This is a genomic window from Fredinandcohnia onubensis (assembly GCF_002734285.1).
Classification (GTDB): Bacteria; Bacillota; Bacilli; order Bacillales; family Bacillaceae_L; genus Ferdinandcohnia; species Ferdinandcohnia onubensis_A.
The window spans coordinates 57,672-115,342 of record NZ_NSEA01000002.1 but is presented as its reverse complement, the minus strand read 5'-3'; the positions used below and the strand labels follow the sequence as shown (position 1 = coordinate 115,342).

Genomic DNA, 57,671 nt, shown 5'->3' with positions numbered 1-57,671 from the left:
TCGTAATGGTGATATCTACGGAGTTATCAGTACAAATGCGCTCGAATTAGGTGTGGATATTGGACAGCTTCAAGTTTGTATTATGACAGGCTACCCTGGAACAATCGCGAGTGCGTGGCAACAAGCAGGTCGTGCTGGTCGTCGACAAGGAGAAGCGGTAATATTTATGGTGGCTAGCTCCAATCCTCTGGACCAATACATGATTCAAAACCCAGAATACTTTTTTAGTAGAAATCCTGAAACAGCCCGAATTAATCCTAATAATCTTGTGATTTTAATTGACCATATTAAGTGTGCTGCCTATGAATTGCCGTTTAAAGCAGGTGATACATTCGGTGAACTTGATCTGGAAGATATCCTAGAGTTTCTAACCGAAGAAAGAGTTCTTCATCAGAATGGTGAGAAATGGTATTGGATGAATGATTCATTTCCGGCCCACAATATTAGCCTTCGTTCTGCTTCCCAGGAGAATGTTGTCATAATTGATCAAAACGATATAGCTGCTGTCAAGGTTATTGGTGAAATGGACCGATTTAGTGCAATGACATTACTTCATGATGAAGCTATTTATTTGCATCAAGGTGTTCAATACCAGGTTGAAAAGCTGGATTGGGAAGAAAAGAAAGCATTTGTAAGAGAAGTAGATGTTGATTATTTTACAGATGCAAACCTAGCTGTAAGTCTTCGTGTTTTAGAGGTTGATAAGGAACGGTCGAAGGAATCTGTAGAAATCGGATATGGAGATGTTTCCGTCCAGGCTATGGCGACGATTTTTAAGAAGATAAAATTTGAAACTCATGAAAATATCGGTTCTGGACCGATTCATTTACCCGAAGAGGAACTCCATACGTCTTCAGCATGGATTAGCTTGAAAAAATCAGAGCTTGAGGGGATAAGTGAACAAAGGATCGAAGAAGGATTAGTTGGTGTCGCCAATGTCTTAAGACATGTTGCCCCATTAATGACCATGTGTGACCCATCAGACTTACATGTTGTTCCTCAAGTGAAAGCTGTTCACAATGAGCAGCCGACAATCTTTTTATATGACAGATATCCAGGCGGAATTGGCTTGAGTGAAAAAGTTTATGAGGTTATGGAAAACCTCCTCAATCAATCTGAAGAATTAATTGGTAGATGTTCATGTGAATCAGGCTGTCCTTCTTGTATTGGTACGGATGTGCTAAATGAACGAGCAAAAGGTGATGCACTTACATTAATTACAAAGTTAAAACAAGGTTCAAAACATTAAAGGGGACTCGATTATGTCGATTAAAAGGAAATTAAATCGATTAAAAAATCATATTGTCAAAGAAGAAGGGGTTAAACAAAAGCCAGTAGAGCCGTCTGTTCATTTGGAGGAAATTCCTTATTTAGATAAGTGGAAAGAGTTTGGAGCGGAACCTTTTTATTTTGATGGTACCTATTGTATGGTTCGTAAAGTTGAGTATCCACTGGATTTTCAGCATGGCTTGTATTCTTTTACTAAATTAAACGATGTAATTGAGCTGTGGAATAATTCTGTATTGAACCATCCTCTGTCTGCAAAAGGACATCAAGTTTCTGATTTGTTTTTCTTTGACACTGAAACAACAGGATTAGGTGGGGGGACTGGGAACACTATCTTTTTATTAGGACACGCAAGAGTTCAGAAAGATCGCGTTGTTCTCACCCAGCATTTTTTACCGAATCCGGGTAGCGAGGTTGCTCTTTACCAAAGTTTTCTTTCAAGTGTTGACTACACAACCCTTGTGACATATAACGGAAAATCATTCGATTGGCCACAGGTGAAAACAAGGCATACATTAATTCGAGATGCCCTACCCAAACTTCCAGAATTTGGGCATTTTGATTTGTACCATGCTGCAAGAAGATTATGGAAGAACAAACTCGAATCTGTAAGACTTTCAAATGTCGAAAAAGAAATTCTTGAAATTCAGCGTGATGGGGACGTACCAGGTTATTTAGCACCGATTCTTTATTTTGATTTTGTCGAAAATCAAGTACCAGATGGAATTTTTGGAGTGATGCGCCATAATGAAATCGATATTCTATCGCTACTAACCCTTTATATTCACTTATCTGGTGCTGTTATGCTTGACGAAAAGAATAAATATACGGCCGATAAATACGAAGTTGCGAGATGGTTAGAGGCACTTGGGGAAACCTCCAAGGCTCAGGAACTATATAAGCAGGTTGTTGATGTGGACTCAGAGAAAGAAATGAAGGCAAAGCTTGCGTTAGCGTTTTTATCTAAAAAGGAAAAAAAACATGAAGAGGCAATAAAGCTATTTGGTGAGGTACATGAAAATGGGGCAGAGCATGATTCTGTTCTAGCTAGTGTAGAGTTGGCGAAATATTATGAACATTACTTGAGGGATTATAATATCGCATTGGATTTTGCAAATAGTGGATATGTGAAATGGAAAGAAATCAAGGATCCAGGTAATAAGACAAAAAATGAAAAGATTGAAAATGAATTTCAAAAACGACTTGCAAGAATAACCAGGAAACTTCAAAAAAGTTAGAAAATATTACCCAGGTAAGCGCAAAATTAGTGGTTTTTCGCGCTTTGTTTGTCGATTTTATGAAGATTTGCAAACTTCCTTCATTTGTCATTGTAGAACTTTGTAATACCATGTAAAATAGTGTTTTGTGTAAAGGAAATATTATTTTAGATGGAGAGAGAAATGTATGTATAAGAAAATTTTATTTCTGTACTTTTTTGTACTTGTAATAACTGTAATTGTATTAACTGGAATAAAAGAAGGCTCATATGCCTTTTTCTAATAAGACGCGGCTTTAGAAAACTTCTACTAAAAATAGGTGTTTTGATTAGTACATGACTATCCATTCCTTCATAGGCTATTAATGTAAGACAGATGAAGGAAAGGAGATAAAAAAATGAATGGTAGACCACGCGTAATGCAACCTATCGTACACCCAACAAAATGCTGTGTTCAGCATCATTGCTTTACAACAATTGTTCCACATATTCATCCTTCACATACGCAACACATTAACCACCATATGTATCAACATATGCATTACTACCCACACACTGAATCAGTTGCGAATGAAGTATCAAATCAGCACTTTAATTGTGGAGCAAGACCACCAGGACCGTTTATGGGAAGATAATTGAAAAATAAAACGCAATCTAAAAATGTAACGTATAATAAGACGATCTAACAGGAACTGTCATGGTTCCTGTTTTACATACTTCAAGGAAATTATTCGATGTAAGGAGTGTTGTCATGGTAAAGGTTGTTGCAATTACAGGCTATAAACCATTTGAACTTGGGATTTTTGGACAGGATCATCCGGGAATCAAATATATTAAACTAGCCCTTAAGAAGCAACTGATCCATTTAATTGAAGACGGATTAGAATGGGTCATTATAAGCGGACAACTTGGTGTCGAGCTTTGGGCAGCAGAAATTACATTCGAGCTTCAAGAGGAATATCCTGAACTAAGGCTTGCTGTCATTACTCCATTTCTAGAACAAGAAGAAAAATGGAATGAGACAAACAAAGAATTCTATCAGCTTATTTTGTCGCAAGCCGACTATGTAAACAGCATAACAAATCGAAAATATGATAATCCATCACAATTCCGCCTGAAGAATGCTTTTTTTCTAGATAAAAGCGATGCGTTATTAATTTTCTATGACGAGGAAAAGGATGGAAGTCCTCGTTATATCTATGCAGACGCGAAAAAGAAATCCGAAAATGAAGACTACCAGCTTATTACAATAAATGCCTATGATCTTCAGGCAATCGTTGAGGAAGAACAATTCGCGAACAATGACTACTAATGGTTACACCATTTAAATTGACAATACACGAATTATTTGAAAAAATAGGTGTAGGAATAATGGGGAAAGTGTATCGAGGTGAATGATATGATATCAGATAAAATAAAACTAAGTGCGACACAAATACTTGAAAAAGAATTTAAAACAGGCATGAAAGGCTATAAACAAGAAGAAGTTGATAAATTTTTAGATGTAATCATTAAGGACTATGAAATGTTTTACCAAGAAATCGAAGAACTTCAACAAGAGAATCTCCGCTTAAAACGTCAATTAGAGGATTCTTATAAGAAACAGCCACAGGCACAAACTGGAACAACTAATTTTGATATTTTAAAACGGTTATCCAACCTTGAAAAACATGTTTTTGGTAGTAAGTTATACGACTGAGGCCCACACGATGTGGGTCACAAAGACGTTGCCGCAGGACGTGGCGTACTTAGTCTTTGTTCCTTAATTGACAACATGAGCGAGGAAAAATTTTCCAGTGTGTAATTACTTGCAATCTTAATGTTTTTCCACTATACTATTTTTTACACACATTAATAACGTTCGGGTAATCGCTGCAGGGTAACCTGCAGAGGAAAGTCCATGCTCGCACGGACTGAGATGTCCGTAGTGTTCGTGCCTAGCGAAAAAATAAGCTAGGGTAGCTAAAGTGTTGAACTTTGCTAACGGCAGGGAAAAAACCTAAGTCCATTAGGATATGGTTTGACTACCTTTAAAGTGCCACAGTGACGAAGTCCTGTAAGAAATTACCGGAGTGGAACGAGGTAAACCCCACGAGCGAGAAACCCAAATTATGGTAGGGGCACTTTCTCTTTTGGAAATGAACAAGGAGAAGGACAGGCGTCCTGACGTCTGTAGATAGATGATTACCACCGGAGTACGAGGCATTCGTTTTGCCGACTGAAGTACGAAGGAACAAAACATGGCTTACAGAACGTTATTAATTAAACGATCAATATGAATAAAGAAGTAAAGCTCTTCATAATTGAAGAGCTTTTTGTATGCTTTCGTACTTTTTTGACGATATTTAATAGCATTTCTTGCTTTACTCTGTGAGTTTCTTTATTCTTTTACTATACATAATGTACATAGTTAGGGTGAACGTAATGGGAAAAGTAACACTTATTGCAACGGCGGCAATGGGAATTGAATCAATCGTTGCCAAGGAAGTGCGGGATTTAGGCTATGAATGTACCGTTGAAAACGGCAAAATTACATTCGTCGCCGATGAACAAGCCATATGTCGAAGTAATTTATGGCTTAGAACAGCAGATCGTATTAAGCTAAAGGTGGGAGAATTCAAAGCCACAACCTTTGATGAATTATTTGAAAAGACCAAAGCCCTTAATTGGGGGGACATTATTCCAGAAAATGCTGAATTTCCTGTTATAGGAAAATCAGTAAAGTCAAAGCTCTTTAGTGTCTCTGATTGCCAAAGTATTGTTAAAAAAGCAGTTGTTGATAGTCTTAAAAAGCATTATCGTAAAACATCTGGCTGGTTTGAGGAAAATGGACCATTATTTCGGATTGAGGTTGCTTTACTAAAAGATGTTGTGACTTTAACAATCGATTGTAGTGGAGTCGGACTCCATAAACGCGGTTACCGAGCTGGACAAGGGGAAGCGCCATTAAAAGAAACGCTCGCAGCGACATTAGTCAAGCTAACAAATTGGACACCAGATAAGCCTTTTGTTGATCCATTTTGCGGCTCAGGAACGATTCCGATTGAGGCTGCCTTAATCGGCCAAAACATTGCTCCTGGTTTTAACCGAGATTTTGTATCTGAAGAGTGGGATTGGATTGGAAAAAAGAAATGGGATGAAGCACGACAAGAGGTAGAGGACTTAGCAAAATATAATCAGCCTCTGGATATTAGTGGATTTGATATCGACCATCGAATGATTCAGATTGCTAAGGATAATTCAGATGAAGCTGGTTTCGGAGATATCATCAACTTTAAACAAATGCAGGTTAAGGATTTTACAACAACTAAAGAATACGGTGTGATTGTCGGAAATCCACCTTATGGAGAAAGACTTGGTGAAAAGAAAGCTGTTGAAGAAATGTATCGCAGTATGGGAGAAGTACTTCGCACTTATGATACCTGGTCAGTCTATATGTTAACGTCACATCCGGAGTTTGAGCAATTATATGGTAAGCCTGCAACAAAAAAACGTAAATTGTTTAACGGGTTTATTCGCACAGACTATTATCAGTATTGGGGTAAGAGACCACCAAGGAATCAATAAAAATTTTCTTTTTTTCTAGTAATTCATGAATAGTTCCATTCCGAAGGACATATACTCTATTGGTGTCAACAAAATTTCCAGGAGTGAATCAATGATGAATTATATAGACTTTAAGAAAATCCAAGATGCGCTGAATGATACATATCGGGCACTTCAAAATGAGGTCGGTGAAGAGCTGGATCCACTTAAATCCATTGCTAAAGCAAAAAACGACCTTCTACATGCCATGTCTCATTCTACTTCAATAGATGTTGATTATTTACGATATAAGAATGAATAGAACTAAAATAAAACTCGCTACGGCGGGTTTTTATTTTTTAATTTTGCTAGTTCTAGACGTCATGTACTATTTAAAATATTGACTTCCCACATTTACTAGTAGATAATTAAAAATTGGCGCGTACCTTGGTATTGGGGGTTTTTACATATGATTGGAGAAGGGTTACCCTTTCAAATTTCCAGAAATGAAAATTTCTTTGATAAATTAAATGAGTGGATTGGCGATGTTTTTTATGACATCCTTCCTGAAAAAGACTTTGAGCTCCGTGATGAGCAAATTTTTATGGCATTTCAACTAGAGAGGGCGTTTAAAGATAAATCAATTGTGTTTGCAGAAGCCGGTGTAGGCACTGGAAAAACAATTGTTTATTTGTTATACGCAATTTGTTATGCCCGATATATGAGAAAGCCAGCGATTATCTCATGTGCAGATGAGTCCTTAATTGAACAGCTTGTTAAGCCTGAAGGGGATATCGCGAAAATAGCGGACGCATTAGATCTGAATATTGATGTTCGACTCGCAAAAGCACAGGATCAGTATTTATGTATTCGAAAATTAGAGCATGCTACTCGTCGCACAACCAATGAAAAAATATCGAGCATTTATAACGAACTACCAGATTTTGTTCATAATCATTCTACCATGCAAGCATTCCATCATTATGGAGACAGAAAGACATACCCTGATCTTGCAGATGAAGAATGGAAAAGTGTCGCATGGGATAGTTTTCAGGACTGCTTTTCTTGCGAGTTAAGACACCGCTGCGGGCTTACACTTTCAAGAGAACATTATCGAAAGGCTGTTGATTTAATCGTCTGCTCACATGACTTTTACATGGAGCATGTGTGGACAATGGAAGCTCGGAAAAGAGAAGGACAGCTTCCGTTTTTACCGGATAGCAGCTGTGTGGTCTTTGATGAAGGCCATTTACTTGAATACGCTGCACAAAAAGCATTAACCTACCGTATCCAAGAAACAACTTTAGAATCACTGTTAACTAGGTTATTAGGAAATGATATTCGTGAAGAATTTGCACAATTAATTGAGGATACAATCGAACAAAATGAGCAGTTTTACAGAAGTCTTCAGGAAAATAGCCAAGCAGTTGAAGGCTCTGAGCGAATGGATATCGAGCGGACAGTACAATTAGTTGCCACCGCTAAGAAACTGCATCAAATGATTGTTGAGATAGGCAATAACCTTGTTTTTGAGGCAGAAACTTATACAATTGACCAATACGAATTACATATTGTAGATGAATACTTGGATCAATTGGAATATTCATTAAAACTTTTTGGTGAAGAAAATGATGCAATTACGTGGGTTGAGGCAGACAGTGACAGTTACACGCTTGTCATAATGCCCCAAGCAGTTGAAACCATCTTAGCGGAAAACGTATTTTCGAAACAGATTCCATTTATCTTTTCTTCTGCAACATTATCTGAAAATAAATCTTTTGACTATATTGCTAACAGTCTGGGAATCAAAAACTATCAATCATTTTCGGTGGAATCACCATTTGACTACGAAAATCAGATGAAGATCCAAATACCTATGTTCAATCCTAACGAGGATATTTTCCAATCGAAAATGGATTTTGCTTCGAATGAAATCGAAAAATCAGAAGGTAGGGCATTACTCTTATTTAATTCAAAAGAAGAACTTCAGAAATTTAAAGAGAACTGTAAGACTGAAAAATATGAGTTTCTTTTTGAAGGAGATCAAGAAATCAGCGGGTTGGTTTCTAGGTTCCAAAATAATGAACAAAGTATCCTTTGCTCTGTTTCTTTATGGGAAGGTCTCGATATCCCAGGTCCTTCGTTATCCAATGTCATTATTTGGTCATTACCATTTCCACCAAATGATCCGGTTTTCCAGGCAAAACGAAAAGGAGCAGAACATTCCTTTGAGCAAGTTGATTTACCATATATGCTTCTGAGATTAAGACAAGGAATAGGACGACTAATTCGGTCAAGTGAAGATACGGGTACGGTTAGTATTTTTGTAGATGACAAAGTTTCTAACGAGGTTTTAAATAAAGTAAAAAATGTACTGCCAATAGAAACAAATTAATAGGAGGACTAATTATGTCAGAGCAACTAAAACAAACTGAACAAGCGTTTCTTGAATTAGTAAAGAAAATGACAAGTTACAATGAAGCAATTGGAGTTATGTATTGGGACTTGCGAACGGGTGCTCCAAAAAAAGGAGTAGAACAGCGCTCTGAAGTTATTGGAATGTTGTCTTCTGAAGTATTTGCAATGTCTACTTCCGTTGAAATGGAAACCTATTTAAAAGAATTAACGACTCCTGAAGCTCAGCAACAACTTAGTGAAATCACAAAAAAAGTAGTAGAGGAATGTCAAAAGGATTTTGAACGTAACAAAAAAATTCCTGCTGATGAATTTCGTGAGTTTGTGATTCTTCAATCAAAAGCTGAATCTGTATGGGAGGATGCAAAAGAAAAATCTGATTTTGAAATGTTCCGCCCCTATTTGGAGAAGCTTGTAGATTTCACGAAAAAATTTATTAACTACTGGGGCTACGAAGGGAATAAGTATAACACATTATTAGATATGTACGAGCCAGGTGTTACAGTAGAGGTAGTTGATCAAGTGTTTGCTCAATTACGTAATAAAATCGTACCACTTGTTAAAGCAGTAACAGAATCACAAAACAAACCAGAAACTTCATTTTTATTTAATGAATTTCCTAAGGAAAAACAGCGTGCATTAAGTTTAGAGATTCTAAGAAAAATGGGGTATGACTTTGAAGCGGGACGTCTTGATGAAACTGTTCACCCATTTGCTACTGGCTTAAATCCAGGGGACGTTCGTGTTACAACAAATTATGTTGAAAATGACTTTAGAACTGCGGTTTTTGGAACGATCCATGAAGGTGGACATGCTCTCTATGAGCAAAACATTTCTTCAGATTTAGTTGGAACCAACCTTGCACAAGGAACTTCAATGGGGATACATGAATCTCAATCCCTTTTTTATGAAAATATACTTGGGCGCAGCCTGCCATTTTGGAAAAACAATTTTGAGTTATTAAAAGAATATGCAAGTGGTCAATTTGACGGAGTATCGGTAGAGGACTATTATCGAGCAATAAATGAATCTAAACCATCATTCATTCGAATTGAAGCAGATGAATTAACATATCCATTGCATATTATGGTGCGTTATGAAATTGAAAAAGGTTTGTTTAATGATGAGATTGAAGTAAAAGACCTACCTGAAATTTGGAATGCCAAGTATGAAGAGTATTTAGGTATTCGTCCTGAAAATGATGCAAAAGGAGTCCTACAGGATGTCCATTGGGCAGGCGGCAGCTTTGGATATTTCCCTTCCTACGCACTTGGATATATGTATGCTGCTCAATTCAAGAATGCAATGGTAAAGGACCTTCCTAACTATGATGAGTTACTTGAAGAGGGGAACTTACTCCCAATAAAAGAATGGCTAACTGAACATATCCATAAGCATGGAAAAATGAAAAAGCCTTTAGAAATCATCAAAGATGTAACAGGTGAGGGGTTAAATGCGAACTATTTAATCCAATATTTAGAAGACAAATATAGTGCAATCTATAAATTATAAAAGAAAAGCTACGCAATCTTATGTTGCGTAGCTTTTATGATTCTTATAGTAAATGTTTAAATGGTTTTGCCCCTGGTGGTGCGTTTTGAATCATATCCACAAATGGAATTGTATAAGCGATTAAGATTAATACCGCTAGTACACCGACCCAAAGTTTCCAGTTTTCTAGAATCATAGGTGTTTTTTCTGCTTCTTCAGAAACTTCACCTACAGGGAATTCTGTTTCCCCTTTTGGAGCAAAGAAGGCAAGATTAATAAAAATAACTAGAACTAAGATGATACCAATAAAAAGAATAGAGCCGCCAATCGCTTGAGCAATTTGATATGGTATCCAATCCATTGCTTGTGCTGAATCTCCGTATGTTGAGAAAGCAGAACGTCTTGGTGCTCCTAATAAGCCCGCAAAGTGCATGGAAGTTGACATAAACGTCATACCAATTGTCCATACGATTGTTTGAATAATGGCAAGTTTGTTCATCGCTTTTGTCATTACCCGACCAGTTAAATGAGGGATTAACCAGTAGGCGATACCAAAGAATGTTAGTAAAACAGTTGTTGCTACAGTTAAGTGAAAGTGTCCGGTTACCCAAATTGTATTATGAATAACTTGGTTCATCTGGTGACTTGCATTGATAATTCCACCCGCACCTGCTGGGATAAAGAATAACATACCAATGAATGGTGCGAAGAAACGAGCATCTCCCCATGGAAGTTTTCTAAACCAGCCGAAAAGTCCTGTCGCTCCTTTTGATCTTCCGTATGACTCGAAAGATGCAAACAAAGAGAATGCTGTCATTAAAGAAGGAATTACAACCATGAATGTTAGAACAACTTGTAAGTATTTCCAATTTGGATCAATACCTGGTTCAGTTAACTGATGGTGGAATCCGACTGGAATTGAGAATAACAAGAACAAAATAAATGATAATCTTGCAAGTGCATCTGAGAAGATCTTTCCTCCGATTACTTTTGGAATCACAACATACCATGCCATGTACGCAGGTAATAACCAGAAATACACAAGTGGGTGACCAAAATACCAGAATAATGTTCGACTGATGAGAACATCAATTGTTTCAACCCAACCAAAAGACCATGGAATAAATTGAATAAGAACAGATGCAGCTACACCAAGTGTTGCAACTAACCATAAAATCATTGTCATTACAGCCATAAAGCTTAATAAAGGTGTTACTTGACCTGGATTTGCTTTCTTCCACTTACCAAAATGGGTGAACATTGCAAAGCCACTGATCCAGCTACCAACCACAACAAGTGCTAACCCAATATAAAAGAACGGATGTGCTTGTAGAGGTGCATAAAATGTGTATAGAACAGATGCTTCACCTAAAAGAATTGTAGTTGCTGTAGAAGCAGTTCCAATTGTCATTGTCCAAAAACCAATCCAACCCGTTAAACGAATTTTCGGTGATAGGGTTCCTGCTGTTTTACTTAAGCTAGCAAATAGAAATCCTATAATAAAAAATGTAGTAAGTACAAGTCCCAATAAAACTCCGTGAACGGTTAATAGTTGATAGTAACCGATTCCAGCTGGTAAAGTAAATTCTCCTGAACGAACAAGAGTTTGAAGTAAACCGGCAGTTCCCCCAAGAAGTAAAGCAGCGAAGGCAACGTAAAAGTGTGCCATTGCTAATTTTCCATCGTTTCTGTCTACCTTGAAATTTGAATTTATCATTATTCGGTCACCTCAACTTTTGCCATCATTAAGTGGTGTCCAGCTCCACAATATTCATTACATAACACTAAAAATTCGCCTGTTTTAGAAAATGTTTGAGTATAAGTGCTAACATATCCAGGTTCAACCATCATATTGACGTTTGTACCGGCAATTGAAAATCCGTGAACAACGTCTTTTGTTGCTACGTTAATTGTTACCTCTGCGTCTTTTGGAATTTGGATGGTACTAGGTGTATACGCAAAGGCTTCTGCAACAAGGTTTAATTCATATTTGTTACCTTCAATATGAACTAGTCCAGGATTATCAAATGGTGCTGTTTCAGCAACCTTTTCAGGATCGATTGTTTTAATACTACTTGCTGGCTGGTGACCCATCGCAAATGCGCCAACACCAACAACTGCTAGAAATACGAAAAGTATTCCGATACCAAAAGTGAGCCATATTTTTTCAAATTTATGCAGATGCATGGCTTTTTCCCCTTTCAAATTTTCACATTCTTTTTCTGTTTGTTTTCTCATAAAATATTACAAGCCATTTTTAAATGAATTTGCCTCGTAATCTTAGATAGAGATTACTTTTACAATCTGTCTAAGAACAAGAAATAGACACCAAGCCAAGATAAAATTAAGAAAAGTCCAAGTAAAAATACAGATGCCAATGTTCCTTTTAATGAAGTTCTTTCATCCTCAATTTTTGTCTTTTGGTTTGTTTTTGTAAGCTGTGTCTTTGCCATTCCTCACGACTCCCTTCAAGCGTAAATTCAAAGGTTTTTACATAATCATCATACAAAACAATTTGATAAAAACTAGTCGGTTTTGACTATTTCACAAATTGTTCATTCCTAATCTAATCACTATATTAATAGTGAAAACTTAATAAAACAGTGATTTTTATCACATTTGGAAAAGAAAACATTTGACTAATTTGTGACATACGTTATAACAGCAGTTCAAACTTCAACATAAGATAATAAAAAAGGGAGTGGTGTGTAAATGATTAGGTATTATTGTTCTAGATGTCATACGCTCATGCTAAATAATAAAGAAAGATGTTTTAAATGTGGGAATGGTACAATTAGTCAAATTGATATTAATGTACAAAAGAACGATCAAAAGTCCTCTTAATCACTATTTTTTAATAGTGATTTTCTTGTGATTATGAAAGTAAAAGTTTTATTAAAATAGAAAAAATAAAATGTTACGGTTCGAAAACAATATTATTTTTATTCACACACAACATATACCTGCCATACTCTAATGTAGGCGAATGTCTACAAGGAGGTATGTAGTTTATATGGCAAAAGTAAAAAATTATTATGCAGGTACAAATTCAAGTGTAGGTTTTTACTCGTTTTATGATGAGGCATTAAAAGGGCTAGAAACTCTATATATTTTAAAAGGGGGACCCGGAACAGGGAAGTCCACCTTCATGAGGAAAATAGGTCTTGTGTTTATGGAGAAAGGCTTCGATCTCGAATACTTACACTGTTCTTCAGATAATCACTCTATAGATGGAATCATTATTCCTGAACGAAAATTAGGATTTGTAGACGGAACGGCACCACATGTGATCGAGCCTAAATACCCTGGAGTCGTTGAAAAGGTGATTGACCTCGGTCAATACCGCAATGATCAATACTTAGCTCAATTTAAGGATGAAATCATCGAACTAACAGATGATATTTCAAAGAACTTTGAAGATGCTTATAAAACCTTTGCGGAAGCTAAGAAGGTACATTTAAAGCGTGAGGATATTTATGTTTCATCCATGAGCTTTAAAAAGGCAGATGCTGTCCTTCAGAACTTGATCGATGAAATATTTAGTAAACCATTTACAGCCGAGGAACATCCAACAAAAAGAAGACGTTTCTTTGGAGCGGCTACACCGAAGGGTGCAGTTAATTTCATAGATAATATTACAGAAGATTATGATAAGCGCTATATAATTAAAGGCAGACCAGGAAGTGGAAAATCGACTTTGATGAAGAAGGTCGCCAAGCATGCAGAACAACAGGGATTATCAGTCGAATATTTCCATTGTGCCTTTGACCCAAAAAGCATAGATATGATCATCATTCCAAAGTTGGGTGTTTCAATTGTAGATGGAACGGCACCACATGTTGTCGACCCATTCCGTGAGGGTGATGAAGTTGTAGATATGTTTGCTTTGTGCATGGACCCAAAAATTGAAAACACGTTTAAAAAAGAAATTGAAGAGCTTAACCTAGAATACAAGAATAAAATGGCGATTGGTACGAACTATTTAAGCGAAGCAAAAAGACTTCATGACAAACTTGAAGATTACTATAAAGCTGCCATGGACTTTAATGCAATCGACAAAAAGCGAGAAGAAATTGTAAAGACATTACTGTAAAGGTGTTAGTTAAAAAAGGTTGAAAAGGACCGCGTCGGCGAAGGCGCCACGTCCTGTGGCGACGCCGACACTAGCACATCCTGTGCGTCGAAAGTTCAAGGCGGTGCAGCTTTGAGTACCGGAACGTATGTTGTTAATACGTGAGGAACGGAAAAGCAAGCCAACGCAGAAATTCGATGTGTCATTTTCGGCCGGAATCCAAAATTTTACTAGTGAATGTTTAAAACGTTTGAGTTATACTATAAATGCACAACAACAAAACAACTCCTTTGAAACGTGAGCTTTCCCGTGTTGGGAAGGCTTTTTTTGTGCCCTTTTTTAATTGTTTGCATACTAAATTTAAAACTGGAAAAAGTAACCTTAAGAGATTGCCTTTAAAGTGAGGGGGGCTCCTATGCCTAAAATCATTTCAGTTGGTATTTGTAATCCACCACATAAGATTAATCAATCCAAAACAACTGAATTTATCAAGGACTTATTCCAAGAACATTTTCCAGACATTGACCGTCTCATCCGAGTATTCGCTAATAGTGAAATCGAGGAACGGTATTTCAGCGAATCATTAGAGTGGTATAGCAAAGACCATAGCTTTGAAGAAAAAAATAATACATATATTGAAAAAGCAATTTCGTTTGGAGTGAAATCCATTCAGAACTGCTTAAATAATACCAACATGCTTAAAAAAAAGATCACGCCCAAAGAAATTGATGCAATCATTTTTATATCGAGTTCTGGAATTTCTACTCCAAGTATTGAAGCAAGGATCATGAATCAAATGGATTTCGGAGTACATACAAAGCGGATTCCAATCTGGGGACTTGGTTGTGCGGGAGGGGCATCTGGATTGGCGAGGGCATTTGATTACTGTAAAGCATACCCGGATGCAAAGGTGCTTGTCGTTGCAGTTGAGCTTTGCAGCTTAACTTTTCAAAAAAATGACTTTACTAAGAGCAATTTAATAGGCACTTCTTTATTTGCGGATGGAACAGCTTGTGCATGTATTGTGGGAAATGAAGTAGAGTATAAGGAATATTCAGTATCGGATGTTTTACCCGAATTTGTTTCAGCGCAATCGACCTTGATGGCAGATTCAGAGGATGTGATGGGCTGGGATATAAAAAATACAGGTCTGCACGTGATTTTTTCAAAGGATATCCCTAGTATTGTAAAATCGTGGTTAAAAGGAAATGTTGATGAGTATTTACATACAAATCAGTTGGATATGAACGATATAAAGCATTTTATCGCCCATCCAGGTGGAAAAAAGGTATTAGACGCATATGAGGCAGCACTTGAAATTCCACGATCGATGACAGAAATCTCTAGAGAAGTTTTACGAAAGCAGGGGAATATGTCTTCTGTAACGGTGCTTTATGTATTGAAAGAATTTATGGAAAAGCAGCTAGGTAATGAGGGCGACTATGGGCTTGTTACAGCCTTAGGACCTGGGTTTAGCTCAGAGTTAGTCCTTTTACAATGGAGGAAATAGGATGATATTTTGGATATTTATTACGTTGGTAATCGCCCAAAGATTAATTGAAATGCGAATTGCCAAAAGAAATGAAAAGTGGATTTTGTCTCATGGTGGCTATGAGGTAGGGCATAGGCATTACAAATACATTGTACTCATGCATATCCTGTTTTTTCTTTCGGTCATGGTGGAAGTTGTCTATTTTAAAAAAGAGTTATCAACATATTACCCTGTTCTTTTTTTCTTATTTGCGTTAACACAGTTAGGAAGATTATGGGCACTTCAATCATTAGGTATGTTTTGGAATACGAAAATTATGATCCTCCCGACAAAACAAGTGCAGACAAAAGGTCCATATAAATATCTTAAGCATCCCAATTACCTTGTTGTAGCGTTAGAGATAATCCTAATCCCGGTGTTATTCAAGGCTTATATAACGGCTATTGCTTTTTCAATATTTAACCTGATGGTAATGGCGATTCGGATTCCAATCGAAGAACGAGCTTTAGCTGTTCATGTTGAATATCACAATATCGGCTTGGTGAGTAATCGATTCATTCCAAATAGAATGAAACCGTTAAAAAAAGATTGAAAAGAGCGAAAACTGCTGATAAACTAATTAAAGATGAAAATAATTATCACTATCAGTTGAAAGCTGGTGATTAGATTGCTAACTTTATTTATAACACTAACAATTGGAATATACAGCTTTATCATGTATCACGTCCTACATAATATCCTAAACTCAAAACAAAACCAGAAAAAACATCATAATTCCATCCACGTAACCAGGTAAATACCTGGTTTTTTTTATGAAAAATTTGATTCCTAATATTCTGCTTTGTCAAAAGCATAGGTGTAGAGTAAAATACATATATATTGAATTTTTATGCAATGTACAATAAGGGGATTAGACATGATACAAACAGAGCAAATTAAACACATCACAAAGGGAGATTTAGAAAAAAGGCTATCTTATTTGTATGACATTTTTGAAAAAAACAATGATAAAGAAAGTAGCTCAAAAATCATTCAGTTGCTAAAAAAACTATATAACTCTGAATATATGATTGGTTTTTCTGGCCACTTCTCAGCTGGAAAGTCGAGCATGATTAATGAACTCATAGGGGAGAGTCTTCTGCCATCAAGCCCGATTCCAACAAGTGCAAATTTAGTAAAAGTAAAGTCAGGACGAGAATACGCACGTGTCTACTACCGTGACGGAAAAATCATTGAATACCCAGCACCCTATGATTATGATGTGATTAAATCATATGCTAAAGACGGGGAAGCAATTGAGTCCATTGAAATTAGTCATGATAATAGGAAACTCCCAGAGCAAGTTATCGTGATGGATACGCCAGGGATTGACTCTACTGATGATGCCCATCGTGTATCAACTGAATCGGCTCTCCATTTAGCAGATTTGCTGTTTTATGTGATGGACTACAACCATGTCCTTTCAGAGTTGAATTTCCAATTTACAAAGGAACTTACGGATCGAAACAAGACGGTTTATTTAATCGTAAACCAAGTGGATAAACATAAAGAATCAGAGCTGAGTTTTGCTTCCTTTAAACAAGGTGTCGAAGAGGCATTTCAGAATTGGAATGTAGCTTATTCAGATATTTTTTTCACGACATTAAAGGAACCCAATCACGATCATAATCAGTTTAAGCAGGTCCAGCAGTTGCTCCATGATAAAATTGCTAACAAGGAACAACTTTTATTAGAGGGTGTATTCCACTCTGCAAAACAAATTATTTTAGAGCATATTGCATTCTTAGATGATAAAAATGCTATAGGGCTCGAAGATACAAAAGAAAAGCTCCGGTCATTATCAGAAGCTGAGCGGGAGACAATCCCAACTCAAATAGAAAAATTGAACAATCAATTAACTAGCTTTGAAAAAAACAGGGAAAAAATCGAAGTAGAATTTATGGATGAAATTGACACGATTTTATCAAATGCAATTCTGATGCCTTTCCAGACTCGTGATTTAGCGAAAAACTTTGTTGAATGTGTGCAGCCAGATTTTAAGGTTGGATTGTTATTCTCCAAAAACAAAACAGAAAAAGAACGTGAAGAACGAAAGCAAGCTTTTCTAGCAGATGTGAAAGAAAGAATGTCCACCCAATTGGAGTGGCATTTAAAGGACTTTGTCGGGAAATTTGCAGGAAATCTACGTCTTTCGAAACAACCGACTGGGAACGAGCTTGCAACGGACTTGAGTGCTAATGAGTTACAAGATTTAGTTAAGCCTGGTGCGGGTGTTACAGGGGAATACATTTTAACTTATACAGATGATGTAGGAAATTATATTAAGAGAAAATATAAACAAAAAGCAGTAGCGTTATTAAATGACATTCTTGAGCAGGTTAAGTCAAGTACTGTAAAAGAAGAGCAAGGGATAAAAGCGGAGTTAGATAAATATGAGGTTTATCAAGAAGCGTTTGCCACTTTGAAGAAGTTTGAGTCGAAACGAACTGAGATTCGTTCGAAGCTTGACGACATCATGAATGGAAATTCTGAAATAAATAGTGTGGAATCAGCTGAAAAACTACTTTCTAGATTTGCTGAGGATGTTGAGATTTCTTCCACTGAAGAAATACTACAGGATTTGAAGAATCAAGAGGCGGCCACTCCAAAATCTGAAGAAAAACCAACACAACAGCATAAAGAAAAAAAAGGAACATCTGAGCAAGCGATCGTTCATTTAGAAAAAGCGCATGACTTGATTAAACCAATTACAGGTCTCTCTACGCTTGCTAAAGATATTCAGGAAAAAGCTCATCGCTTAAAACATAAACATTTTACGGTTGCATTATTTGGAGCGTTTAGTGCAGGGAAGTCTTCTTTTGCTAATGCATTAATGGGGAAACATGCACTTCCAGTTTCACCTAACCCAACAACAGCAACAATTAATAAAATTACATTTCCAACTGATGAACATCAACATGGAACAGTACTTGTAAAGATAAAATCAACCAAACAGTTATTAGACGATATCAACCACTCATTACACATTTTTGGTGAAAAAGCGGGTAGTCTTGATGCCAGTATAGAAATCATAAAGTCAAGAATTAGTAATATCGAAAAGATCGAAGCGAAAGAAAAGCCTCATTTTTCATTCTTAAAAGCAGTGTTGGCAGGGTTTGAGAACATCGCTTCAGACCTAGATCACGTTTTAACGACCGATATGGATGGTTTTAATGAATATGTTGCGAAGGAAGAAAAGGCATGCTTTGTAGAATGGATTGAGCTTTATTATGATTGTCCATTAACAAAGCAAGGGATTACGTTGGTAGATACACCAGGGGCAGATTCAATCAATGCTCGCCATACAGGGGTTGCCTTTGAATATATTAAAAATGCCGATGCCATTTTATTTGTAACGTATTATAATCATGCTTTCTCTAAAGCAGACCGTGAGTTTTTAATTCAACTTGGCCGTGTTAAAGACACCTTCAGTATGGATAAGATGTTCTTCATCATTAATGCGGCAGATTTGGCAAACTCAACTGAAGAGTTATCAGATGTAAAAGATTATGTCGGGTCACAGCTTGTAAGTTATGGAATTCGTTTTCCTCGACTCTATACCGTATCAAGTCGTGCTGCCTTACTTGAGAAGCTTAACGAAGATAGTCAGAAGGACCGTGGAATCCTTGCGACTTCGGGTATAGAACGTTTTGAAGCTGATTTCCATTCATTTGTTATTGATGAGTTGACAGAAGTAGCAGTTAATGAAGGATACGTTGATATTCAGCGTGCTGCTTCAATCATTGATTCGTATATTCAATCTGCAAAGGAAGATAAGGATATTAAGCGTGCTAAACTTCAAGATGCTAAAGACCAGCATGAGAAAATGAAGTCTGTTATTGAAACTGTTGATGAACTGGAAGCGTTTGGAGTGGTTGAGCAAGAAATCAAGGAGCTCAGTTACTACATTAAGCAAAGGGTCTTCCTTCGTATATCAGATATGTTTAAGGAAGCATTCAACCCATCATCACTAAGAGATGATGGCCGAGATTTGAAAAAAGCGTTACAATCATGTTTGGCTGAATTTTTAGAGTCAGTAGGCTTTGATTTAGCCCAAGAATTGCGCGCCACTTCATTGCGGATAGAAACTTTTATTTCAAAGCGACTACATGGCCAGCTCGGTACTTTTAATGAGCAAATTAAGTCGATCAATTCAAATATGAGTATTTCAGAGTCCATTGAACTAGATTTTGAAACGATTGAATTTAAGAATGGGCTTGAGCAGGAAGATCACACACGTTACAAAAAGGCACTGGGTCTGTTCAAAAATCCTAAATCATTTTTCGAGAAAAATGAGAAAAAACAAATGCAGGATGAAATAGAAGTATTGCTAGATGCTCCAGTTAGCTCATATCTTGAAGAAAACAAAGCATACCTTGTAAATTTCTATAAACAGGAATTTAATAAAGGGCTACAAGTACTTCAAAAAGATGCATTGCAAGAGATTCATGAGTATTTTGATGGTGTAACCAAAATTCTATCTGAGGATATCGATATCGACAACCTTGAACAGGTGCATGAAAAGCTAAGCGGATACTATATGGAGCATATGGGGTGATTTGATTTTGACTGACTCGAAATCAAAGTATCATGCATGTGCCACTTGTGTTCATTTCTTAGCAGAACGAAAAAGTGGCAAGATGATCTACAGATGTGCACGTTTAGGCTATGATACAAATCCAGCTTACCAATTCAATTGTTGGACGCCTAAACCCCATATTGTTAAACTAATGAAGAATGAAACAACGGAGGAGAAATAATGACAAACGTCCATGAAGCAATCACAAAACATTCAAAATCACAGCACGAAATTGTAAAAATGTTCGTGGGACTAGAGCAACAAAGGGAACTATTTATTGATGAGGCAGTTTCTTTAGCAAAACAAAACAAAGAATTCACCGTTGATAAAATCAATAAAGTGACGAACGAAATGAACAAACTTGCAAAAAAAGGAATTGTTCCATTAAGAAAGCTTGTTACAGTTGAAATGGTAAAGGAGTACGCATTCCGCAAATAAATAAATCACGCATGTTGGGTTAATACTAACCACAATCTCTCATAAAGGAGACATGCATGTGAAAAACGATAAACAATCTGCTTCGAAAAAAGATAAAAAGCAAGAAGGAAAAGGGACTACCCCCTATCATTTTGCATCCTATGCAGAAATTGAAGCAGAAAAACTGAAGAGTAAATAAATGTGAGCCCTCTTGTGTAAGAGGGCCTTTTTGTGCGCTTGGAAGGAAGATACAAACAATTGCACTGTAGTTATATGTTATAATTCTATTTATGAAGATTTTGCTAAAAGGGGAGGATATGCTGATGAAAAATCAGATTATGTTAATAGATGGTATGGCATTATTGTTTCGTTCTTTTTATGCAACGGCGATGAGTGGATATTTTATGGTAAATAGTAAAGGGGTTCCAACAAATGGGATTCATGGATTTGTAAAACATATGATGACTGCCGTCAATAAGTACAAGCCTTCACATGTCATATGCTGTTGGGATATGGGGAGTTCTACATTTCGTACTGAAATGTATGATGGTTATAAAGCAAATCGTGGCGCACCACCAGAAGAGTTAATTCCACAATTTGATTTAGTTAAGGATGTAGTTGAATCCTTTGATATCCCGAATGTTGGACTTTCTGGATACGAGGCAGATGACTGCATTGGTACACTTGCAAAACAATATAGCCAAGACTCTGATGTGATCATTCTAACTGGTGACCAAGACATATTACAATTACTTGATGAAAGTATTACGGTTTTAATTATGAAAAAAGGAATCGGTAATTACGCGGAGTATACGAGTGAAAGCTTTATTGAAGAAAAAGGAATTACTCCTCAGCAAATGGTTGACTTAAAAGCATTAATGGGTGATACAAGTGACAATTATCCAGGTGTTAGAGGAATTGGTGAAAAAACAGCATTAAAATTACTTCAACAGTTTGGTTCAATTGAAGGTATTCTTGAAAATGTAGAAAATCTAAAAAAAGGCCAAATGACTAAAATCAAAGAAGATTTAGAAATGCTGCACTTATCCCGTAAATTGGCGAGAATACATTGCGAAGTTCCGATAAACTGTTCACTTGAAGATGCATTAATCCAAATTAACCGTGAAAAAGTGCATGAAAAGTTCTCTGAGCTTGAATTTAAAGGCTTAGATCAATATATTAGCTAATGGAGTACTCAATTTGAGTGCTCTTTTTTAATTATATTGGAGAGGTTAAGATTAAAAATGTTGCTTATGGCTGTTAATTTAAGTTTATGGCCGATAAATAAATTTTATTGCTGATAAATAAAAAATATGGCTATTATGAAAATTTTTCGGCTGATAGCCTACGCCGCGACTCGTCAGTACCAACAAGGATGCCCTGCATCACAACCAACCACAGGGCGTCCCACAAAAACTTTATCTTTTCGTATTTGATTTTTTTGCTTTGTTCTCAAGCTCACTTTTTGGTTCCATTGAAAATTCTGTATCTTCATTATGACCTTGTGGATTAACGCCTTTTGGAACTTTTCCGCGGTTGTTACCTTTTTGTGCCATGATATGTCACCTCCATTTCGTATTATTTCCATCCTAATTTGGAATATGTCTTGAATAGAAAATGAGGTGATATATGAAACTAACCATGAGGTGAGAATCGTGAACAAAGGAATCTATACTGCGCTACTTACAATTGGGCTTGCTCAATTTTTAAAAATTCCAATCAAAAAAGTCAAAACGGGAAAATGGGAGTGGGGCACTTTTTTTGAAACGGGTGGGATGCCAAGCTCTCACTCAGCTGGCGTTTCCTCACTTGCAACTTTTATTGCGTTAAAAAGGGGTATTCCCACGATAGATTTTGCACTATCCACCATATTTGGTTTAATCGTCATGTATGATGCACAGGGGATCCGCCGCCAATCAGGTGAACTTACAATTAAGGTAAACGAGCTTGATGAAGAAATAGAACGATTAGCAGGACAAAAGGACCACCACTACCATGATAACAAGGAAAAAAGAATAAAAGAAAGACTGGGCCATCAGCCAGAAGAAGTACTTGGTGGAGCGATATTTGGAATGATTGCAGGTACTTTAGCCCATTTTTTAACAAAAAAATCGTAGTATTTCGACAAAAAATGCGATATTATTAGGATAGAATTTTTTGTTGGGGTTGGGGTCAATTGTTTAAATTAGAAAAAAAAGTAAATGAATACTTGCAATTCTTGGCGCAAAAGGGTTTTAATTTTGGGGAGGACGCAGTTGGCTTCATTACATTTGGCCAGCAATATACCAACGCAACAGATGAAATCGTCAATGTTGCAATTGAAATCACTTTAAAAGCACAAAAGGAATTTGACGGAAGCTTCTTTATATCTTTATTAGAGATGCTGAAGGAAAATCAAATACAAAATCGAAAACAAGCGTATCGTTTTGTAGAAGAACGAAATATAATGGCATAAAACCCTTGGACAAGTTAGTCCAAGGGTTTCTTCAAGCTTCATTTTTTCGAATACCTTGTCTTGCTAATTCATCAGCTACTTTATTTTGTGTGCTTGGAATCCACTTGAGAAAAAAGAGGTCAAGTTCACTTGAAAGCTGCAGTGCTTTTTCAAGCAAGGGAGCAAATTTTTTATTTTTAACGTATTCCTTTGCTATCGCTCGGTCAACCAGTTGTGAGTCCGTTCGAAACGATACAACTCTGTAGTCATTCTTGATGCAAATTTCAAGACCTTTTAGAAGAGCATAGTATTCAGCTTCATGGTTTGTCATGATCCCAAGAGGAATCGAATGTTTTTCCACGATACCGTTTCCCTTAATAAAAACCCCAGCACCAGACGGACCAGGATCACCTGCGCTTGCACCATCTATATACACTTCGATCATTTAATGCCTCCAAAATATACTAAATAAAGCTATTTTATCATTAATCATGTAAAGTTGTGAAGATAATAAGAAAAGGATGTCTGCTCACAGACAGCCTTTTCCATCCCGTTGGTTATGCATTTTTATGAAATCTTCTAGCGATATAAATAAATGGTGTATCGATTAAAGCAACTAACCATTTAATAAAGTATGTCGTGATGAAAATTTCAATCCATACGTCAAACGGATATGCGCCTAAGAATGCAACACTTGTAAAGATTAATGTATCAAGTAGTTGGCTAATCATCGTGCTACCATTATTCCGTATCCATAGCTGGTTATCCTTAGGAAAGCGTGCTTTAATTTTTGAATAAATAATAACGTCCGAATATTGACTAATCAGAAACGCAAGTAGGCTTCCTAAGGCAATCCGCGGAAGAAGTCCAAAGATTGTTTCCAAAGAGCCTTGAGCAAAGTCCACCTCATGCGGGTCAAACGCAAGAACAAACTGCATGATAATAATCATTGAAAGCAGTGTGAAAAAGCCAAGCCAAACACCTTTTTTTGCTTCCTCTTTTCCATACTTTTCATTCAGAATATCAGTTATTAAGAAGGTTGTTCCATACATAATATTACCGAGGGTGGCGGTTAATCCAAATAGCTCAACCGTTTTTACAACCTGCAGATTTGCTATAACGGTAGAAAAACCAATCCAAACAAATAACCCGGATTTTCCGAAGATGCGGTAAATCGTTAAGACTAAAATGAAATTGACAATTGCAAAAACGAACCAAAGAATTTCGTTATACATACTATTACCTCCTGTAGTTTTGATAACGCGGGAGTTTACGAACCGCGAAAGGACATCATTAAATTGTCAAAGGTTAATTATAGTACGATATGAATAAAAGTGGAAGTACATAACCTAATGGAAAAAGTGTATAATGAGTAAAAAATTAGGAAAAATGAAGATACGTTCCACTAGAGAGGATGAGCATGATGAAACTTAAGCTGGAATGGACTTATAAAACGCCAAAAAACCAAGTGATTACCTTAATGTCCGATGAAGTATCTGCGGAAGAGGCATTGCTCTTAGCAGATGACTTTGAACGAACTGGACGCACAAAAGAACTCGTATTTTATGATGAGCGTCATACAAAATGGACAAAAAAAGAAATAATTAAATTGATCAAAGTAGTTGAAACTGAACCTCAGGATATTATTGCTTATTTTGATGGTGGGTTTGATATACAATCAGGTAAGGCCGGCTTAGGAGTTGCTATATACTATTCCCAAAATAAAAAGCCCTATCGGGTTAGGATAAATGAAGTATTTGAAGAAATGGAATCAAATAACGAGGCAGAATACGCAGCATTCTGGTTGCTTTTAAATACACTAGAGGAAATAGGTGTACAGCATGCAACTGTCACATTTAAAGGGGATTCCCATGTTGTATTAAAACAATTGTCAGGGGAGTGGCCGTGTTTTGAGGAGAACCTGAATAAGTGGCTGGATAGGATAGAGGAGAGAATTGAAAAGTTAGGGATTCATCCAATATATGATCCGATTGGCAGGAAACAAAATGCAGAAGCAGATCGACTAGCTACTCAGGCGCTCGAAGGAACAATTGTTTCCAGTAAAATTGAAATAAAAGGGTAAGTAATTAAGCCTAATCATCATACTCATAAAGTAGGTGAATTTGATGGGATGGGTCATTATTCGTTCGAGTGGGTGATACCGATGAAAATAGGAGCTGATTTTTTTCATGAAACGCAAGGAACTTATTTTGGAAGTTGGTGAAATACTTGACACCTATTGCCAAGATTGTTTTGTAAAAGAATATTTTCGCAAAGAACATGGCAAACGCTACGCCCAAAACTTTTGTATTAAAAACTGCACCGTTGGTCAAAAGCTGAAGGAATACGGAGAGAAACTATCGTAATATACGTAAAAAGGGCTCTTTTTAGGTAGAAAGAGCCCAAAGAAAAGGCTGATAAAAAAAATCAGCCTTGGTTTCACATTGTTAAGTTAGAATGTAAGAATTATAGCTTTACAACGTTCGCAGCTTGAGGTCCACGATTTCCTTCAACAACTTCGAAAGAAACTTCTTGGCCTTCTTCTAAAGATTTGTAACCGTCACCTTGAATAGCTGTGAAGTGTACGAATACATCGTCTCCGCCTTCAACTTCGATGAAGCCAAATCCTTTTTCATTGTTAAACCATTTTACTTTACCGTTTTGCATTATGCTTTTCCTCCTAAACCTTCGGCACAACCGTGCATCGTGAAAATTTTTATCAATTAGCTACCTATTTATGTATCTTTAAAATAATAATATTGTAAAAAAAATACTAAACTACTAGCTAAATGATGATTTTAATATACAACCTAAATCGTGTTAAGTCAAGGGAATAAAGGGTTTTTTACGTATTATTGGAAAATATTTGTGACAAAGAGGAGGATAAATATAAAAATTGTTAAATATTTTCGTATATTCGAATAATTATTGAAGAAATTCCATAATTTGATATAATAATAGAAAGAGAAGTTTGAGGTGTCCAATACGATTATCGATTCATCTTGCAAAAAACACGAAAATGAAAGCGTTTTATCATTAATGTTGGATGGAGGCTATATTATGTTTAGACACAACTACAATGGGAAAGAAATCATCATCAGGTTTACCTCAAATTCGAGAAGCACCAAGGTCAATAAGGATTATCTGTATAAAAAAATAGCATCCATATGTGAAAGTATAATGACTGCAGACCATGAAACTCCATTCATTGTTGAGGATGAGCAAGGGCGCCTAGCCGTTGGCACGGTGCAGCATGGTGATTTAACTGTCATCTCTATCCATCATATTGTCGAACATTCGCATATGTATCTCCAAAGAAATGAAGTTAAAAAACCATCATGAATGGTTTTTTAACTTTTATTATCTCTCCTATCTGTCTCTCTCATTCTCCCACCAAAATCTGTATTTCTATGAATCATAAAGTTTTGATAGAATAATCTTAGTAGTGTAATTGAAAAGAGGAATAAGATGAAGGTTATTATCGCGGAAAAACCAGACCAAGCGATGAAGCTTGCGGCTCCATTTAGGAGTAAGAAATCTCAAGGGTTTATCGAGGTTTCACCCAATCCATTATTTCCGAAGGGTGCTTACTTTACATGGGCAGTCGGCCATATTTGTGAGTTGCTTCCCCCCGAAGAATATAATCCTGCCTGGAAAAAATGGCGAATCGAAACACTCCCCCTCATTCCCGAGCATTTCTCATATCGGGTCATGAAATCTAAATGGAAACAGTTTACCATTATAAAAAATCTCCTTCGTAAACCAGAGGTAACAGAAATCATTCATGCAGGTGATGCTGGTCGTGAGGGAGAGCTAATCATCCGTAATATTATTGAAATGGCCAAGGTAAGTAAGCCGTTAAAACGATTATGGATTTCATCTTTAACGGAAAAAGCAGTGAAGGATGGTTTTCAAAATCTATTAATGGAGGAGGATACTAGGAACCTATACTTTGAAGCGAAGGCACGGGCTTGTGCCGATTGGATCGTTGGGATGAATGCGTCTAGAGTCTACACATTACTACTTAAGCAAAAAGGAGTATCTGATGTATTTTCAGCAGGAAGAGTTCAAACGCCTACTTTGGCCTTGATTGTAAAACGTGAAAAAGAAATTGCAAATTTCAAATCTGAGCCCTTTTGGGAGGTTTTTGCCAACTTCCAAATAAATGATAAAAAGTATGAAGGGAAATGGATGAAGGATAATGAATCACGGCTTTCTTCACAAGACATGGCGGAAAGGATCGCGGCATTTTGTCAAGATAAGCCTGCGGAAATTGCTGAAGTGGAAACGGAGAAGAAAGAATATCAGCCACCTTTACTATTTAATTTGTCGAGTCTACAAGCAACGGCAAACAAAGCATTTAAATTCTCACCAAAAAAGACATTGGATGTCGCACAAAGCCTATATACGAAAGGGATTATTTCCTATCCCCGTTCAGATTCAAGCTATATAACAAAAGGGGAAGCACAGACAATCCCAGAAATTTTTTCAAAGCTTGAAAAACTAGAAGACTATAAGGCTTATTTTCCAACACCTAATGTGTCGATCATGAATAATTCTCGTTACGTCAATGAGAAAAAAGTAACTGATCACTATGCGATTATTCCAACTGAACAGGTTCCACATCCTGCAAAGCTATCTGGCGATGAGAAGAAGATTTACGATTTAATCGTAAAACGCTTAATTGCCGCGCACTACAAGCCTGCTATTTTTAACTATACAACCGTAAAAACATTAGTAGATAGGCGCGCTGAATTTATTACAAAGGGTAAGGTTAAGCTTCAGGAAGGGTGGAGAAAAGTGCTCTTCCAAGAGAATTCAAAGGAGGAGGATGTAATCTTGCCTCCCCTTGAAAAGGGCGAAGCTGGAGTTGTCGAAAACAGTTACACAAAAGAGGGAAAAACACAGCCACCGAAACGCTACACTGAAGGACAGTTGATTACCTTAATGAAGACGGCCGGTAAGCATATTGACAATGATGAGCTAGAGAAAATACTTGCCAAAACGGAAGGACTTGGCACCGAAGCAACACGCGCAGGTATTATCACAATGTTAAAACAACGGAACTATATAAACGTCGAGAAAAACCAAGTATTTGCAACAGAAAAAGGGATTCTATTAATTGATGTGATTGGTGAAAAAATTCTTGCATCTCCTGAAATGACAGCGAAATGGGAACAGCGTCTTCATGAAATAGGACAAGGCAAAGCTTCACCAGCCTCATTTATGATTCAGACGAAAAAGCTTTCCCAAAAAATTGTGGATGATGCTAAGGTACAAAGTGATACTTGGGATATTTCAAGTATCAATATTGAAAATGTTAGTTCTCAAAAAAGCTCTTATAATAAAAAAGAAATCGGTACAGTCGTAGGAACCTGTAAAAAATGTGGTGGAGAGGTCATCAATAAAGGCAAATTTTATGGGTGTGCAAACTATAAAACAAAAGGCTGCCAATTCACAATCTCAGGGAAGATCTTAGGAAAAACAATCACAAAAACAAATGTTCAAAAGTTACTTTCTGCAAATAAGACAAATTTAATAAAAGGATTCAAAAAAGACAGTAAAATATTTGATGCATACCTTAAATGGAATGAACAAACAGGGAAAATCGAATTTGAATTTCCGGCAAAAGTACTAAATAATAATTAAAATGTAAGAGAAAAGGCGAAATGTCTTTTCTCTCTTTTTAAATTTTTGAAAAACTGCATTGAACCAAATTTAACCAAGTTGTATAATAGAAAAGAATGACTGATACGCAAACGTACTAAAAGAATGGATGGATTGGACTTGTTATTTGTAACGGAGATGCCGATAGAGGCAAGAGAAAAACTTTTATTTGCTGGACTTAAGTTGTTTACAGAACTGGGGTATCAAAAGACATCTGTACTTGAAATTGTCGAAATGGCGAGAGTTTCAAAGACAACCTTCTATCAACATTTTAAAAGCAAGGAAGATATCATGGTTGCCTTGTTTGAACAGCTAGGCAACGAAATGTCTGAGGAAGTTAAACTAGCAATCTCACTAGAAGAAAGCATGTCATACAAAGCGTTTGCTGGGATCAATCGGTATATCCAGATTTGTTTTGAAAATAAAAATGTTGCACAAATATTATTGGTTGAATCAGTTGGAGTGTCGCGTAAAGTTGAATTAGTACGACAAAGGTCTCACCAAGTGTTTGCATCTATTATTCTGCAAACAGTTCAGACAGAGTTACCGAAAACTGTTTCAAAGACGGAAATGCGAATCGTGGCCCAAGCAATGGTTGGTGCAATTAATGAAGTTATTATGCAAAACTTTTTTAACAATGAAGACGAGACATTTGATTTTGAGGGAATCTCTAGATTATTAAACCGAATCGTTATTTCTGCATTTGTGAATCTTGGAATGCAGGAATAATCTTTTTTGTATGAGGAATACGACTTCGTACTCGCTGTTTTGTAATTATATTTATTAATTGGGAGGATGCTAACATGACAAATGGTATCGATAGTTACACTTTAACTGAAATGATGCAAAGAATTGAAGAATTGATTAACCAGAACCCAGGACCGATTGAAGGATTTAATGTCATCTATCAATTCAACATTACAGGAGATGAGGAAGCCAGTTATCAACTTCAGCTTGCGGATGGTCAGGTAAGGGTATTAGAGGCTTCTGAAGGGGCAAATTGTACATTAATTCTTTCACTTGCACACTTTAGGCAGTTTTTAATTGGAAAACTAGGAGGAACTGCTGCATTTATGACAGGAAAATTAAAGATTAAAGGTGATATAGGAAAAGCAATTAAATTAGAAGGACTCTTACGCGAATATAATCTAAAAGAACATCTATAAGTTAGAGAGGTGATCAAGATGGCCGATTTCAGATGGCATAAAGAAGCTGAAAAGCAATGGGATGGTCGAGCTGACTTTTGGAGTAAGCAAAGCCAAGCAATGTGGAATTCCGGAAGCCGATCCACAATTATTCCGTTTTTTTCGAAGCACCTAGAGGATAAGGCTCATATTTTGGATGCAGGATGTGGTGACGGTTATGGGGCATTTTTACTTTCTGAGCGTGGGTTTCAAGTAGTTGGTGCAGATATTTCAGCCGAAATGATTGAAAAAGCCAATCAAAGAAGTCAATCAGAAAACCTTTCATTTACACAAGGTGATTTGACAGATTTTCCTTTTGAGGATGAAACTTTCTCAGGTATCATGGCGATTAACTCAATTGAGTGGACTGAGAAACCGCTCCGAGCAATCAATGAGATTAAGCGTGTGACAAAACCAGGAGGTATCTTTTGTGCTGGGTTATTAGGTCCTACGGCTGGACCAAGGCAACATGCATATCGACGCTTGTACGGGGAGACCGTCATCCAAAATACGATGATGCCCTGGGAGTTTGAGCAATTGGTATTGGAAAATGGCTGGCGAGTAGTTGATGGTCAGCCTGTTTATAAGGATGCTGTGAAAGTAGAAGCAACGAAGGGATTACCCAAAGAACTAAAACAAGCATTATCGTTTATGTGGGTGTTTATCTTAAAAAAGGCGTAAGAAAAGGTATCTCGAACCCGAGATACCTTCTATTATTCCCAGTCATATGGAGTTTCTTGATAAACATAATAGTTGAGCCAATTTGCAAACAATAGATAAGAGTGTGATCTCCAGCTGTGAACCGGTGGATTGGCCGGGTCATTGTTTGGAAAATAATTAACAGGAATGATGACCTTTCCTTTAGCGAGGTCACGTTCATATTCCTCTTTTAACGTATTGACATCATATTCAGGATGGCCAGTTAGAAAAATTTGCTTTCCGTCATTTGAAGCTACTAGGCACACACCTGCATCATCTGAAAAAGATAAAAGTGTTAATTCTTCAGTATTTTCAATTTCCTCAAGTTTTACTTCTGTAAACCGGGAATGCGGCACAAAATACAAATCATCAAAGCCTCGAACCAAATTCACATCCTTGTTTACCAAATGGTGGTGAAACACACCCGTACATTTTTCAGGCAGTGGGTATTTTTTAACCCCATAATGATAATAAAGTCCGGCTTGTGCGCCCCAGCAAATATGTAGGGTCGATGTTACGTTGGTTTTCGTCCACTCCAGAATTTCTTTTAGCTCTTCCCAATAGTTTACATCCTCAAATGAAAGATGCTCAATCGGTGCACCTGTAATGATCATTCCATCAAACCTTCTGTGCTTAATGGCAGAGAAGGAAGTGTAAAATTTATCAAGATGATTCTTTCCCGTGTTTTTTGCGACATGCGTTTCTGGGAATAATAGTGTGATATTCAGCTGCAATGGGGAGTTTCCAAGTAGTCTAAGAAGCTGAGTTTCAGTTCGTTCTTTTTCTGGCATAATGTTTAAGATTACTATATTAAGTGGACGAATGTCCTGACTATACGCGCGATCTTCATCCATCACAAATATATTTTCAGATTCTAATACTTCTTTTGCCGGTAAATCATGAGGTATATTAATTGGCAATCCTATCATCTCCTAGTTTCTTATAATTGAAATTTTACAACAATTCACACAAGAATATCAAATAAAATATCTTTACTTGTTTTATGTGGTAAAGGAAGGGAATAAATAGAAGTTTCACTTTATACCTATGTGTCAAATAAGGTAAGATAAAGAGGTAAAGGAAGTTTGTTCATTAAAATAGTCTTGGGGGTATTGTGCATGGGTTTATCAACAAAGTATAAGTCTGATATTGAAATTGCTCAAGAGGCTGAGTTAAAGCCAATCAAGGAGATTGCAGAACAGTTAGATTTACTTGAAGAAGAACTAGAACCCTATGGTCATTACAAAGCAAAAATTTCCTTAGACGTGATGAAGCGTCTTGAACAAAAAAGGGACGGTAAAGTCATCCTTGTAACATCCATTAATCCAACGCCGGCAGGAGAAGGGAAATCGACAGTCACTGTGGGACTTGGACAAGGACTTGCTAAGCTTGGAAAAAGTGCAATGGTTGCGATGAGAGAACCATCCCTAGGACCAACTATGGGAATCAAGGGTGGTGCAACGGGTGGCGGATATTCACAGGTGATCCCAATGGAGGACATAAACCTGCATTTTACAGGAGATTTTCATGCGATAACAACAGCAAATAACACATTATCTGCATTACTTGACAACCATATCCATCAAGGAAATGAACTTCAAATTGATGTCAGACGTGTCACATGGAAGCGGGTTGTTGATTTAAATGACCGTGCGCTACGAAATGTTGTAGTTGGGTTGGGAGGACCGACTCAAGGTGTACCTCGTGAGGATGGTTTTGATATTACCGTTGCATCAGAAATTATGGCGATTTTCTGTCTTGCAACCGACATACAGGATTTGAAGCGAAGACTATCAAAAATAGTAGTAGCTTATAATATACATAAACAACCGGTCACAGCTGCAGACCTAGGAGCAGAGGGTGCGCTCACCCTTTTACTAAAGGATGCTCTTAAACCGAATTTAGTTCAAACACTTGAACACACTCCAGCTCTTATTCACGGTGGCCCTTTTGCTAATATCGCTCATGGCTGTAACAGTGTAATTGCCACAAAAATGGCGGCAAAATTAGCTGATTATGTGTTAACAGAGGGTGGTTTTGGTGCCGATCTTGGTGCCGAGAAATTCCTTGACATTAAAGCGAGATATGCAGATATTAAGCCAGAAGCAGTTGTCATTGTTGCAACTAACCGGGCTTTAAAAATGCATGGTGGCGTTAAAAAGGAAAATTTAACTGAAGAGAATGTAGAAGCTTTAGCGAAAGGTTTAGAGAACCTTCAAAAACATATTGAAACCATTCAAGCTTTCGGATTGCCATTTGTAGTGGCGATTAACCGTTTTGTTACGGATACAGAAAAAGAAGTTGAAAAAATCGAATCTTGGTGTGCTGAACATTCTTATCCTGTCGCTCTAACAGAAGTATGGGAAAAGGGCGGCGAAGGTGGAGTGGAGCTTGCTAAGAAGGTACTCGAGACAATCGAAAATAGTGAGAATCACTATGCACCCATTTACGAATTATCTGCTTCAATTGAAGAGAAAGTAAGGGCAATTGCTAAAACTGTTTATGGGGCAAAAGATGTTGAGTTCTCGAGTAAAGCGAAAAAGCAAATGATTGATTTTGAAAAATTCGGGTGGAGCAATCTTCCGGTTTGTATGGCGAAAACTCAATACTCGCTTTCGGATGATCCAACATTGCTCGGAAGACCAACGGATTTTACAATTACTATTCGTGAGTTCCGACCATCAATCGGTGCTGGATTTATCGTTGCTCTAACAGGTGATGTCATGACGATGCCCGGGCTCCCAAAGAAGCCATCAGCACTAAATATGGATGTTACTGAAGACGGGAAAGCTGTAGGATTATTTTAGGAAGTGATAGGGGGGATCTCCCCCTTTTTACTAAAAAGGAAGGTATATTTTATGTTTGATCCAACCGTATTTGATAACTTAAAGGTTGTAATTGAGGGAGCTCTTTATGATTTAGATTTAGAGGGACAGCTCTTAATAACAGATCGTCAGGATCAAGTGGAAATGGCGAAAATGGGTCGGCATTATCGTATTACTTTTAAGGATAAAACCATCGATGAAATTCAAGCCTATATTAACCTGAAAATGGACCTTGATAATCTCGTATCAGAACTACGAAGCCTTGATGAGAATAAACCAGGGTGTCATCTGGAAATAGGGTTTATTTTTAAACTCGAATCTCTGGATGTATGCTCAAGTATTGAACGAGTATTAACCACCATCTGGGGGGACGAAAGGGAAATCGAACAGGAAATTTCATTTCAATATAGCACGAGAAATCAATATACTAACAATAGTAAAATTACTTTTCATCGATTAATACAAGAAGATCATATGGATGATTTACTTGAAATGGTTGACTATATCATTGAGACGATTCATCAACTACATACCGTTACAACTTAGGGGCAATCTCGCCTCTTTTTTTTACGACTAAAGGATTAAATTTTCTGATAATTTAATGTTTTTTATGATATAGTAAGAGCATATATAGTAATATAGTGATAATGGTTATTTGTTAAGGGGGCGATTTTATGGGGAAAATTGCATGGGTTACAGATAGTACAGGATTTTTAGATGAGGAACTTTTGGACCATGAGGATATTTATGTGATTCCAATGACAGTTTTTTTTGATGAGGAAGAATATCTTGATGGAGTTACGATTACACCTGCACAATTCTTTGAACGATTGAAAACGGCAAAGACCATCCCAAAAACATCACAGCCTTCCATTGGAAGCTTTGTAGAACTATATAATAGTCTCGAAGAAAAATACGATGAGATTATCTCGTTGCATATCTCGGAAAAATTAAGTGGAACCGTTTCGTCAGCAAGACAAGCTGCAGAATTAGTCAATATTCCTGTAACAGTCATTGATTCAAAAATCCTTACCTATCCGATGACAAAATTAATGAAGGAAGGGATGAAGCTTTTACAGGATGGTGGGACAGTAGCAGACGTTGAAAAACATATTGTGGATCTAGCTGATAGATTTGAAACCTACGTAATTATCGGCAGTTTAGAGCAACTGCACCGAAGTGGACGAATGAACACGGCCCAATATTTCCTTGGAAGCATGCTTCAAATTAAGCCAGTCATTCAAATTAACGATGGTGCGCTTTCTGTAAAAGAAAAAGTACGCTCTGAAAATAAAGCAACAAGTAAAATACTTGGTTATCTAAAGGATGCCATTGCGAAAAATCATGTGGAAGAGGTCTATATTTTATATGGCTTGGACGATTCTAAGACAAAGGACTGGGAGCAACATATTCGGGAATTTGCACCAGACAATATTTCGATTAACGCGTACCCTCTTGGGGTTGCGATTGGGGTACATGCTGGTGAAAATACGATTGGGATTAGTTGGATGAACAAATAATCTATTTAACTAGGATGTATTGTACTTCGTTATGAGATAGGGGGGCAATGGCTGCGATATTGTACCCAATACTCAAGAATTGGGAGATTGTTTCCGCACAATTTGGATGTGGCGGTTCAGTAGGAGCATGAAGACTCTTATGAAGTTGTAAAAATTGATTTGTAATGGGGTTACACGTAATCAATACAACATGACGTCCATACCATGCAGTTCCAATTTCCCGGTTTAAACCTTTTGGATTATACATATATTTTTACCACCTTTCACTTTGCCAGAGTTTACTCTGGTTTTTTTAGTTTATGCATGTGTTTTGTAGTGCGCGACAGTTTAGTTGGCGCTAGAATATGATACAATGGTTACGATATTGATGGTAGTGGAGGATACGATGGAGCAGCAAAAAATAATTGAAGCAACAACTACATTTGTGAAAAATATTTTGCAACATGATAGCAGTGGTCATGACTGGTGGCATATAGAACGCGTCAGAAAAGCAGCGTTGCAAATTGGCGAAAAAGAAAATGCTAATTTATTTGTCGTTGAAATGGCAGCATTATTGCATGATGTGGCAGACGAAAAATTAAATAAATCCGAAGAGGAAGGCCTCATGAAAGTACGGAACTGGCTTTCATCTCTACAAATAACGGACTCTGAACAAAAGGAAATCATTGAAATCATCTCAACAATGTCCTTTAAGGGTGGCAGTCGACCACCAATGAAAACAATTGAAGGACAGGTCGTTCAAGATGCTGATCGTTTAGATGCGATTGGTGCGATCGGTATTGCAAGAACCTTTGCTTATGCGGGGGCACACGGTGATTTAATCTATGACCCAGAACTTCCATTTCGTGAAAGTATGACAAAGGAAGAGTACCGAAATGGTAAATCAACGGCAGTCAATCACTTTTATGAAAAATTATTAAAATTAAAAGACACACTTAATACAAATGCAGCACAAAAAGCAGCACAGGAACGGCATGATTTCATGACAGCGTTTCTTGATCAATTTTATAAAGAATGGAATGGACAGATATGAGGCTTTTAACGGTTGAAGGTTTAGCAAAAAGCTACGCCGAAAAAACATTGTTTGAGGATATCTCATTCAGCATAACAGATAATGAGCGAATCGGTATTATCGGTGTGAATGGAACGGGAAAATCGACGTTATTAAAAATCATTGCTGGTGTAGAAGAAGCGGACCGCGGTGAGATTACTCATTCAAAGGGATATACAATTAGCTATTTACCGCAACAACCTGAATTTACTGAAGGAAATACGGTTCTTGACCAAGTATTCCAAGGAAATACCCCACTCCTCCGATTATTAAAGGAATATGAGGAAGCGATGATTCGGATTGAAAAAGATTCGATGAACACAGTAAATCAGGAGAAGTTATATGACTTGCAACAAAAAATGGATGCCGCAAATGCGTGGGAGGCAAACTCAAACGCAAAAGCTGTGTTATCAAAGCTTGGAATTAATGATTTTTCTCAGGACGTGATGGAACTGTCAGGTGGACAGAAGAAGCGCGTGGCATTGGCCCAAAGCTTAATTGAAGTTCCGGACCTATTGATTTTGGATGAGCCTACCAACCATTTAGATTACGATACAATTAAGTGGCTTGAAGACTATCTTGCAAAATACAATGGAGCACTGTTGGTTGTCACCCATGATCGTTATTTCTTAGACCGTGTTACGAACCGAATTATTGAGCTTGATGAAGGACGGCTTTACACATATACCGGAAACTATAGTAGCTTCTTAGAGGCAAAAGCACTTCGAATGGAACAGGAGCAAGCATCTGAACTCAAGCGACAAAACCTATATAGACGTGAACTTGCTTGGATTCGTCGTGGTGCTAAGGCGAGAACGACAAAGCAAAAAGCACGTATTCAACGTTTTGAGGAAATTGAGAATGCAAAAAAGACAGTAAATACGGATTCGCTTGATATTTCAGTTGGTGGTAGCCGACTAGGTAAAAAAGTAATAGAATTGAAAAATGTTTCAAAGAGTTTTGCTGGAACGAAGATTCTAGAGGATGTAAATTTACTTGTAAAACCAGGTGACCGAATCGGAATTGTTGGACGTAACGGAAGCGGGAAGTCCACATTATTAAATATCATTGCCGGTAAAATTCCTGTAGATACGGGCGAAATCGAGATTGGACAAACAGTTAAGCTCAGCTATTATACTCAGGAAAGCATAGATATGGACCTAAACAAACGATTGATTGAGTATATTAAAGAAACGGCGGAAATGATTCATACCCTTGATGGTAAAATGATATCAGCAGCGCAAATGCTAGAGCGGTTTTTATTCCCAATGCATACCCATGGTACGCCGATTCGCAAGCTTTCTGGCGGGGAACGAAGACGTTTGTATTTGTTGAAGATTATTATGGGTGAGCCGAATGTGTTGTTACTGGATGAGCCTACGAATGATTTGGATACCCATACGTTGACAGTATTAGAAGATTATTTAGAGGACTTTCCAGGTGTTGTAGTTACTGTTTCGCATGACCGATACTTCTTAGATAAAGTAACAGACCAATTGTTAATCTTTGAAGAGGGGAACAAAATTTCAACGTATTTTGGAGATTACACAGATTACCTCGAGAAAAATTCAGTTGAGGCTGCGAAGTCGGTACAGAAAGAAAAAATCGAAAAAAAACCTGTACAAGAGGCGCCAAAACCAAAGAAAAAGAAGCTTTCCTACAAGGATCAGCTTGAATGGGATGAAATTGAGGGGAAAATTGAAGCCCAAGAGGAGAAGGTTGCAGCTCTAGTTAAAGAAATTGAAGCGGCCGGAAGTGATTATCAAAAGGCACAGCAGGCAATGGATGATCATGCGAAGGAATCAGAAGTACTAGACCACTTGCTTGAAAGATGGGCAGAACTCTCTGAACTTGTGAATGATTAAAAAAGGCTCGGCAAAGTAGTACGGTTATTGTAGAGAAATATTGTAAATAGCATAAGAATTAGCATGCCTTTTAATACAATCACTATTTTCGTTTTATAATTATGGTTTTAAAGTATTGTCGTCTTTGGAATCAGCATTACCTTTTTTGGATTTTACGAATGACTTCATACGGCCAATCTATATAAAGCATACGCATTTCTTTTTTTGCGTATGCTTTTATCGCTTTTTTACATAAAAATCATGCGCAAATGGATATTTATAACATTTTTTATCTATTTCGAAACTATTTTTACCATTTATTGGATTTCGCGAATAATTTCATACTACCAATCTATATAAAAGCATACGCATTTCTTTTTTTCGAATGCTTTTATCGCTTTTTTACATAAAAATCATGCGCAAATGGATATTTATAACATTTTTTATTTATTTCGTAACTATTTTTACCATTTATTGGATTCTACGAATGACTTCATACTACCAATCTATATAAAAGCATACGCATTTCATTTTTTCGAATGCTTTTATCGCTTTTTTACATAAAAAGCATACGCAAATGGATATTTATAACATTTTTTGTTCCGTTCGAAGTCACTTTTACCGTTTTTTGGATTTTGCGTATGATTTTTTACTGCCACTCTATATAAAAGCATACGCATTTCATTTTTTCGAATGCTTTTATCGCTTTTTTACATAAAAATCAAACACAAATGGTTAATTATTACATTTTCTTTTCTTTAGAAAATTAAAGTCAAAAAAAGCTTGAGGTCTGGAAAATTCAATCAAGCTTTTTTGTGAGTTATTTAACTTTGCAATTTGTATAACTAATTCGTATGTTATTTAATCTGTGACTTTGGATTTCTCCACGTTTTCAAAATTAATTAGGAAAAGTGCCGGGCCTTTATAATCTTTTTGCGCCTAAATATCGTGATTGCCAATAGTTGATAGTCATATCATCAATACTCACACCATCAGTGGAATCAGCATGGATAAATTTATTGTCGCCAAGATAAATACCAGCATGTGATGGACCTGGTTTATAGGTTTGGAAAAAGACCAAATCCCCGACACTTGGTGCCGATACGCTCGCACCCTGATTCCATATTCCAGAAACAGTCCGTGGGACGTTAACTCCTTTTTGCGCAAACACATATTGTAAAAAACCACTACAATCAAATCCACTTGGTGAAGTTCCACCCCAGACATAAGGAACACCCATGTAATTCATCGCGATTGATATCACACTGCCATCAACAGGTGGAGTTTCGATTGGTTCAACTCTTGCTTCAACCGTTTCGGTATTCGAATTTGTCTGTGTCTGTGTCCGAGCTGTAACCACAGTTACTTTTTTAATGGTTAGCCCCCTGACATTTTTGTTTTTCATAATGTGATCAATTGTTTCGTCCGTGGCAAGCCCATTTTCTTCTAGGTTGAATTTCTTTTGATACGCCTTCACACTTGCCTCCGTGACGGATTCAAACTTCCCATCTATTAAACCACTATAATAGTTTAATTTGTTTAATTTGGATTGTAGCTGTTTGACCTCTGGCCCCTCGTCCCCGACTGAGTAAAAGGGGGGCCTTGGCTGTATGATGACTTCATTTAATTTTTCTAATGTTGTTTCACCAGCAATTCCATCAACCTTCAAATCATATAATTCTTGGAATCTCTTTACAGCTTCTTGAGTAGTTTCTCCATAGTGACCATCGATTGTTTCATAATAAAAATTCAACTTATGTAATTCAAATTGAAGAAAACGGACTGAGTATCCGGTATGTCCATAGCGTAATTCCTGTTTTGTATCGAATTGATAGTTTTTGTCTAGTAATGGATCCAAATTCTGCTTTTCAGTAGCATCAGCTGCAAGTGGGGCGCCGAAGAAAAATCCAGCAGCTAAAGATGTCACGACAATGGCTTCGCGTGTTCCATAGCGTTTTTTCATTGAAGACCTCCTTGGTGTTTGCGAAAGCAAAGTAGTATAGTTTTCGAAAGGTTTGTTGTAGAGAAAGGCTATGGATTTGAAGAAGTACTATAACTTACGTAAAAAATGCATTACTGTTTCCAATCCTTAGTACAACAAAAGCGAAAACAACTCTTAATGAACACACATTTATGATATTGAGTTAAATAAGCCATTATGACAAAAGTTCGGATAATTAGTACTTAAGCGCTAAAATAAGACAAGGACTAATCGGTAGAAGTATAAGTTCTCGCAATGGATATATGGTTAATTCATGTGCTACAATTACGGTAGTATACTTAGTTGGAGAAGGAGCGGTAGATGTGAAAATTAAAGCAATTGAACCAACACCTAGTCCGAATACAATGAAAATTATTTTAGACGAGGAACTACCAAAAGGAAAAAGCAATAATTATAAGAAAGAAAACATAGATCATGCACCAGCACTTATTAAAGAAATTTTGGCAATCGAAGGTATTAAAGGAGTTTATCATGTAGCAGATTTCCTAGCGGTTGAACGAAATGCGAGGTATGACTGGCAGGAATTGCTACCAAAGGTTCGAAAGGTTTTTGGGGAAGATGTCACAGAAGGTGAAAACGAAGCTCCAAAGCTGGATGAACATTTTGGAGAAGTAAAGGTTTTTGTTCAAATGTACAAAGGTCTTCCGATGCAGGTTAAGCTTCATGATGGTGAACAGGAATTACGATTTGGGTTACCTGAAGTGTTTCGGGAAGCGTTGCTGCGTGCACAAGAGGTTTCAGGAAATGTTGTGTTAGAAAGAGAATGGAAGGAACAAGGTGTTCGATACGGTAATCATGAAGAAATAGGGAAAGAAGTTGTCGATGAGCTAGCTGCTGCATATCCCAAGGAAAGACTTGAACGTATTGTTAAACAAATTTCAGAGCAAACTTCTGCTCCAACTGTCCAAAAAAGACAATCCTATAAAGTTACTTTGGAGATGTTGGATGATCCTGAATGGACAAAACGCTATGCAAGTCTTGAACAAATGGATCCTGAAGAGGATGATATACCTGTCCTTGCTAAAGCATTAAAAGATGAAAAACCATCTATTCGTCGTTTAGCAACTGTGTATTTAGGCATGATTGAAAAGCCATCAGTGTTACCTTATCTGTATGAGGCTTTAAAGGATAAGTCGGTTACTGTTAGAAGAACAGCAGGTGATTGTTTGTCAGATATCGGTGACCCTGCTGCAATGGCCGCGATGTGCGATGCATTGAAGGATTCGAGTAAGCTTGTAAGATGGCGCGCAGCGATGTTTTTATTCGAGGTTGGAGACGAGTCTGCATTAGATGCTCTAAAAGCCGCTGAAAACGACCCGGAATTCGAAGTGAAAATGCAAATCAAATTAGCAATCGAACGAATCGAAGGTGGAGAAGAAGCAAAAGGCTCTGTATGGAAGCAAATGACCGAAAGCCGTAATAATTAATCGGGGTTTCATCCGCTTTTTACCAAACATTGTGTGGGGGATAACTCCTGTATGTAAAAAAACATTGGTATAGATTGGATGTTTGAAAATTGATTTTGCTTGGTCATCTATAGTATGCTATGTTTATCGAAATTTTAATTGGGAGGGATTTATATGTCAATGGCATATGATGAATATATGAAGCAAATTGTGAAGCCGATGCGCCAAGAACTTGTTGTTGCAGGCTTTGAAGAGCTTCAAACAGAAGAAGAAGTAGAAAACTTCATGGAGAAAACAGAAGGTACCACTCTAGTGGTAGTAAATTCTGTATGTGGTTGTGCAGCTGGACTTGCTAGACCTGCGGTCACTCAAGCAGTTCTTAATAACGAGAAGAAGCCAGACCAACTTGTAACTGTATTTGCAGGTCAAGATAAAGATGCAACAGCAAAGATGAGAGAGTATTTCGAAGGCATCGAGCCATCATCTCCATCCATGGCTTTATTAAAGGGCAAGGAAGTTGTTCACTTCATTCCAAGACATGAAATTGAATCAAATTCAATGGAAGCAATCATGGAAAACATAACTTCCGCATTAAATAAGCATTGCTAAAATAAGAGTTCAAAAAGGATGTCACTGCGACATCCTTTTTTGTTCAAATAGGTGATTATATGATTGTAACGACAGCCGGGAGAACAAATGATGAGATGGTTGATTTGGCTAAAATAACTGCACTGGAACTCAACGTCACTTTTATCGATAGGAAAAAGCGTTCTATCGCAAAGTTACAAGATCAAATCAACGAAGATGTTCTTGTTGTAGGGAAAAATCGGATTGAAATCTATCCTTTACATGGTGATGAGCCACTTTTCTTCCATCCCAACTCTGCTATGTTTCGAATGAAAAGAATAATGAAGGGTGAGTATGATCCTTTGATTCAAGCATCTGGTCTTACCCAAGGTAACTCAATTTTGGACTGTACTTTAGGCCTAGGATCGGATAGCATTGTAGCGAGTTTCGCTGTGGGTGGAACAGGAAAAGTAACCTCCCTAGAAGGAAACAAGTATTTGTATTATCTATTAAAGGGTGGGTTAAAGAGTTGGGATACCGGAAATACGATAATGAACGAAGCGATGGCTCGAATTGATGTGCTGCACGATACTTATGAAAGCTTTTTAACTAGCTGTCCCACGAATAGCTTTGATATTGTGTATTTTGACCCAATGTTTGAGGAGAAAATTGAAGAATCAGAAGGGATTAAGGGTCTCCGTAATTTCGCAATTTACTCCACATTAAGTCCTGAAGCGATTGAAGCAGCAAGAAGAGTTGCAAAGAAAAAAATAGTACTAAAAGATCATTGGAAAAGTGAGCAATTTGAAAAATACGGTTTTACCGTTTATAAACGAAAAACTGCAAAATTCCATTTTGGAGTGATTGAGGTTTAAAGAGGAGTTACGGCCCGTTAATGCAGGATATTTTGCCACACCTTTGGATACTTTAAATAACGTACGGAGGTGATGAACATGGCAAAACGTAAAAAGGATCCTTCTAAAATCGGATTAGGCTCTGCAGATGTAGAGGGACAAGGTACTACCAATCAAGAAACGGGACGAATGGAAATGGATTCGTCTAGACGTAAGAAAAAGAAGATGTAACCAAAACGTTGAATTACATATTCGTACAAAAATAAAGCCCGCTTAAAAGCGGGTTTCACTATTCAGTCACACAACAAGTTATAAAATATAGTAATGTAACAACACTTGCAATACCAAAAATCCATTCCATTCCAACGAATCCACCTTTCAAATATGTATAATCAATACGCCTTGGCGTATTTCCGCCCGATTTTTTTCGAGCCCGCTCGAAAAATTTCCTTCGAAAAATCGTGGCATCCGCCGGAGGCTTAACTTTATTCAGCCAAGTATTAACCTTGTTGAATTTAATATACTCTTTTGCATTCATCCCTAATTACAGAAGTGAGAACTTCTGCTGAATAAAGTTATCCCTATTTTATCAAATATTGAGGATTTTATGAACTTTAATTTTACGAAGGTTTTCATCTCCTTATAATGTGGGGGTTTTGATGATTTTCCTTGATGGGCATTTATCCTTATTTTTTTGTATTTTCTTAATTTCATAGTAAAAATTTTTACTAGATTGTGTTAAAATGGCGATAAGGGTAAATGTGTTGAAAGGGCGTTTTCGTTATGAAAAAATGGTTACGAAAAGCATTAGTCGTCTCATTTTCCATTTTAACCCTTGGTTTGGTAACGCCACCACCGGCTCTTACTATGCAGCAGGCGGATGCCGATAAGCCAAGTAAGTTAAATTCGATTAATGATCAAAATGCTGAGTCGAATCTATATTCCAATTTTGAATCTGATTTTGGATATGACAGTAGAAACTTTGTTACATATGCGATGTCACAGGCAGAAACCAAATCCTTTGAGAAATTTGGGAGTAAAATAGGGCCTGTTATTGAAGATGAATTCCGTAATGCAATTTTGCCTGAAATTGAAAGTGTAATTGAATTATTAGCCGAGCAATATCCAACCGAACAACTTGACCACCTTGAGATTTCAGAGCAACCTTCTGGTGGAAATGGGGAAAAGATTTTTCACATTTTCGATAAAACGTCTGGGAACGATATTATACGTTTTCATGTAAGAAGGGATCATCCACCGCAGGAAGGCTATTGGTTTAACTTCCACTATCATACACATCATGATGGATTCCAAACACATCATGCACTAGGTGAAATTTATTGGGATAAAAATACTCCGCCAAAATGGCTAAGTTAATAAAAGATGAAAGGCAATCCATGAGTCGACGATTCGCTCTTATGGATTGCTTTTTTTGTCCGTATTTTTTCTCTTGAAGAACTTACCACTCCTAGTCTAGCAGACTCATATTTCCAATTATGATATACTATTATTACTATTTAACAGAAGAGTGCGCTTTAGCATCACGATTTTTATTCATAGATTAAGGAGAGCATTCTTATGCAAAAAACGTTTATTCTTACGCTTCTATTTGTTCTAGTCGGCTTTACCTATCATCCTGGTGAAGCGTCTCCTCATGGGATTCCACTAAAAGATTATCAATCTCTCACACTATATATTGAAACATCAAATCTTAATAACTATGAAACTTTAAAAAATATCATCTTATTACCTGAAACAAGATTTAATGAATCTGCTGCAGCAAAAATGATTGAACGTGTAAACCAAATTGACGAACTTATTTTGCAAGGATTGGTTGACAAAGGTGTTGTGCTAAAGCTGTTTACAGGAAATTTAACGGACGAGCCTACGGCAGCCTATTTGAAAGGGGAAAAGCCGCGTGGCTATAGTGAAAATGGACCTACTTGGGACGATGTGCCGGGAATTGGTGGCTCAGAAGTTGTACTAGCGAAAATTGGATACAGTGAAAAAGGAAAAGGCCACGGGTCTATTAATTTAGAGTTGCATGAATTGGCCCATTCGATTGACAAATTTGTATTTGGTTCGATTAGCGAAGATCCTTCTTTTTTATCCATTTGGAAAAAGGAAGTCAATCAACTATTCCCGGATCGTCCCTATTTCAGTGATTATCCAGAAGAATATTTCGCGGAAAGTTTTGCGATGTACTATTTTTCCGATCAAACAAGAGAACAATTAAAACTAGCAGCACCAATGACGCACCAGCTTTTTAATGAATTAAGCAAAACTCAGCAATGAATTCGACTGCTATTTGTAGTAATATAGTAGAATGAAGTTCATGCAAGGAGTGAATCTATTGAAACATGGTGAAAATGCGTACCTAGATCTATTAAAGCATGTTCTTGAAAAAGGTACGAAAAAAATGGACCGAACAGGGACAGGAACGGTTTCTGTTTTTGGTTATCAAATGCGTTTTAATTTAAGTGAGGGCTTTCCTTTGCTTACGACGAAAAGAGTGCCATTTCGTTTAATCGCGAGTGAACTGCTTTGGTTTATTAAGGGTGACACGAATATCAGATATCTATTAAAAAATAACAATAATATCTGGAACGAGTGGGCGTTTAAAAATTGGATTGAGAGCAATGAATACACAGGTCCAGATATGACGGATTTCGGTAACAGAAGTCTGGTAGACCCTGAATTTAATGAGTTGTATCAAGTTGAAATGGACAAGTTTAAAACTCGTATTTTAGAGGATGATGAGTTTGCTTCTAAATATGGCGAACTTGGTCCAGTTTATGGGAAACAATGGAGAGCGTGGGAATCATCACGTGGTGAAACCATTGACCAGTTGAAAAATGTCATCAACCAAATTAAAAATAACCCAGATAGCAGACGTCATCTTGTCGTCGGATATAATCCGGGTGATGTTGAATTCATGGCACTACCACCTTGTCACAGTCTGTTTCAATTCTATGTGGCAGATGGGAAATTGAGTTGTCAGTTGTATCAGCGTTTGTAAATGAGCGCCTTTAGGGAGAAATCTCTATAAGAAAACCTACCTAAACGGGGAAACTCTTGCAAAAGACAATCCCGTGCTAAATTGTTTCTTAGTTCCGTTATTAAATAAACCATAGTAGGTGAGATTAGTGCCGATTATTGGGGTTTATCATATTGTAAATTTAGAAAACGGAAAATTATATGTTGGGAGCTCTGTTGAAGTAGAAAAACGTTTAGATAGACACAGACGAGATCTTAAAAAGGGAGAGCACCACTGCATCCCACTTCAACGGGCGTGGAATAAATATGGTGAAGAAGCTTTTGAATTTAGAATCGTTAGGATTTATGATAATGAGTTTGATGCAAGATTCATTGAACAAGAACAACTAGATTCATTAGATTCATTAGATTTACTCTATAATATGAGTAAAATTGCAGGTGGCGGTGACTTAATCTCTTACCATCCAAATAGAGAACAAATAGTACAAAAAATAAAAGCTTCAGTTAAGAAAAGGTATAGTTTAATGACTCCTGATGAGCGAAGAGAAGTATACGGAAGTCATGTAAATGGAATGACAGGTCGTAAGCATAGTATAGAAAGTAGAAAGAAAATGAGCATGGCAAGCATAGGAAACACTAATGCTAGCGGTTCGATAAGATCTCCTGAACACAGAGCCAAACTTTCTAAAATAGCTTCTCAAAGAAAAGGAGAAAAAAATCCTTTTTACGGTAGAAAACATTCCGAGGAAACTAAGAAAAAACTTTCTAATCAAATGAAGGGAGTTCTTCCTCCTAATACTAGGCCAGTTCTAATTGATGGTATCAAATATGTAAGTTGTAGCGAAGCAGCACGTCAGCTAGGAGTTGTAACTGCAACTATTCTAAATAGATTAAAGTCACCTAAATTTCCAACATATAATTATTTTGAAACATAAATGCCGAACGACTATCCCATTTGGGAGTACACCTAAGCAGGTGGAAATGGTAGGGGTCCATCATTGGATCGTGATATAGTCTCATCTGTATGGCGACATACAGCAGTTCATAAGTGAACGGGCTAGGTGTAGCGAACCTAGTTGAAGATCATGTCAGGCGACCTTTTTCTGGGAATTCCCTTCAATATCGCAAGTTATGCATTATTAACTCATCTAATCGCATTTGAATGTGGATTAGAGGTAGGGGATTTCATCCATACGATTGGGGATGCCCATATTTACACAAACCACATCGAGCAGGTAAATTTACAGTTAAGTCGTGACCCACGTTCCTTTCCGACAGTAAAATTAAATCCTGCAGTAAGTTCTGTTTTCGATTTTGAAATGGATGACATCGAGATCGTGGGATATGAACCACATCCATCCATTAAGGCACCAGTTGCTGTATAAAGCTATAAAGTTACCTATTTCGAAGTTCCTAGGGTATAATTTATCCTAGGACTTTTTAGTAAGGAGAATAAGTATGATTTCATTACTAGTTGCAATGGATAAAAACCAATTAATCGGTAAGGACAATGATCTACCATGGCGTTTACCTGCAGATTTAGCTTATTTTAAAAGAGTAACGATGGGGCACCCCATTATCATGGGACGTAAAACATACGATTCAATCGGACGACCCCTTCCAGGACGTGAAAATATTATCGTAACACGTGACACTTCGTACAAAGCAGAAGGATGTAAGGTGATTCATTCCATCGAGGAAATTGTAAAAATGAATCAACAAACTGACCAGGAGCTATTTGTAATCGGCGGGGCGGAAATTTTTAAAGAAATCCTACCATATTCAGACCGTCTGTACATAACTGAAATCAATGAGGGATTTGACGGAGATACCTATTTCCCAGCGTTTGATAAAGCCAAGTGGAAGGTTATTTCCAAAGAACAAGGCATTAAGAACGAGAAAAATCCTTATGACTATACGTTTTTGGTATATGAAAAAATCCCGCAGAATTAAATCTGCGGGATTTTTTTATGAGATAAACGGTACATCTACGACATAAAATAGTATGCTAAAAAACATTGCGGCACTTCCTGCTAACACAAACAAATGCCAAATTGCATGGTTAAAAGGTAGCTTTCTCCAGACATAAAAGACAGCTCCAACTGTGTACAGGATTCCGCCAGTTAATAGCAACATAAAGCCGTTAAACCCGATGCTTTCATATAAAGGCTTAATGCCAACTATGATCAACCACCCCATCAGAACATAGAAAATAGTTGAGAGGATCATAAACTTTTCAACAAAAAAGACTTTAAACACGACTCCAACAATCGCTAGTCCCCATACGATTCCGAAGAGGGTCCATCCTAACCAGCCTCCTATCGAAACAAGAACGAAGGGGGTGTATGTTCCAGCTATTAATAAATAAATCGCTGAGTGATCTAATATCGCGAACACCTTTTTCGCTTTCGGGTGTGTGATGCTGTGTAGAAGCGTTGAGAATAAATAAAGCAGTATCATAGATGTCCCAAAAATAGAGAAGCTAACAACATGCCAGACGTCCCCATACTTTACCGCAAATACGATTAACATGACGAGGGCAGGAATACTTAATAAAACTCCGAGACCATGTGTGATGGCATTTGCAATTTCTTCTTTTAATGTTTCTTGGCGAAATGTCATATTTATCACCTCTTGTTACATTTCTTTCTCCAATCATACTGCTAATAAAAAAAGAATACAAATGACATTCGTAATATATTTCCCCGTTATTTTAGAAAAGATTTTATGAAAACAAATGGTAGCGATTTCATTTTAAAAAGTAATACAATATTTAGAAAATTTTACTCCAGATAGGCTAATTCATGTTATAATGAACAAATTAAATCTTCATTACTGTACAGTGTTGTTGTAGAAATAAGCGAAGCGAAAGGGGATATGGGACTCATGGCACACGAAGTAAAACAAAAACTAGATGGGATCCATGTAGAGGATATCATAAAAGCGAATCAAACATTGAAGGATGTTATAATCCATACACCTTTACAAAGAAATGAATTGCTATCTGAACGTTACGAATGTAACTTATTGATAAAACGAGAGGATTTACAAATTGTCCGTTCATTTAAAATTAGAGGAGCCTATAACCGGATTAAAAATCTTTCTGAGCTGGAGTTAAAAAATGGAGTTGTTTGTGCGAGTGCTGGAAACCATGCACAAGGCGTAGCTTTTTCCTGCTTTGCGTTAAAAATTCAAGGTAAAATCTTTATGCCTTCCACGACACCAAGACAAAAAGTTTCTCAAGTAGAGGCTTTTGGTCGGGATTATGTAGAGATTATTTTAACAGGTGATACATTCGACGATTCTTATGAAGAAGCTGTAGCATGCTGTGAAAGAGAAAACCGTACATTTATCCATCCATTTAATGATGCCGATGTCATGGCAGGTCAAGGAACAGTAGCTGTAGAAATTTTAAATGATTGTGCAGAACCAGTTGATTATGTATTTGCTGCGATTGGTGGGGGCGGACTTATTTCAGGAATTTCAACCTATATGAAAAGCATTTCTCCTGAAACAAAGATTATTGGTGTTGAGCCTGAAGGTGCAACAAGTATGAAGACTTCAATTGCCAACGGGGCTGTTACAACATTGCCCAAAATTGATAAATTTGTTGATGGTGCAGCCGTTAAAACGGTGGGTGAAAATACATTTAAAATCAGCAAAAAGCTTGTTGACGATATTATTCCTGTGCCTGAGGGCAAGGTTTGTACAACTATTTTGGACCTTTACAATGAAAATGCCATTGTCGCTGAACCAGCAGGGGCATTATCAATTGCAGCACTTGATATGTACAAGGATCAGATTAAGGGAAAAACAGTTGTCTGTGTACTAAGTGGTGGTAACAATGATATCAGCAGAATGCAGGAAATAAAAGAACGTTCGATGCTCTATGAAGGACTACAATGCTATTTCATTGTGAACTTTCCACAAAGAGCAGGTGCATTGCGTGAGTTCTTGCTTGATGTACTTGGACCAACTGACGACATTACTCGTTTTGAATACACCAAGAAAAATAACAAGGATAATGGACCTGCATTAGTTGGGATTGAATTAAAAGCTAAGGATGACTACCAAGCACTAGTGAACCGAATGGAGAAAAAAGGGTTCCCATTCCGCGAGTTAAATAAAGAGAATACATTATTTAATTTGTTGATTTAAATTCAATAATTCTACATTTTTAGACAAAGACGAAATGTTTGTTTTCATGTATAATATAAGAAACGGGTGAAAAAGGACTGATAGTTTGCTATTCAAAAGCCTAGAGTTCAAAAATAGTTATGGACATAAGGTAAAAGTAATTGAAATTCCAGTGTTAGAGGAAGGCAACACATATCGCTTTATGCTCGATTTTCGCTTACAAGCATTTTTGTCGAAAATCATGACGAAATCAGGTCCAAATCAAATCTATTCGTTTCGGGAATATTTGAAGACAGTGCTAAAATGGACTGATTATGAACGGATTTTTAAACTAGATATTTTAAAACATAATGCATAGTTTTAGAATGAGCTGATTTTAAATCAAATACGCCTTGGCGTATTTGCGCCCAGATTTTTTCGAGCATGCTCGAAAAGCTTCCTTTGAAAATCTGTGGCATCCGCCGGAGGCTCAACTTTATTCAATTATTACTTACAAATTGAATATCAAACATGCATACTTCCCCACTTTCAAGGTGGGTTTTCTTTTGAATAAAGTTGACTAAAATCGGCTCTTTTTTTCTGGTTAGGTATAAATTGTAAGCAACTCCCCGTTAAAATTTGGATAAACTATTTTTATAATAGCTGTACCAGACGTAGGAAGTGAACGTATGACAAAGGTAAAAATCGTAACAGATTCTACAGCAGATTTATCAGAGGAACTAGTAAAAGAACTAGGAATCGAAGTTGTTCCCTTATCAATCACGATTGATGGAGAAACGTTTTTAGACAAGGTGGATATCACTCAAAAAGAATTTTTAGCGAGAATGAAGCAATCTGTCGAATTGCCAAAGAGCTCTCAACCAGCAGTTGGGCATTTTGTCGAGCTTTATGATCAATTAGGAAGTGATGGCAGCGAAATTATCTCCATCCACATGACAGGTGGGATGAGCGGGACAGTTACCTCTGCTGAGAATGCTGCTAATATAAGTGAATCGAATGTAACCGTGATTGATTCCATGTACATTTCTAGGGCTTTAGCATTTCAAGTTGTTGAAGCTGCTAAAATGGCAAAAGCGGGACAAACGAAAGAGCAAATCGTGAAACGAATCAATGAAATTAGAGAAAACTCAACTTTATTTGTAACCGTTGATACGTTAGAAAACCTTGTAAAAGGTGGGCGAATTGGAAAAGGCAAGGCATTTATTGGTTCTTTACTGAACATCAAACCAATCGCTTCTTTACAGGACGGGGTCTATACTCCAGTTTCAAAGGTAAGAAGCCATGCCCAAATCGTTAAATACTTGAGTAAAAAGTTCGCTGAAGATGTTAGTAATAAAACAATAAAAGGTGTAGCGATTGCTCAAGTTGATGCAATAGAACTTGCAACAAATTTAAAAGAGGCCATTAAAAAGCTGACTGGGTATGAAGATGTTGATATCGTTGAAACCACTCCAGTGATCAGCACCCACACTGGCCCAGGTGCAATTGGGTTTATGTATTACGCGGAATAGTACAAAAAAGACGTGTGAATTTCACACGTCTTTTTTAGATTTCAGGCTGTGGAGTCGGTGTTGGGTTAGCATAGCCTTCTTTATATGTTTCATCAATCATAGCTCGAATTTCACTTGGTGATTTCCCATTTGAATATTCAAGCACGGCAGTAGCTGCGATTTCTAAACAAACGTTACATTTTGTACCGTGATCATCCCATACAACTGCATCGCCTTTATTGTCATGAACAAAGCAATCGTAATTATCGCGATGGCCGACAGAATCAGCACAGCCACAATAGCAAGGCATTGTTTCAAGTAGATCTTTGTGCATTGCTGCAGCTTTATATATTGTCACTAATTCCTCTGACTTATCATCTAAAAAGGACGGCATCACATCAATTGAGGCTGTTTCCTCACGTATATCACCGATTACATGGTCTTCGCCCTGGGACTCATGACTATCTCCATTTTGGGAGCAACCAGCCATTCCAAACACGAGGACAAGCATAAGAAGGACAGATAATTTTTTCATTTCAAACAACCTTTCCAATGTCTATGTAAGCCCATTTTAACATAATCCATGTCCTTACAATATCTGTTCACCGTTTTGTCAAAGAAAAAAGGATATCGAAATCGATATCCTTAGTTTTCTTCCGATTCTTCTTCTGATAAGTCTAATTTTTCTCCACCAATCGAGATGTAAGAGAAAATATCTAAATCTGGCTTTGCTTTCGCCATACCTTGAATGTACGGTGTGATTGTGTCTTTAAAATCCTTACTTACACCCAATTCCTCACAGTGTCCATAGACATACATTTTTTTATCATCAAAGAAAAACGAGATATAGCCAAGTGCTTTTTTTTCTTGATTGACGATGTTTAGTATTTGACATTCTTCCTTAATAACCTCTGGAGAAACAAAAATTTGCAAAGCTCAACCTCTCCTTTATCATATTAGGTAAACTGAAGTTTTTTGAACAGGGAATCATTTGTTTCTTTATTAGGCTTTTTCTTTTTAACATGAATCAGGAGCATACATAAAAGCCCAACTACAAGTGTTAATGATGCAGTTGTTAAAAACATACCGGCTCTTGACCAATTCATTAACCAACCGTATATAGGTGGACCAATGGCCACTCCTAAGAAGCGAACAGACCCATAAAGAGAAGTAACAAATCCTCGCTTTTCGGATGAAACAGAGCCCGTAATAAAGCTGTTTATACAAGGTAATACAAGCCCAGTTCCGATACTGCTGATTGCCAAAACGGCAATAAACGGAATCAAACTCTCAAAAAAGACTAATAATCCAAACGATACAGTCATGAGAAGAAGTCCAATGATGATGAGCTTTTTCATCAAAGGCATCTTTTTACCGATTTTACTACCTGTAATATAAGATGTTGTTGTCATACATAATAATGGAATTGCTAATATGGCTCCTTTAAGTACTCCATCTGTATCATACGTTTTTTCTAATACATCAGATAAGTAAAAGAGAATCCCAAAAAGGGTGAATAAGCAGGTTGCTCCAGCTAAATATGCAGTGAATAACCATCTGCCTTCATGTTTAAACACTGAAAACAATCCTCGCACATATTGTTTAAGTGGGGGTGGTTCTTTCTTTTGTTTTTTCTCTTTAACAAAGAATATCGTGAGAAGTACGGAAATTAAGCAAAAAATTGGGAAAGCGAAAAAGGCAGCATACCAAAATAGTAACGCTAGAAGGGAACCGATAATTGGTGAAATAACCTTCCCAAAGCCATTTGATGCCTCCACGAGTCCTAAAACTCTGCTTTGTTTTCCTCCTTTAAATAGATCTCCAGTAAGCGCCATTGCGATAGGTGCTGTTCCTGCCGCACCGATACCCTGCATAAGCCTACCAGCCATAATCCAAAAATAAGGGCTAGAAAACCAGGCGGCTGCAGCACCAGCAAGCAATCCACCAGTACCGTAAAGAATCAATGCTGGTATAATAACCGCTTTCCTAGAAAAACGATCCGAGAAATAGCCGAGTAATGGGATTGAAATCGCCGCTGCAACTGAAAATGTTGTGATTACAAGACTCACCTGAAATTGGCTGATTTCTAGCTCTTTTTGCATTTGTGGTAAAACAGGGATGAGCATCGAATTACCAAGTACCAGGATTAGTGGAATAGAACTAATCGCAACAATTGTCATTGCTGAATTTTTTTGATTTGACAAGTTTTTGCATCTCCTTCTTTTACGGTATGTAAAAGGCTGGATGAACTTCATCCGTTCCTCTCTTGTCATTGTCGTTAAAATCAATTATTGCCTTACTATTTTTTCAATATCTCACGAAACCTATTCTGTAAGTAGTTTCCAAATGAACAGTGCCCAGAAAAGCCCAATCTATACACCCTTTACCTATTTTTGAATAACATATCAACTGTAAGAAGATGGGTATATGTAATAAAAATAGAACAGAAGCCTATGAAGAATTAGGCAAATGTAGTGAGGATTTTTTATCCTTACGCTGGACTAAGGAGGAGTTATTCCTATGGATTTTTTAGATGTTCCTTTACGAACACAGGGAGAACGAAGCTATGGACTTACCTCAATCGCTGATTTTGGTACGCCAATAGGTCAATTAGAGGCTTATTTAAAGGATTATCATACCTATATCGATATCGCAAAAATTGGGATTGGCTCCGCTTATGTGACCCCGAACCTACAAGAAAAAATCAACCTCTATAAAAAATACAATGTCATCCCTTATTGTGGCGGAACCCTGTTTGAAAAATGCTATGTTCAAGACAAACTTGACGAATATGCAAAAAGCCTACAAACGCTAGGGATTGAATGGATTGAAATTTCAAATGGAACAATTGACATCCCACTTAATAAGAGAATTTCATTAATCAAAAAACTAAAACAACATTTTAATGTAATTGCAGAGGTTGGTTCAAAAGACCAAGATAAAGAAATGCCTTTATCTGAGTGGGAACATGAGATTAATTTACTGTTGGCAACAGGTTGTAAATATGTCATCACTGAGGGGAGAGACTCAGGAACAGCAGGTATTTACAATCGTTCAGGTAACGTCAACATGGATTTAATTAATCAAATTTCCCGAAATATTGATGTAAATAAGGTGATATTTGAAGCACCCACTCCTAAGCACCAAATGTTTTTTATTAACCAGTTTGGAGCAAATGTCAACCTCGGAAATGTGAAATTACACGATGTACTCGTTTTAGAATCACAAAGACTCGGTCTACGAAGTGAGACATTTTTCCTGGGGGAGAAGACATGGAACTTACCTTAATCAGGCATCTTCCAACTGAATGGAACGAGAAAGGAGTTCTTCAAGGGAGTAAGGATATTCCCATTTTAGAGCTAACGGATGAGAATAGAGAGGAAATTGAAATCAATAAAGAAATGTTAAAACCAACATACTCATTGATTTTAACGAGTGAATTGACTCGCACCCAACAAACAGCAAAGGGATATGGGTATGATTGTTTTGAAATTGATCCACTATTAAATGAGCTTAATTTTGGAGATTTCGAAGGGAAAGAAAAGAAGCTACTCATCGAAACGTATAAAAATGAGTGGTATACACATCCAGGTGAAATTATGCTTGGGGAAAAGATTTCGAACCTGGAGAAAAGGGTGCACACATTTTTACAAAAATACAAGGATTTTGAGTCAATTTTAGTATTTGGTCATGGTTCCTGGATTCGAGCATGTGTATCTTATCTAAAATTCGGAACCATCAATAACATGAATCAGCTAGAGATAAAAAACAATCAGTTGCTAACGATCAAGGTCCGAGAGGAGGAACACAAGATTGGGCGGCATCACATATGAAAATTGGAATGAGGAAAGTGTAAAGGACGTTATAAACAGCAACAAAGATTATTACGACATTTTAAAATGGGCGTATCGAACGTATTCGGCAGAAGACATTGTTTATGCATGTAGCTTTGGTGCTGAGGGTATGGTCCTCATTGACTTGATTTCTAAGGTCAACAAGGAAGCAAGAATTGTCTTTCTGGATACAGGACTTCATTTCAAAGAAACCTATGAACTCATTGATAAGATTAAAGAAAAGTATCCAACTCTCAATATTGAACTAAAAAAACCGGCCTTAAACCTTGAGGAGCAGGCAAAAGAGCACGGGGATGAGCTATGGAAAACGAATCCTAACTTATGCTGTCAAATTCGAAAAATTGAACCTCTACATGAAGTATTAACATCTACCAAGGCTTGGATTTCGGGACTGCGAAGGGAGCAGGGGCCAACCCGCAAAAATACGGAATACCTAAACAAGGATGAAAAATTTAAAAACATAAAAATTTGTCCGCTAATTCATTGGACTTGGGACGATGTTTGGACCTATATCAAGCTGAACAATCTACCCTACAATGAATTGCATGACAAAGATTATCCAAGTATTGGGTGTGCACCTTGTACAAATCAAGCATTAAATGGAGATTTGCGTTCGGGTAGATGGGCCAATTCTGATAAGACAGAATGCGGTTTACATGTGAAATAACGAAATTGGTAATGGAGGTTTTTAAAGTGTCATTAAGTACGCCGCATGGCGGTTCGCTGGTAAATCGTTTCAATCCAACTTTAAACGTTGAAGAAATCGATAAACAAATTGAACTGAGTAACATGGAGTTAAGTGATTTGGAATTAATAGCGGTTGGGGCATACAGTCCGCTTGAGGGATTTGTAGGTAAAGAAGACTATGAATCGATTCTACACTCAATGAGACTTGCAAATGGTTTGCCATGGTCAATTCCTATCACATTGGCGGTAGATAAGGCAACGGCAAAAAAGATCTCAATCGGCGAAAAGGTTCGATTAGTACAAAATGATGAGGTTTATGGGGTTATTGAAGTAACCGAAAAATATGTGGCAAACAAAGAAGTTGAAGCTTTTAAGGTGTATCGAACGACGGAGGATGCACATCCGGGTGTAAAACGCTTGTATGAAAGGCCAAGTGTTTATATTGCAGGTCCGATTCATATGATTAAGCGTCCAAAAAAGGAAAGGTTTGAAACCTTTTACTTGGACCCAATCGAAACAAGAGCGGTTTTTGAGCATCTTGGTTGGAAGAAAGTAGTCGGATTTCAAACACGTAATCCAGTACACCGGGCACATGAATATATTCAAAAATCTGCATTAGAAGTTGTAGATGGCTTATTTTTAAATCCCTTAGTCGGGGAAACGAAATCGGACGATATTCCAAGTGATATCAGAATGGAAAGTTATATGGTTCTCCTAGAAAAATACTATCCAAAAAACAGAGTGTTCTTATCGGTATTTCCGGCTGCGATGCGTTATGCAGGTCCAAGAGAAGCGATTTTCCATGCTTTAGTTCGAAAAAATTATGGCTGCACTCACTTTATAGTCGGTCGGGATCATGCAGGAGTGGGGAATTACTATGGAACGTATGATTCACAAACTATTTTTAGTCATTTTACAGAAGATGAGTTAGGCATTTTGCCATTGTTTTTCGAGCATAGTTTCTTCTGTAGAAAATGTGGGAATATGGCGTCCTCAAAAACATGTCCTCATAGTAAAGAAGACCATGTCATTTTATCGGGCACCAAGGTACGTGAAATGCTAAAAGCGGGTAAAAAACCACCAAAGGAATTTAGTAGACCAGAAGTAGTCGAGGTCCTCATTCGAGGAATGGCAGAACAATACACGAAGATATAAGGTGGGGAATATGGGCGAAGAACAATATATTATATGGCATCAATCAACGATCACGAAGAATGAGCGACAACAACAAAATCAACATAAAAGCTGTGTGATTTGGTTTACTGGGCTATCAGGTTCAGGTAAATCATCATTAGCAAATGCCCTTGACAAGGAGCTTTTCTCACTAAATGTTCAAAGTTATGTCCTTGATGGTGACAATATTCGTCATGGATTAAATGCCGGACTTGGCTTTAGCAAAGAGGACAGGAAAGAAAATATACGTAGGATAGGTGAGGTATCAAAGCTATTTGTTGATAGTGGGCAAATCGTTTCTACAGCATTTATTTCACCGTTTCGAGAGGATCGCGATCAGGTGAGAGCCTTGTTTCCGGACGGGGAATTTATCGAAGTTTACGTGAAATGTCCAATTACTATTTGTGAAAATCGTGACCCAAAGGGCTTATATAAAAAAGCAAGGAATGGAGAGATATCCGAATTTACCGGAATAAGCTCTCCATACGAAGAACCCAATCATCCAGAGTTGATTATAGAGACAGATAAATTAACCATTTCACAATCAGTTGGAACGATTATTAACTATTTAAAAGACAGGGAAATACTTTTGAAGTAAGAAAGTACATTTGGCTTTCTTACTTTATTTTTTTCGCCAACCCAGTGAGGGTGTGTTGATAAACGAAGGTGCTCTAAGATGATAGATTACGTCAATGATATTTGTTGATACTGTTTGGCATATAATCGCATAAAAAACGATTCGGATAT

Annotated in this window: 61 protein-coding genes, 1 other RNA gene and 2 pseudogenes (2 of these 64 cut by a window edge); 49 read left to right on the top strand and 15 right to left on the bottom strand. The window is 37.2% G+C overall.

Annotation, left to right across the window (positions count from 1 at the left end; translation table 11 throughout):
- The 10 genes from CKJ95_RS01420 to CKJ95_RS01375 all read left to right on the top strand — a co-directional run.
- Positions 1-1,249: the 3' portion of a DEAD/DEAH box helicase gene (locus CKJ95_RS01420; protein ID WP_099351634.1), read on the top strand. 1,034 nt of this gene lie to the left of the window's left edge; only the last 1,249 of its 2,283 coding nucleotides appear in the window; the start codon falls outside the window, past its left edge; the stop codon is at positions 1,247-1,249.
- Between the two features lie 13 nt (positions 1,250-1,262).
- Positions 1,263-2,525, top strand: coding sequence for a ribonuclease H-like domain-containing protein (locus CKJ95_RS01415; protein ID WP_099351633.1), 1,263 nt, complete (start codon positions 1,263-1,265; stop codon positions 2,523-2,525).
- Between the two features lie 376 nt (positions 2,526-2,901).
- On the top strand, positions 2,902-3,138 hold the full coding sequence (locus CKJ95_RS01410; protein WP_099351632.1) for a spore coat protein: 237 nt from the start codon (positions 2,902-2,904) through the stop codon (positions 3,136-3,138).
- Positions 3,139-3,254: 116 nt separating this feature from the next.
- On the top strand, positions 3,255-3,815 hold the full coding sequence (locus CKJ95_RS01405; RefSeq protein ID WP_099351631.1) for a DUF1273 domain-containing protein: 561 nt from the start codon (positions 3,255-3,257) through the stop codon (positions 3,813-3,815).
- A gap of 87 nt (positions 3,816-3,902) precedes the next feature.
- Positions 3,903-4,202 carry a cell division regulator GpsB gene (gene gpsB, locus CKJ95_RS01400; protein WP_099351630.1) on the top strand — a complete coding sequence of 100 codons (300 nt, stop codon included), beginning with the start codon at positions 3,903-3,905 and terminating at the stop codon, positions 4,200-4,202.
- Between the two features lie 158 nt (positions 4,203-4,360).
- Positions 4,361-4,756, top strand: an RNA gene (gene rnpB, locus CKJ95_RS01395) — RNase P RNA component class B.
- A 171-nt stretch (positions 4,757-4,927) separates the two neighbouring features.
- On the top strand, positions 4,928-6,070 hold the full coding sequence (locus CKJ95_RS01390) for a THUMP domain-containing class I SAM-dependent RNA methyltransferase (RefSeq protein WP_099351629.1): 1,143 nt from the start codon (positions 4,928-4,930) through the stop codon (positions 6,068-6,070).
- Positions 6,071-6,161: 91 nt separating this feature from the next.
- The gene (locus CKJ95_RS01385; RefSeq protein WP_099351628.1) at positions 6,162-6,350 is read left to right on the top strand and encodes a DUF3921 family protein; all 189 of its coding nucleotides are present in this window, start codon (positions 6,162-6,164) and stop codon (positions 6,348-6,350) included.
- A gap of 147 nt (positions 6,351-6,497) precedes the next feature.
- Positions 6,498-8,423: an ATP-dependent DNA helicase gene (locus tag CKJ95_RS01380; protein ID WP_099351627.1), complete on the top strand. Its 1,926-nt coding sequence runs from the start codon at positions 6,498-6,500 to the stop codon at positions 8,421-8,423.
- A 14-nt stretch (positions 8,424-8,437) separates the two neighbouring features.
- Positions 8,438-9,955: a carboxypeptidase M32 gene (locus CKJ95_RS01375; protein WP_099351626.1), complete on the top strand. Its 1,518-nt coding sequence runs from the start codon at positions 8,438-8,440 to the stop codon at positions 9,953-9,955.
- 43 nt (positions 9,956-9,998) lie between these two features.
- On the opposite strand, the gene CKJ95_RS01370 is transcribed toward CKJ95_RS01375, so the two are convergent.
- The 3 genes from CKJ95_RS01370 to CKJ95_RS01360 form a co-directional block, all read right to left on the bottom strand.
- The gene (locus tag CKJ95_RS01370; protein WP_099351625.1) at positions 9,999-11,651 is read right to left on the bottom strand and encodes a b(o/a)3-type cytochrome-c oxidase subunit 1; all 1,653 of its coding nucleotides are present in this window, start codon (positions 11,649-11,651) and stop codon (positions 9,999-10,001) included.
- Positions 11,651-12,121, bottom strand: a complete 471-nt coding sequence (locus CKJ95_RS01365; RefSeq protein ID WP_099351624.1) for a cytochrome c oxidase subunit II — start codon at positions 12,119-12,121, stop codon at positions 11,651-11,653. Before CKJ95_RS01365 ends, CKJ95_RS01370 begins: the two co-directional genes overlap by 1 nt.
- A gap of 110 nt (positions 12,122-12,231) precedes the next feature.
- Positions 12,232-12,387 (bottom strand): cytochrome c oxidase subunit 2A, encoded by a 156-nt coding sequence (locus tag CKJ95_RS01360; RefSeq protein ID WP_099351623.1) that lies wholly within the window; start codon positions 12,385-12,387, stop codon positions 12,232-12,234.
- A 560-nt stretch (positions 12,388-12,947) separates the two neighbouring features.
- On the opposite strand from CKJ95_RS01360, the gene CKJ95_RS01355 reads away from it, so the two are divergent.
- The 7 genes from CKJ95_RS01355 to CKJ95_RS01325 all read left to right on the top strand — a co-directional run bounded on the left by CKJ95_RS01355 (position 12,948) and on the right by CKJ95_RS01325 (position 21,720).
- Positions 12,948-14,027, top strand: a complete 1,080-nt coding sequence (locus CKJ95_RS01355; protein WP_099351622.1) for a PRK06851 family protein — start codon at positions 12,948-12,950, stop codon at positions 14,025-14,027.
- Positions 14,028-14,421: 394 nt separating this feature from the next.
- Positions 14,422-15,516: a type III polyketide synthase gene (locus CKJ95_RS01350; RefSeq protein ID WP_099351621.1), complete on the top strand. Its 1,095-nt coding sequence runs from the start codon at positions 14,422-14,424 to the stop codon at positions 15,514-15,516.
- A gap of 1 nt (position 15,517) precedes the next feature.
- Positions 15,518-16,090, top strand: a complete 573-nt coding sequence (locus CKJ95_RS01345) for an isoprenylcysteine carboxyl methyltransferase family protein (protein WP_099351620.1) — start codon at positions 15,518-15,520, stop codon at positions 16,088-16,090.
- A 324-nt stretch (positions 16,091-16,414) separates the two neighbouring features.
- On the top strand, positions 16,415-20,095 hold the full coding sequence (locus CKJ95_RS01340) for a dynamin family protein (protein ID WP_180271389.1): 3,681 nt from the start codon (positions 16,415-16,417) through the stop codon (positions 20,093-20,095).
- A gap of 7 nt (positions 20,096-20,102) precedes the next feature.
- Positions 20,103-20,297, top strand: a complete 195-nt coding sequence (locus CKJ95_RS01335) for a hypothetical protein (protein ID WP_099351618.1) — start codon at positions 20,103-20,105, stop codon at positions 20,295-20,297.
- Complete coding sequence (locus tag CKJ95_RS01330) at positions 20,297-20,554, top strand: YpbS family protein (RefSeq protein WP_099351617.1); 258 nt, start codon at positions 20,297-20,299, stop codon at positions 20,552-20,554. The genes CKJ95_RS01335 and CKJ95_RS01330 overlap by 1 nt, the downstream gene beginning before the upstream one ends.
- A 302-nt stretch (positions 20,555-20,856) precedes the next feature.
- The gene (locus CKJ95_RS01325) at positions 20,857-21,720 is read left to right on the top strand and encodes a 5'-3' exonuclease (protein ID WP_099351616.1); all 864 of its coding nucleotides are present in this window, start codon (positions 20,857-20,859) and stop codon (positions 21,718-21,720) included.
- A gap of 231 nt (positions 21,721-21,951) precedes the next feature.
- On the opposite strand, the gene sspL is transcribed toward CKJ95_RS01325, so the two are convergent.
- Positions 21,952-22,089, bottom strand: a complete 138-nt coding sequence (sspL, locus tag CKJ95_RS01320; protein ID WP_099351615.1) for a small, acid-soluble spore protein L — start codon at positions 22,087-22,089, stop codon at positions 21,952-21,954.
- A gap of 99 nt (positions 22,090-22,188) precedes the next feature.
- Here sspL and CKJ95_RS01315 point away from each other — a divergent pair, with 99 nt between their 5' ends.
- A complete protein-coding gene (locus CKJ95_RS01315; protein ID WP_099351614.1) occupies positions 22,189-22,650 on the top strand; it encodes a divergent PAP2 family protein in 462 nt (153 codons plus the stop codon).
- Positions 22,651-22,709: 59 nt separating this feature from the next.
- On the top strand, positions 22,710-22,988 hold the full coding sequence (locus CKJ95_RS01310; RefSeq protein WP_099351613.1) for a DUF6123 family protein: 279 nt from the start codon (positions 22,710-22,712) through the stop codon (positions 22,986-22,988).
- Positions 22,989-23,019: 31 nt separating this feature from the next.
- On the opposite strand, the gene CKJ95_RS01305 is transcribed toward CKJ95_RS01310, so the two are convergent.
- Both CKJ95_RS01305 and CKJ95_RS01300 read right to left on the bottom strand, forming a co-directional pair.
- Positions 23,020-23,412: a reverse transcriptase-like protein gene (locus CKJ95_RS01305; protein WP_099351612.1), complete on the bottom strand. Its 393-nt coding sequence runs from the start codon at positions 23,410-23,412 to the stop codon at positions 23,020-23,022.
- Between the two features lie 112 nt (positions 23,413-23,524).
- Positions 23,525-24,202, bottom strand: coding sequence for a queuosine precursor transporter (locus CKJ95_RS01300; RefSeq protein WP_099351611.1), 678 nt, complete (start codon positions 24,200-24,202; stop codon positions 23,525-23,527).
- Positions 24,203-24,390: 188 nt separating this feature from the next.
- Here CKJ95_RS01300 and CKJ95_RS01295 point away from each other — a divergent pair, with 188 nt between their 5' ends.
- The gene (locus CKJ95_RS01295; RefSeq protein ID WP_099351610.1) at positions 24,391-25,050 is read left to right on the top strand and encodes a ribonuclease H family protein; all 660 of its coding nucleotides are present in this window, start codon (positions 24,391-24,393) and stop codon (positions 25,048-25,050) included.
- 106 nt (positions 25,051-25,156) lie between these two features.
- Positions 25,157-25,333 carry a zinc-finger domain-containing protein gene (locus tag CKJ95_RS01290; RefSeq protein WP_099351609.1) on the top strand — a complete coding sequence of 59 codons (177 nt, stop codon included), beginning with the start codon at positions 25,157-25,159 and terminating at the stop codon, positions 25,331-25,333.
- A gap of 100 nt (positions 25,334-25,433) precedes the next feature.
- Here the strand turns inward: CKJ95_RS01290 and cspD are convergent, their stop codons facing one another.
- Positions 25,434-25,634, bottom strand: coding sequence for a cold-shock protein CspD (gene cspD, locus CKJ95_RS01285; protein WP_099351608.1), 201 nt, complete (start codon positions 25,632-25,634; stop codon positions 25,434-25,436).
- Between the two features lie 393 nt (positions 25,635-26,027).
- Between cspD and CKJ95_RS01280 the strand changes: the two genes are divergently transcribed.
- The 5 genes from CKJ95_RS01280 (at position 26,028) to CKJ95_RS01260 (ending at position 30,499) form a co-directional block, all read left to right on the top strand.
- On the top strand, positions 26,028-26,309 hold the full coding sequence (locus tag CKJ95_RS01280) for a hypothetical protein (protein ID WP_099351607.1): 282 nt from the start codon (positions 26,028-26,030) through the stop codon (positions 26,307-26,309).
- A 126-nt stretch (positions 26,310-26,435) separates the two neighbouring features.
- Positions 26,436-28,616: a DNA topoisomerase III gene (locus CKJ95_RS01275; RefSeq protein ID WP_099351606.1), complete on the top strand. Its 2,181-nt coding sequence runs from the start codon at positions 26,436-26,438 to the stop codon at positions 28,614-28,616.
- A 138-nt stretch (positions 28,617-28,754) separates the two neighbouring features.
- On the top strand, positions 28,755-29,363 hold the full coding sequence (locus tag CKJ95_RS01270; RefSeq protein ID WP_180271388.1) for a TetR/AcrR family transcriptional regulator: 609 nt from the start codon (positions 28,755-28,757) through the stop codon (positions 29,361-29,363).
- A 74-nt stretch (positions 29,364-29,437) separates the two neighbouring features.
- Positions 29,438-29,800, top strand: a complete 363-nt coding sequence (locus CKJ95_RS01265) for an SCP2 sterol-binding domain-containing protein (RefSeq protein ID WP_099351604.1) — start codon at positions 29,438-29,440, stop codon at positions 29,798-29,800.
- Positions 29,801-29,818: 18 nt separating this feature from the next.
- Complete coding sequence (locus CKJ95_RS01260; RefSeq protein ID WP_099351603.1) at positions 29,819-30,499, top strand: class I SAM-dependent methyltransferase; 681 nt, start codon at positions 29,819-29,821, stop codon at positions 30,497-30,499.
- A gap of 32 nt (positions 30,500-30,531) precedes the next feature.
- On the opposite strand, the gene metA is transcribed toward CKJ95_RS01260, so the two are convergent.
- Positions 30,532-31,437 carry a homoserine O-acetyltransferase MetA gene (gene metA / locus CKJ95_RS01255; RefSeq protein WP_099351602.1) on the bottom strand — a complete coding sequence of 302 codons (906 nt, stop codon included), beginning with the start codon at positions 31,435-31,437 and terminating at the stop codon, positions 30,532-30,534.
- 198 nt (positions 31,438-31,635) lie between these two features.
- Here metA and CKJ95_RS01250 point away from each other — a divergent pair, with 198 nt between their 5' ends.
- The 3 genes from CKJ95_RS01250 (at position 31,636) to CKJ95_RS01240 (ending at position 34,862) form a co-directional block, all read left to right on the top strand.
- Positions 31,636-33,324 (top strand): formate--tetrahydrofolate ligase, encoded by a 1,689-nt coding sequence (locus CKJ95_RS01250; RefSeq protein WP_099351601.1) that lies wholly within the window; start codon positions 31,636-31,638, stop codon positions 33,322-33,324.
- Positions 33,325-33,375: 51 nt separating this feature from the next.
- The gene (locus CKJ95_RS01245) at positions 33,376-33,888 is read left to right on the top strand and encodes a hypothetical protein (protein ID WP_099351600.1); all 513 of its coding nucleotides are present in this window, start codon (positions 33,376-33,378) and stop codon (positions 33,886-33,888) included.
- A gap of 128 nt (positions 33,889-34,016) precedes the next feature.
- On the top strand, positions 34,017-34,862 hold the full coding sequence (locus CKJ95_RS01240) for a DegV family protein (protein ID WP_099351599.1): 846 nt from the start codon (positions 34,017-34,019) through the stop codon (positions 34,860-34,862).
- Position 34,863: 1 nt separating this feature from the next.
- Here CKJ95_RS01240 and CKJ95_RS01235 read toward each other — a convergent pair whose 3' ends face one another.
- A complete protein-coding gene (locus CKJ95_RS01235) occupies positions 34,864-35,109 on the bottom strand; it encodes a hypothetical protein (RefSeq protein ID WP_099351598.1) in 246 nt (81 codons plus the stop codon).
- Between the two features lie 138 nt (positions 35,110-35,247).
- Between CKJ95_RS01235 and CKJ95_RS01230 the strand changes: the two genes are divergently transcribed.
- Positions 35,248-35,895 carry an HD domain-containing protein gene (locus CKJ95_RS01230; RefSeq protein ID WP_099351597.1) on the top strand — a complete coding sequence of 216 codons (648 nt, stop codon included), beginning with the start codon at positions 35,248-35,250 and terminating at the stop codon, positions 35,893-35,895.
- A complete protein-coding gene (locus CKJ95_RS01225; protein WP_099351596.1) occupies positions 35,892-37,778 on the top strand; it encodes an ABC-F family ATP-binding cassette domain-containing protein in 1,887 nt (628 codons plus the stop codon). Before CKJ95_RS01230 ends, CKJ95_RS01225 begins: the two co-directional genes overlap by 4 nt.
- A gap of 901 nt (positions 37,779-38,679) precedes the next feature.
- Here the strand turns inward: CKJ95_RS01225 and CKJ95_RS01220 are convergent.
- Positions 38,680-39,720: a C40 family peptidase gene (locus CKJ95_RS01220; RefSeq protein WP_099351595.1), complete on the bottom strand. Its 1,041-nt coding sequence runs from the start codon at positions 39,718-39,720 to the stop codon at positions 38,680-38,682.
- 341 nt (positions 39,721-40,061) lie between these two features.
- Here CKJ95_RS01220 and CKJ95_RS01215 point away from each other — a divergent pair, with 341 nt between their 5' ends.
- The 10 genes and pseudogenes from CKJ95_RS01215 to CKJ95_RS01165 all read left to right on the top strand — a co-directional run bounded on the left by CKJ95_RS01215 (position 40,062) and on the right by CKJ95_RS01165 (position 47,536).
- On the top strand, positions 40,062-41,186 hold the full coding sequence (locus tag CKJ95_RS01215; RefSeq protein ID WP_099351594.1) for a conserved virulence factor C family protein: 1,125 nt from the start codon (positions 40,062-40,064) through the stop codon (positions 41,184-41,186).
- 153 nt (positions 41,187-41,339) lie between these two features.
- Entirely contained in the window at positions 41,340-41,774 is a 435-nt protein-coding gene (locus CKJ95_RS01210) for a BrxA/BrxB family bacilliredoxin (protein ID WP_099351593.1), read from the top strand.
- 59 nt (positions 41,775-41,833) lie between these two features.
- Complete coding sequence (locus CKJ95_RS01205; RefSeq protein ID WP_099351592.1) at positions 41,834-42,607, top strand: class I SAM-dependent methyltransferase; 774 nt, start codon at positions 41,834-41,836, stop codon at positions 42,605-42,607.
- Between the two features lie 78 nt (positions 42,608-42,685).
- Positions 42,686-42,817, top strand: coding sequence for a YuzL family protein (locus CKJ95_RS01200; protein ID WP_099351591.1), 132 nt, complete (start codon positions 42,686-42,688; stop codon positions 42,815-42,817).
- Between the two features lie 552 nt (positions 42,818-43,369).
- Positions 43,370-43,963 carry a YpjP family protein gene (locus CKJ95_RS01190; RefSeq protein WP_099351589.1) on the top strand — a complete coding sequence of 198 codons (594 nt, stop codon included), beginning with the start codon at positions 43,370-43,372 and terminating at the stop codon, positions 43,961-43,963.
- 201 nt (positions 43,964-44,164) lie between these two features.
- Positions 44,165-44,881: an anthrax toxin lethal factor-related metalloendopeptidase gene (locus CKJ95_RS01185; protein WP_099351588.1), complete on the top strand. Its 717-nt coding sequence runs from the start codon at positions 44,165-44,167 to the stop codon at positions 44,879-44,881.
- Between the two features lie 58 nt (positions 44,882-44,939).
- Positions 44,940-45,599, top strand: a pseudogene (locus CKJ95_RS01180) (thymidylate synthase); the annotation flags it as partial.
- 133 nt (positions 45,600-45,732) lie between these two features.
- Positions 45,733-46,518 carry an NUMOD3 domain-containing DNA-binding protein gene (locus CKJ95_RS01175; RefSeq protein WP_180271387.1) on the top strand — a complete coding sequence of 262 codons (786 nt, stop codon included), beginning with the start codon at positions 45,733-45,735 and terminating at the stop codon, positions 46,516-46,518.
- A 153-nt stretch (positions 46,519-46,671) separates the two neighbouring features.
- Positions 46,672-46,968: pseudogene (thyA, locus tag CKJ95_RS01170) on the top strand (thymidylate synthase); the annotation flags it as partial.
- Between the two features lie 73 nt (positions 46,969-47,041).
- Positions 47,042-47,536, top strand: a complete 495-nt coding sequence (locus tag CKJ95_RS01165) for a dihydrofolate reductase (protein ID WP_099351586.1) — start codon at positions 47,042-47,044, stop codon at positions 47,534-47,536.
- A 15-nt stretch (positions 47,537-47,551) separates the two neighbouring features.
- On the opposite strand, the gene trhA is transcribed toward CKJ95_RS01165, so the two are convergent.
- On the bottom strand, positions 47,552-48,205 hold the full coding sequence (gene trhA, locus CKJ95_RS01160) for a PAQR family membrane homeostasis protein TrhA (RefSeq protein WP_099351585.1): 654 nt from the start codon (positions 48,203-48,205) through the stop codon (positions 47,552-47,554).
- A 264-nt stretch (positions 48,206-48,469) separates the two neighbouring features.
- On the opposite strand from trhA, the gene ilvA reads away from it, so the two are divergent.
- From ilvA to CKJ95_RS01145, 3 genes are all read left to right on the top strand, one after another.
- A complete protein-coding gene (gene ilvA / locus CKJ95_RS01155) occupies positions 48,470-49,741 on the top strand; it encodes a threonine ammonia-lyase IlvA (protein ID WP_099351584.1) in 1,272 nt (423 codons plus the stop codon).
- Positions 49,742-49,826: 85 nt separating this feature from the next.
- Positions 49,827-50,078 (top strand): DUF2535 family protein, encoded by a 252-nt coding sequence (locus CKJ95_RS01150; protein ID WP_099351583.1) that lies wholly within the window; start codon positions 49,827-49,829, stop codon positions 50,076-50,078.
- Between the two features lie 310 nt (positions 50,079-50,388).
- A complete protein-coding gene (locus CKJ95_RS01145) occupies positions 50,389-51,231 on the top strand; it encodes a DegV family protein (RefSeq protein WP_099351582.1) in 843 nt (280 codons plus the stop codon).
- A 34-nt stretch (positions 51,232-51,265) separates the two neighbouring features.
- Here CKJ95_RS01145 and CKJ95_RS01140 read toward each other — a convergent pair whose 3' ends face one another.
- The 3 genes from CKJ95_RS01140 to CKJ95_RS01130 form a co-directional block, all read right to left on the bottom strand.
- Positions 51,266-51,745: a PCYCGC motif-containing (lipo)protein gene (locus CKJ95_RS01140; protein WP_099351581.1), complete on the bottom strand. Its 480-nt coding sequence runs from the start codon at positions 51,743-51,745 to the stop codon at positions 51,266-51,268.
- A 110-nt stretch (positions 51,746-51,855) separates the two neighbouring features.
- Complete coding sequence (locus CKJ95_RS01135) at positions 51,856-52,143, bottom strand: hypothetical protein (RefSeq protein WP_099351580.1); 288 nt, start codon at positions 52,141-52,143, stop codon at positions 51,856-51,858.
- 23 nt (positions 52,144-52,166) lie between these two features.
- The gene (locus CKJ95_RS01130) at positions 52,167-53,465 is read right to left on the bottom strand and encodes an MFS transporter (RefSeq protein WP_257215693.1); all 1,299 of its coding nucleotides are present in this window, start codon (positions 53,463-53,465) and stop codon (positions 52,167-52,169) included.
- A 265-nt stretch (positions 53,466-53,730) separates the two neighbouring features.
- Here CKJ95_RS01130 and CKJ95_RS01125 point away from each other — a divergent pair, with 265 nt between their 5' ends.
- From CKJ95_RS01125 to cysC, 5 genes are read left to right on the top strand one after another with little or no spacing between them, the layout of a single operon-like run.
- On the top strand, positions 53,731-54,498 hold the full coding sequence (locus CKJ95_RS01125; RefSeq protein WP_099351578.1) for a phosphosulfolactate synthase: 768 nt from the start codon (positions 53,731-53,733) through the stop codon (positions 54,496-54,498).
- Positions 54,483-55,043, top strand: coding sequence for a histidine phosphatase family protein (locus CKJ95_RS01120; protein ID WP_099351577.1), 561 nt, complete (start codon positions 54,483-54,485; stop codon positions 55,041-55,043). The genes CKJ95_RS01125 and CKJ95_RS01120 overlap by 16 nt, the downstream gene beginning before the upstream one ends.
- Positions 55,024-55,731, top strand: coding sequence for a phosphoadenylyl-sulfate reductase (locus tag CKJ95_RS01115; protein WP_099351576.1), 708 nt, complete (start codon positions 55,024-55,026; stop codon positions 55,729-55,731). The genes CKJ95_RS01120 and CKJ95_RS01115 overlap by 20 nt, the downstream gene beginning before the upstream one ends.
- 26 nt (positions 55,732-55,757) lie before the next feature.
- Positions 55,758-56,906, top strand: a complete 1,149-nt coding sequence (gene sat, locus CKJ95_RS01110) for a sulfate adenylyltransferase (protein ID WP_099351575.1) — start codon at positions 55,758-55,760, stop codon at positions 56,904-56,906.
- 10 nt (positions 56,907-56,916) lie between these two features.
- Positions 56,917-57,522, top strand: coding sequence for an adenylyl-sulfate kinase (cysC, locus tag CKJ95_RS01105; RefSeq protein WP_099351574.1), 606 nt, complete (start codon positions 56,917-56,919; stop codon positions 57,520-57,522).
- A 24-nt stretch (positions 57,523-57,546) separates the two neighbouring features.
- Here the strand turns inward: cysC and CKJ95_RS01100 are convergent, their stop codons facing one another.
- Positions 57,547-57,671 carry the final stretch of a YitT family protein gene (locus CKJ95_RS01100; protein ID WP_099351573.1) on the bottom strand. It continues 496 nt past the right edge of the window, so the window shows 125 of its 621 coding nt (coding positions 497-621); the start codon falls outside the window, past its right edge; it ends in the stop codon at positions 57,547-57,549.

Bases quoted from the DNA above. Each gene is read 5' to 3' on its own strand.
- CKJ95_RS01415 (WP_099351633.1), top strand. From the start codon at position 1,263: ATGTCGATTAAAAGGAAATTAAATCGATTAAAAAATCATATTGTCAAA.
- CKJ95_RS01410 (WP_099351632.1), top strand. From the start codon at position 2,902: ATGAATGGTAGACCACGCGTAATGCAACCTATCGTACACCCAACAAAA.
- CKJ95_RS01405 (WP_099351631.1), top strand. From the start codon at position 3,255: ATGGTAAAGGTTGTTGCAATTACAGGCTATAAACCATTTGAACTTGGG.
- gpsB (WP_099351630.1), top strand. From the start codon at position 3,903: ATGATATCAGATAAAATAAAACTAAGTGCGACACAAATACTTGAAAAA.
- CKJ95_RS01390 (WP_099351629.1), top strand. From the start codon at position 4,928: ATGGGAAAAGTAACACTTATTGCAACGGCGGCAATGGGAATTGAATCA.
- CKJ95_RS01385 (WP_099351628.1), top strand. From the start codon at position 6,162: ATGATGAATTATATAGACTTTAAGAAAATCCAAGATGCGCTGAATGAT.
- CKJ95_RS01380 (WP_099351627.1), top strand. From the start codon at position 6,498: ATGATTGGAGAAGGGTTACCCTTTCAAATTTCCAGAAATGAAAATTTC.
- CKJ95_RS01375 (WP_099351626.1), top strand. From the start codon at position 8,438: ATGTCAGAGCAACTAAAACAAACTGAACAAGCGTTTCTTGAATTAGTA.
- CKJ95_RS01370 (WP_099351625.1), bottom strand. From the start codon at position 11,651: ATGATAAATTCAAATTTCAAGGTAGACAGAAACGATGGAAAATTAGCA.
- CKJ95_RS01365 (WP_099351624.1), bottom strand. From the start codon at position 12,121: ATGCATCTGCATAAATTTGAAAAAATATGGCTCACTTTTGGTATCGGA.
- CKJ95_RS01360 (WP_099351623.1), bottom strand. From the start codon at position 12,387: ATGGCAAAGACACAGCTTACAAAAACAAACCAAAAGACAAAAATTGAG.
- CKJ95_RS01355 (WP_099351622.1), top strand. From the start codon at position 12,948: ATGGCAAAAGTAAAAAATTATTATGCAGGTACAAATTCAAGTGTAGGT.
- CKJ95_RS01350 (WP_099351621.1), top strand. From the start codon at position 14,422: ATGCCTAAAATCATTTCAGTTGGTATTTGTAATCCACCACATAAGATT.
- CKJ95_RS01345 (WP_099351620.1), top strand. From the start codon at position 15,518: ATGATATTTTGGATATTTATTACGTTGGTAATCGCCCAAAGATTAATT.
- CKJ95_RS01340 (WP_180271389.1), top strand. From the start codon at position 16,415: ATGATACAAACAGAGCAAATTAAACACATCACAAAGGGAGATTTAGAA.
- CKJ95_RS01330 (WP_099351617.1), top strand. From the start codon at position 20,297: ATGACAAACGTCCATGAAGCAATCACAAAACATTCAAAATCACAGCAC.
- CKJ95_RS01325 (WP_099351616.1), top strand. From the start codon at position 20,857: ATGAAAAATCAGATTATGTTAATAGATGGTATGGCATTATTGTTTCGT.
- sspL (WP_099351615.1), bottom strand. From the start codon at position 22,089: ATGGCACAAAAAGGTAACAACCGCGGAAAAGTTCCAAAAGGCGTTAAT.
- CKJ95_RS01305 (WP_099351612.1), bottom strand. From the start codon at position 23,412: ATGATCGAAGTGTATATAGATGGTGCAAGCGCAGGTGATCCTGGTCCG.
- CKJ95_RS01300 (WP_099351611.1), bottom strand. From the start codon at position 24,202: ATGTATAACGAAATTCTTTGGTTCGTTTTTGCAATTGTCAATTTCATT.
- CKJ95_RS01295 (WP_099351610.1), top strand. From the start codon at position 24,391: ATGAAACTTAAGCTGGAATGGACTTATAAAACGCCAAAAAACCAAGTG.
- CKJ95_RS01290 (WP_099351609.1), top strand. From the start codon at position 25,157: ATGAAACGCAAGGAACTTATTTTGGAAGTTGGTGAAATACTTGACACC.
- cspD (WP_099351608.1), bottom strand. From the start codon at position 25,634: ATGCAAAACGGTAAAGTAAAATGGTTTAACAATGAAAAAGGATTTGGC.
- CKJ95_RS01280 (WP_099351607.1), top strand. From the start codon at position 26,028: ATGTTTAGACACAACTACAATGGGAAAGAAATCATCATCAGGTTTACC.
- CKJ95_RS01275 (WP_099351606.1), top strand. From the start codon at position 26,436: ATGAAGGTTATTATCGCGGAAAAACCAGACCAAGCGATGAAGCTTGCG.
- CKJ95_RS01265 (WP_099351604.1), top strand. From the start codon at position 29,438: ATGACAAATGGTATCGATAGTTACACTTTAACTGAAATGATGCAAAGA.
- CKJ95_RS01260 (WP_099351603.1), top strand. From the start codon at position 29,819: ATGGCCGATTTCAGATGGCATAAAGAAGCTGAAAAGCAATGGGATGGT.
- CKJ95_RS01250 (WP_099351601.1), top strand. From the start codon at position 31,636: ATGGGTTTATCAACAAAGTATAAGTCTGATATTGAAATTGCTCAAGAG.
- CKJ95_RS01245 (WP_099351600.1), top strand. From the start codon at position 33,376: ATGTTTGATCCAACCGTATTTGATAACTTAAAGGTTGTAATTGAGGGA.
- CKJ95_RS01240 (WP_099351599.1), top strand. From the start codon at position 34,017: ATGGGGAAAATTGCATGGGTTACAGATAGTACAGGATTTTTAGATGAG.
- CKJ95_RS01235 (WP_099351598.1), bottom strand. From the start codon at position 35,109: ATGTATAATCCAAAAGGTTTAAACCGGGAAATTGGAACTGCATGGTAT.
- CKJ95_RS01230 (WP_099351597.1), top strand. From the start codon at position 35,248: ATGGAGCAGCAAAAAATAATTGAAGCAACAACTACATTTGTGAAAAAT.
- CKJ95_RS01225 (WP_099351596.1), top strand. From the start codon at position 35,892: ATGAGGCTTTTAACGGTTGAAGGTTTAGCAAAAAGCTACGCCGAAAAA.
- CKJ95_RS01220 (WP_099351595.1), bottom strand. From the start codon at position 39,720: ATGAAAAAACGCTATGGAACACGCGAAGCCATTGTCGTGACATCTTTA.
- CKJ95_RS01210 (WP_099351593.1), top strand. From the start codon at position 41,340: ATGTCAATGGCATATGATGAATATATGAAGCAAATTGTGAAGCCGATG.
- CKJ95_RS01205 (WP_099351592.1), top strand. From the start codon at position 41,834: ATGATTGTAACGACAGCCGGGAGAACAAATGATGAGATGGTTGATTTG.
- CKJ95_RS01200 (WP_099351591.1), top strand. From the start codon at position 42,686: ATGGCAAAACGTAAAAAGGATCCTTCTAAAATCGGATTAGGCTCTGCA.
- CKJ95_RS01190 (WP_099351589.1), top strand. From the start codon at position 43,370: ATGAAAAAATGGTTACGAAAAGCATTAGTCGTCTCATTTTCCATTTTA.
- CKJ95_RS01185 (WP_099351588.1), top strand. From the start codon at position 44,165: ATGCAAAAAACGTTTATTCTTACGCTTCTATTTGTTCTAGTCGGCTTT.
- CKJ95_RS01165 (WP_099351586.1), top strand. From the start codon at position 47,042: ATGATTTCATTACTAGTTGCAATGGATAAAAACCAATTAATCGGTAAG.
- trhA (WP_099351585.1), bottom strand. From the start codon at position 48,205: ATGACATTTCGCCAAGAAACATTAAAAGAAGAAATTGCAAATGCCATC.
- ilvA (WP_099351584.1), top strand. From the start codon at position 48,470: ATGGCACACGAAGTAAAACAAAAACTAGATGGGATCCATGTAGAGGAT.
- CKJ95_RS01145 (WP_099351582.1), top strand. From the start codon at position 50,389: ATGACAAAGGTAAAAATCGTAACAGATTCTACAGCAGATTTATCAGAG.
- CKJ95_RS01140 (WP_099351581.1), bottom strand. From the start codon at position 51,745: ATGAAAAAATTATCTGTCCTTCTTATGCTTGTCCTCGTGTTTGGAATG.
- CKJ95_RS01130 (WP_257215693.1), bottom strand. From the start codon at position 53,465: ATGAAGTTCATCCAGCCTTTTACATACCGTAAAAGAAGGAGATGCAAA.
- CKJ95_RS01125 (WP_099351578.1), top strand. From the start codon at position 53,731: ATGGATTTTTTAGATGTTCCTTTACGAACACAGGGAGAACGAAGCTAT.
- CKJ95_RS01120 (WP_099351577.1), top strand. From the start codon at position 54,483: ATGGAACTTACCTTAATCAGGCATCTTCCAACTGAATGGAACGAGAAA.
- cysC (WP_099351574.1), top strand. From the start codon at position 56,917: ATGGGCGAAGAACAATATATTATATGGCATCAATCAACGATCACGAAG.